At 44.5% G+C, this 45,874-nt stretch carries 33 protein-coding genes; 14 read left to right on the forward strand and 19 right to left on the reverse strand.

What is annotated here, in order from left to right:
* Positions 1-98: 98 nt before the first annotated feature.
* From AC5EF3_RS05650 to AC5EF3_RS05660, 3 genes are read left to right on the forward strand one after another with little or no spacing between them, the layout of a single operon-like run.
* A complete protein-coding gene (locus tag AC5EF3_RS05650) occupies positions 99-890 on the forward strand; it encodes a peptidylprolyl isomerase (protein WP_493547345.1) in 792 nt (263 codons plus the stop codon).
* A complete protein-coding gene (locus tag AC5EF3_RS05655) occupies positions 871-1,869 on the forward strand; it encodes a HupE/UreJ family protein (protein ID WP_493547346.1) in 999 nt (332 codons plus the stop codon). Before AC5EF3_RS05650 ends, AC5EF3_RS05655 begins: the two co-directional genes overlap by 20 nt.
* Before the next feature lie 29 nt (positions 1,870-1,898).
* Entirely contained in the window at positions 1,899-3,476 is a 1,578-nt protein-coding gene (locus AC5EF3_RS05660; RefSeq protein WP_493547347.1) for a tetratricopeptide repeat-containing sulfotransferase family protein, read from the forward strand.
* A gap of 119 nt (positions 3,477-3,595) precedes the next feature.
* Here AC5EF3_RS05660 and AC5EF3_RS05665 read toward each other — a convergent pair whose 3' ends face one another.
* The 3 genes from AC5EF3_RS05665 to AC5EF3_RS05675 form a co-directional block, all read right to left on the reverse strand.
* Positions 3,596-6,022, reverse strand: coding sequence for a TonB-dependent receptor (locus AC5EF3_RS05665; RefSeq protein ID WP_493547348.1), 2,427 nt, complete (start codon positions 6,020-6,022; stop codon positions 3,596-3,598).
* A 482-nt stretch (positions 6,023-6,504) separates the two neighbouring features.
* Complete coding sequence (locus AC5EF3_RS05670) at positions 6,505-7,518, reverse strand: sugar kinase (protein WP_493547349.1); 1,014 nt, start codon at positions 7,516-7,518, stop codon at positions 6,505-6,507.
* A 22-nt stretch (positions 7,519-7,540) separates the two neighbouring features.
* Positions 7,541-8,176 (reverse strand): 2-dehydro-3-deoxy-6-phosphogalactonate aldolase, encoded by a 636-nt coding sequence (locus tag AC5EF3_RS05675; protein WP_493547350.1) that lies wholly within the window; start codon positions 8,174-8,176, stop codon positions 7,541-7,543.
* A gap of 227 nt (positions 8,177-8,403) precedes the next feature.
* Between AC5EF3_RS05675 and AC5EF3_RS05680 the strand changes: the two genes are divergently transcribed.
* On the forward strand, positions 8,404-8,901 hold the full coding sequence (locus AC5EF3_RS05680; RefSeq protein WP_493547351.1) for a gluconokinase: 498 nt from the start codon (positions 8,404-8,406) through the stop codon (positions 8,899-8,901).
* A 40-nt stretch (positions 8,902-8,941) separates the two neighbouring features.
* On the opposite strand, the gene AC5EF3_RS05685 is transcribed toward AC5EF3_RS05680, so the two are convergent.
* From AC5EF3_RS05685 to AC5EF3_RS05705, 5 genes are all read right to left on the reverse strand, one after another.
* A complete protein-coding gene (locus AC5EF3_RS05685; RefSeq protein ID WP_493547352.1) occupies positions 8,942-9,934 on the reverse strand; it encodes a FecR family protein in 993 nt (330 codons plus the stop codon).
* Positions 9,921-10,433: an RNA polymerase sigma factor gene (locus AC5EF3_RS05690; protein ID WP_015828533.1), complete on the reverse strand. Its 513-nt coding sequence runs from the start codon at positions 10,431-10,433 to the stop codon at positions 9,921-9,923. Before AC5EF3_RS05690 ends, AC5EF3_RS05685 begins: the two co-directional genes overlap by 14 nt.
* A 32-nt stretch (positions 10,434-10,465) precedes the next feature.
* Positions 10,466-11,773, reverse strand: coding sequence for an aminotransferase class V-fold PLP-dependent enzyme (locus tag AC5EF3_RS05695; RefSeq protein ID WP_493547353.1), 1,308 nt, complete (start codon positions 11,771-11,773; stop codon positions 10,466-10,468).
* Positions 11,774-11,924: 151 nt separating this feature from the next.
* Positions 11,925-14,342 carry a TonB-dependent receptor plug domain-containing protein gene (locus AC5EF3_RS05700; protein WP_493547354.1) on the reverse strand — a complete coding sequence of 806 codons (2,418 nt, stop codon included), beginning with the start codon at positions 14,340-14,342 and terminating at the stop codon, positions 11,925-11,927.
* 208 nt (positions 14,343-14,550) lie between these two features.
* Entirely contained in the window at positions 14,551-17,319 is a 2,769-nt protein-coding gene (locus AC5EF3_RS05705; protein WP_493547355.1) for a TonB-dependent receptor domain-containing protein, read from the reverse strand.
* A gap of 352 nt (positions 17,320-17,671) precedes the next feature.
* Here AC5EF3_RS05705 and AC5EF3_RS05710 point away from each other — a divergent pair, with 352 nt between their 5' ends.
* The 7 genes from AC5EF3_RS05710 (at position 17,672) to AC5EF3_RS05740 (ending at position 27,490) form a co-directional block, all read left to right on the forward strand.
* Positions 17,672-17,833, forward strand: coding sequence for a hypothetical protein (locus AC5EF3_RS05710; protein ID WP_015828529.1), 162 nt, complete (start codon positions 17,672-17,674; stop codon positions 17,831-17,833).
* Positions 17,830-20,586 (forward strand): bifunctional aconitate hydratase 2/2-methylisocitrate dehydratase, encoded by a 2,757-nt coding sequence (locus AC5EF3_RS05715; RefSeq protein ID WP_493547356.1) that lies wholly within the window; start codon positions 17,830-17,832, stop codon positions 20,584-20,586. The genes AC5EF3_RS05710 and AC5EF3_RS05715 overlap by 4 nt, the downstream gene beginning before the upstream one ends.
* A 304-nt stretch (positions 20,587-20,890) precedes the next feature.
* Positions 20,891-22,387 (forward strand): CoA-acylating methylmalonate-semialdehyde dehydrogenase, encoded by a 1,497-nt coding sequence (locus AC5EF3_RS05720; RefSeq protein WP_493547357.1) that lies wholly within the window; start codon positions 20,891-20,893, stop codon positions 22,385-22,387.
* Positions 22,388-22,418: 31 nt separating this feature from the next.
* Positions 22,419-23,195 carry an enoyl-CoA hydratase-related protein gene (locus AC5EF3_RS05725; protein WP_493547358.1) on the forward strand — a complete coding sequence of 259 codons (777 nt, stop codon included), beginning with the start codon at positions 22,419-22,421 and terminating at the stop codon, positions 23,193-23,195.
* An 11-nt stretch (positions 23,196-23,206) separates the two neighbouring features.
* Complete coding sequence (locus tag AC5EF3_RS05730; protein WP_493547359.1) at positions 23,207-24,340, forward strand: acyl-CoA dehydrogenase family protein; 1,134 nt, start codon at positions 23,207-23,209, stop codon at positions 24,338-24,340.
* A 72-nt stretch (positions 24,341-24,412) separates the two neighbouring features.
* On the forward strand, positions 24,413-25,294 hold the full coding sequence (gene mmsB / locus AC5EF3_RS05735) for a 3-hydroxyisobutyrate dehydrogenase (RefSeq protein WP_493547360.1): 882 nt from the start codon (positions 24,413-24,415) through the stop codon (positions 25,292-25,294).
* 225 nt (positions 25,295-25,519) lie between these two features.
* On the forward strand, positions 25,520-27,490 hold the full coding sequence (locus tag AC5EF3_RS05740) for a TonB-dependent receptor (RefSeq protein WP_493547361.1): 1,971 nt from the start codon (positions 25,520-25,522) through the stop codon (positions 27,488-27,490).
* Between the two features lie 94 nt (positions 27,491-27,584).
* Here AC5EF3_RS05740 and AC5EF3_RS05745 read toward each other — a convergent pair whose 3' ends face one another.
* From AC5EF3_RS05745 to AC5EF3_RS05775, 7 genes are read right to left on the reverse strand one after another with little or no spacing between them, the layout of a single operon-like run.
* Positions 27,585-29,090 carry an aldehyde dehydrogenase (NADP(+)) gene (locus AC5EF3_RS05745; protein ID WP_493547362.1) on the reverse strand — a complete coding sequence of 502 codons (1,506 nt, stop codon included), beginning with the start codon at positions 29,088-29,090 and terminating at the stop codon, positions 27,585-27,587.
* A 9-nt stretch (positions 29,091-29,099) separates the two neighbouring features.
* Positions 29,100-30,236, reverse strand: coding sequence for a fumarylacetoacetate hydrolase family protein (locus AC5EF3_RS05750; RefSeq protein WP_493547363.1), 1,137 nt, complete (start codon positions 30,234-30,236; stop codon positions 29,100-29,102).
* Positions 30,237-31,409, reverse strand: a complete 1,173-nt coding sequence (locus AC5EF3_RS05755; RefSeq protein WP_493547364.1) for a carbohydrate ABC transporter substrate-binding protein — start codon at positions 31,407-31,409, stop codon at positions 30,237-30,239. It abuts the gene before it with no gap.
* Entirely contained in the window at positions 31,406-32,605 is a 1,200-nt protein-coding gene (locus tag AC5EF3_RS05760) for a CaiB/BaiF CoA transferase family protein (RefSeq protein WP_493547365.1), read from the reverse strand. The genes AC5EF3_RS05755 and AC5EF3_RS05760 overlap by 4 nt, the downstream gene beginning before the upstream one ends.
* A 27-nt stretch (positions 32,606-32,632) precedes the next feature.
* Complete coding sequence (locus AC5EF3_RS05765) at positions 32,633-33,400, reverse strand: enoyl-CoA hydratase/isomerase family protein (RefSeq protein ID WP_493547366.1); 768 nt, start codon at positions 33,398-33,400, stop codon at positions 32,633-32,635.
* Complete coding sequence (locus tag AC5EF3_RS05770; protein ID WP_493547367.1) at positions 33,397-34,176, reverse strand: SDR family NAD(P)-dependent oxidoreductase; 780 nt, start codon at positions 34,174-34,176, stop codon at positions 33,397-33,399. Before AC5EF3_RS05770 ends, AC5EF3_RS05765 begins: the two co-directional genes overlap by 4 nt.
* A complete protein-coding gene (locus tag AC5EF3_RS05775) occupies positions 34,173-35,351 on the reverse strand; it encodes an aldose 1-epimerase family protein (RefSeq protein ID WP_493547368.1) in 1,179 nt (392 codons plus the stop codon). The genes AC5EF3_RS05770 and AC5EF3_RS05775 overlap by 4 nt, the downstream gene beginning before the upstream one ends.
* 204 nt (positions 35,352-35,555) lie before the next feature.
* Here AC5EF3_RS05775 and AC5EF3_RS05780 point away from each other — a divergent pair, with 204 nt between their 5' ends.
* Complete coding sequence (locus AC5EF3_RS05780; protein ID WP_493547369.1) at positions 35,556-36,620, forward strand: LacI family DNA-binding transcriptional regulator; 1,065 nt, start codon at positions 35,556-35,558, stop codon at positions 36,618-36,620.
* 112 nt (positions 36,621-36,732) lie between these two features.
* On the opposite strand, the gene AC5EF3_RS05785 is transcribed toward AC5EF3_RS05780, so the two are convergent.
* From AC5EF3_RS05785 to AC5EF3_RS05795, 3 genes are all read right to left on the reverse strand, one after another.
* Entirely contained in the window at positions 36,733-39,468 is a 2,736-nt protein-coding gene (locus AC5EF3_RS05785; RefSeq protein ID WP_493547370.1) for a TonB-dependent receptor, read from the reverse strand.
* Positions 39,469-39,853: 385 nt separating this feature from the next.
* Positions 39,854-40,756: an amidohydrolase family protein gene (locus AC5EF3_RS05790; RefSeq protein WP_493547371.1), complete on the reverse strand. Its 903-nt coding sequence runs from the start codon at positions 40,754-40,756 to the stop codon at positions 39,854-39,856.
* A 28-nt stretch (positions 40,757-40,784) separates the two neighbouring features.
* Positions 40,785-41,633: a fumarylacetoacetate hydrolase family protein gene (locus AC5EF3_RS05795; protein WP_493547372.1), complete on the reverse strand. Its 849-nt coding sequence runs from the start codon at positions 41,631-41,633 to the stop codon at positions 40,785-40,787.
* Positions 41,634-41,922: 289 nt separating this feature from the next.
* Between AC5EF3_RS05795 and AC5EF3_RS05800 the strand changes: the two genes are divergently transcribed.
* Both AC5EF3_RS05800 and AC5EF3_RS05805 read left to right on the forward strand, forming a co-directional pair.
* A complete protein-coding gene (locus AC5EF3_RS05800; RefSeq protein ID WP_493547373.1) occupies positions 41,923-42,885 on the forward strand; it encodes a 2-hydroxyacid dehydrogenase in 963 nt (320 codons plus the stop codon).
* Positions 42,886-42,976: 91 nt separating this feature from the next.
* Positions 42,977-45,034 carry a right-handed parallel beta-helix repeat-containing protein gene (locus AC5EF3_RS05805; protein ID WP_493547374.1) on the forward strand — a complete coding sequence of 686 codons (2,058 nt, stop codon included), beginning with the start codon at positions 42,977-42,979 and terminating at the stop codon, positions 45,032-45,034.
* A gap of 502 nt (positions 45,035-45,536) precedes the next feature.
* Here AC5EF3_RS05805 and AC5EF3_RS05810 read toward each other — a convergent pair.
* Positions 45,537-45,874: YbfB/YjiJ family MFS transporter (locus tag AC5EF3_RS05810; RefSeq protein ID WP_493547375.1), on the reverse strand; the 338-nt coding region annotated here is incomplete at its 5' end.

Below are 45,874 nucleotides of genomic sequence, written 5' to 3' on the forward strand. Positions count from 1 at the left end.
AATGCATTGATGAAAGTCGTTTCAATGAAGCGGCGTTTTAGAGTTTAACTATCGTTTTAAAAAGTAAGTATCGTGATGCAGATAAAGTCGAGAGAAGTATGAAAACGTTCAAAGGCTTGAAAATAGATTCATCCGTATATTTTTTTCTGATCGCAGCGCTTATTTTTATCGTGCATGCCATCATTCAAGGTAATGCAAATGAACCGATCAAATTGACGTCGCAGGTACGAGACCGGCTGGTGGAAAATTTTGAGATGTTAGAAGGGCGTAAGGCCCAAACAGCTGATATCCAGAAAATCGAAAATGATTTTATAACCGAAGAATTATTGTTTAAAGAGGCGTTGGATCAAGGCATTCATCTGACAGACAGCACAACACGAAGCAGTCTGCTGCAAAAAATAAGATACAAAATATCAGGTGTTCCGGCGACGCCCACGCCGGAGGAAATGCTCGAATTTTACACGGAACATCTCGATTATTATACGACAGAAAAATTCTATTCTGTGCGGCAGGTGTTTTTTGAAGACAAGCCAGATGATATTGAAGACAAACTCGTGAAACTGAATGCTGGGGAAAGCGTGGAAGCTGACACATATTGGATCGGAGATTATTTCCCTGAATATGGGTTAAGTGCACTTCGCAGCATATTTGGAAATGACATTTCTGCGTCCTTTGACGGTTATACAGATGGCGTTTGGGAAGGGCCTTTTCAGACACAGCGCGGATGGCATTTGCTGCGCGTTGAAGAACGTTTTGACCCTAAAATTCTGCCGTTTTCAGAGGTGCAGCAACAAGTAGAACGTGATTATCAGCACACAAAAAATGTTGAGACACTCGACACATATATTCAACAGTTAAAAGAGAAATATGATGTCGAAATTGAAGATTAAACTTTTCGGCATTTGCGCGTTTTTGCTTTGCCTTATCGTGCAACCTGCATCGGCGGATATTTTCAAATCTGCTGAGTTTGAAATTGCGCATGATGAAGCAGAATTGACTTATGTTTTTTCGGCGGAAGTTGCGACGAATTTAGCTGTATCAGAAAAAATTATTTATCCAGATTTTTGTAGAGAGATTTCGGTAACAAGCAATATAATTGGGCGTAGAACGCACTTAGTCTACACATTTACATGTGAAAAGGCTTTGAGCTCAGGTGATCAATTAATAGCGCCATGGGCGTTGGATGGTGCGCGTCTTGATAGTTTTTTAGGTGGAAAGCACCAAATTATCAGCTTGATCGGAGAGCAATCGGCAATCGCAATACCGTTGGATGGTGAAGCACCACCTAAACGGCCTTTACTTGAGGTGATGAAAGATTTCCTCTGGCAAGGCGCGCTTCACATCGCGGGTGGTTGGGATCATTTGGCGTTTGTGTTGTGTTTATGTCTGATTTCCAATGGACGACATTTAATCGCGCTTGTGAGTACATTTACACTAGGACATTCTATCTCTTTGGGGCTGTCATTTTTCAATGTCGTGCAAGTGTCTATACCGCCTGTTGAGGCAGTTATTGCACTTTCAATTGCGTTTGTGGCGCGTGAAGCATTGGTGAAATCATCACAGCAAGAACAATCTATCTTTAAGTTTGGGGTGCTGATTGCAGCTTTTGGTCTTTTGCATGGCTTGGGGTTTGCGAGCGCTTTGGGCGAATTTGGTGTGCCGCCGCACGAGAAATGGCCAGCATTGATATTCTTCAATCTTGGCGTGGAATTAGGTCAACTCATTTTCGTAATCATGGTTGTATCTATTTTCTTTGTTCTTCGCCGTATAGGTGCAGCCGGACCTGCGCGTATAGCTTGTTTATATGGTGTTGGGATTATTGGTAGTTACTGGATGATTGAGCGTGTTGTTGGTTTTGCTGACATTTAATCGGTTTACAAAAACGGAAATGCTTGGAAATGGATTTAAACGCACAGCATTTGAAGGCGGCCCGGCAAGCTGTTAAAAAAGGTCAATTGGTCGAATGTGCGTCCTACATTGATAAAGTACTGGCATCAGAACCTGAAAATAGCGAAGCGTGTTTCTTAAAAGGGATTGTGTTGGTAGAGGCGCGCCAGCACAAAAAAGCACTGGTTTTCCTACGTGATGCCGTACAAAAATCGCCGAAGAATGCTGAATATAACGCGCATCTTTCACGCATTCTTTTAATGTTGCGCGAAGAAGGCGAAGCAGAAAATTACGCACGTATTGCGGCCCAAAATGTTAAAGATGATGCGCTGACACTAGATACAATTGGATGTGTGTTTGCGCGTTTAGGTGATCATGAAGCCGCTCAGAAAGTGTTTGAAAAGGCAGTTGCGTTAAATCCAAACAATGTTGATTTTAGGTTTAATCTCGTTGCCACTTATGGCTTCTTTGGAAAGACGGAAGAAGCAAGCTATCAATATGAGGAAATTCTGAAGCGTAACCCTTGTCATGGTAAATCTCACTTGGGGCTAGCAGCGTTAAAACGTCAGACACCAAATTCCAACCACATCAAGCAGATTGAAGCGGCAATAGCATCTGTTACTGATCCAATTGAAAAGCTTCGCATTCATTATGCTGCCGCCAAGGAGTATGAAGACTTAAGTGAATTTGAAAAAGCATTTAATCATCTCAATACAGCAAATACACTGCATACACAGAGATTGAAATTTGACGTTGAAACGGATGAAAAAAATGCAAATGTGATAAAGCAGTGCTTTGCAGATAAAGCCTATTTATCGACTCAGGCCCGACATGAAGACACACCTGTTTTTATCGTTGGTATGCCAAGAACGGGAACGTCATTGGTTGACCGCATATTATCAGCGCATCCAGATGCAAATTCACTGGGCGAGCTACAATCTATGCCAATTGCTGTGAAGCGGGCAAGCCAGACGACATCGCGTTTGATCTTGGACAGAGACACAATATTGCAAGCGGGAAAAGCAAATGCTCATGATATAGGTGCTTTATACCTGAAGCACTCAAAACAATTTAGTGGCGCAAAAGGAAATGCGGTCTTAGTTGATAAACTGCCGATGAATTTTCTCTATGCGGGCTTTATCGCTAAAGCATTGCCTAAAGCTAAAATTGTGTGTCTGCGTCGTCATCCTATGGATACAGTTTGGAGCAATTACAAAAATCTGTTTGCGACAACATCGAGTTATTATGGATACTCATATGATTTGATGAATACAGCGCGATATTATGTTATTTTTGATCGATTGATGGCGTTTTGGCAGGAAAAATACCCAGATCAGATTTTGCAATTGGATTATCAAGAGCTTACCGGTAATCAAGAATCTGAAACACGTAAATTGCTTGCGTTTTGTGGATTGAGTTGGGCAGAAGAGTGTTTGAATTTTCATCAGCAGACGCAGGCTATGGCAACGCCAAGCTCTTTGCAGGTGAGAGAGCCAATACATCAAAAATCGGTGGGGAAGTGGCGTGCTTATGAAGATCAGCTGCAAGAGGTGATCTCTTATTTATCAGTAAATGGGATTTCTATTTAATCGCTGTGTCGGGTTAAATTGGGCGCGAGCTTGGCTTGTTTTTATTTTCGTTTGAATCAGAAAGGCCGCTGTTTTTCAACAACGGCCTTTCGTACATTTCTAATCAGGAAGGGTGCTGATTAGAATCTGTATTTTGTTTCAAGACCAATCCTACGCGGTGTCAGCACATTGCGTGCGTAATAGCGCGATGCCACATCATCATTGATGAATGTACGGCTGAGGTCGTTTCCAACCGATGTGATTGCGTATTCGTCGAATAGGTTGCTAGCAAATAGAGAGAATGACCAAGCATCCTTATCATAAGTGATCGCAGCATTGTGGGTTGTATATGCTGGTAGAGTTTCACCAAACGCACGTGCTCCCACACGTGTAAGAACATCACCAGTATAGGCTGCTGTCCAACGCATGGATATGTCAGCGCCGCTTTCCAATGGCACCATGTAAGAAACACCAAGCGCACCAGATTCTTTTGGTGAACCGGGTAGGCGGTCACCTGCGAGAACGTCGACTTTGCCATTTGGACGGTCTTGCAAGAGGCCAGGGACATCAGCAGTTAGAGTTGCATCTGTATATCCAAAGCTTCCCGTGAATACGAGGTGGTCTATTGGCTCAGCTTTGAAGGACATCTCAAATCCTTCTGAAAGAGCTTCTGCACCATTCACCGTGATACCGATCGCACCATTCACCGTTTGACCAGCTAGCTGAATGCCTTCCCAGTCAATTTGGAATACTGCCATGTTGAAAATGAGTTTACCATCAAAAGTGGTTGTTCTTATACCAAGTTCTTTGTTGATGGTTTCATCTGGACCATAAGAAAGTTCATCAGGCAGGGCACATAGATTCTGACCAGCTGGAAGCGGTAGCACACATGGTGCAACACGGTTTACACCACCGATACGGTATCCTTTTGAATATGTCCCATAAACCATGACATCATCTGTTATGTTGTAGGAAGAGTTGAATTTCCACACCACACCATCATCAGAAGTATCACCTGCGCGACTGCGGAAGTTGATTTCAGGATAATCTTGCCACAATGGAAGCGCTTGACCACCTTCAACCTCAGCTGTGTATTCAAAATAACGTGCACCAGCGGTTATCTGGAACTTATCTGTAATTTGGTATGTTGCTTCACCAAATGCGGCTACTTCTTCTGTCGTACTGTCCACAAAAGAGGCGTATTCAATTTCATCTGGGCGATAGAGACCTGCCAACCAAGGGATGTAATCTCCGGCGCTTTCGATACCAGGAAGAATTTCAAAATAGGTCGAGTCTAATTTTAGTTCATTGTAGAAACCACCGATAACCCAGCTGATTGGGCCGCCATGGTCAGATACAAAACGCACTTCAGCGTTTAGTTGTTCACGCTCTTGGTCTGAATCTGTGTAACCAGAAAATGCTGGGAACAATTCATAGTCATAATCTAGGTCCAGCAAAAGGTCTGTGACATCAGCTGAGCTATCGACTGTTGCTTCTGTGCGGGCAATTGTTGCAACCATTTTTGCAAATGATCCAACTTCTACATTTGCTTCAAGCGCAAACAATTGAGATTCACGTGTTGAAGGTTCAAGATAGCGCCAAGGTGCATCATAATCACCAAGCCCAAATATTGGGTCACCCACAGCTTGACGTCCACCAGTTTCCGTTTTTTGGTACGCGTAAGTTAGGTTTAAATCCAACCATTCTGTAGGGTAAAAACCAAGTTGGTTTCGAGATGTTATCGTTTTTTCGTAGTTTACGTCTTGATCGACGCGTGTATTTTCTTCAATGAATTCAGCTGATCCCAAGCTGTAATCAGCGCCAAATTGTTGTGGAAGAGAAACGCCAGGCTCTTTTAGTAGTCTTGTATAGTCTATGAAACCCGCTTCGTCGTAAATTCCAAGCGTGGTTCTAAATGCTAGCTTGTCTTCAATGATCGGAATGTTGATCGCTCCATCCCCAACAAAACTCAAATCATCAGAGTGTTCGGTATAGGCTGTTCTAAAGTGAGCATAGCCTTCAATTGATTCTGCATTCGGACGTTCAGGGATGTAGCGAATAGCTCCTGCGAGCGTTCCCAGACCATAGAGAGTTCCTTGTGGACCCAGAAGCGTTTCAACACGTTCAATGTCGATGAGTTTGAAGTCGAGGTAGAGTGGTACTTCACCAAGGTAAGTGGCCAATGCGTTGTCAGCATTGCTTCCAAAGCTTCCTGTGTCATCTGCACCTAGTCCGCGAAGAATGATGGACCCCGAACTACGTGGACCTGTATCTAGGACGGCTAAACCGGGAGTGAATGCTGCAAGATCACGGATGTCATCAATGCGTTCTTTGGCGATGTCTTCGCCTGATAGAGCTGTAATGTTGATGGGAACATCTTGAATGGAAAGAGCGCGGCGCGTTCCTGTGACTATGATAACGTCTTGTGTAAGGTCAGCTTCTGCTTCAGCTGCGACATTTGCTGCTGCTAAAGTTGTTGCTTGCTCAGCATATGCGCTGAGTGAACCAACTGTACCGATTGTCGTGGCTGACATCAGCATCGTACGTAGAATTGAGCACTGTTTCATTTGGAATCCCCTCTGGTTTGCAACAGTAAATCCTTTCCCTATAAAATATTCGCGCACGCTCTATCGGCGGTTTGCTTAGGCACGTAATTGATAAATTTAGACATTTCCCCGAATTTGAGATCTGAACTATCAATCTGATTTTATGTTAAGTAGGGGCGTATATTTCTCCATGGGGTATTTGACTTACCCACGCGCAGAAATCTGTTTGAACAAAAATAAATCTTTGTAATTACATATATTTATTAATTGTGAGGGTGGGTGGCTGATCGTAGAAGAGTATGCGACAGCACATTCAGAAGAACGAGAATTGACGACATGTCATTCAAAGGTCGTGCTTCTTAAGATGTAAGTTCGCGCTAATAAGCTCAAAGCGGTTTCTTAGAAATTTTCAAGATTACGCGAGCAGTGCGGCATCATTCGACCCTGCGCATTTGCGCAAGGCCGTTTAGTTAAAAGCTAAAGATAAAACGATATGTACCTTATTAGCGTTTTACATCACCGCCAGAGCTGGACAGCATAGCCGAGACTTCAGCTTCAGTTGTGATGTTGAAATCTCCAGGAATTGTGTGTTTGACGGCTGAGGTGGCGACAGCAAAATCTATGATGTCCTGAAGCGGTGCACCTGATGCGAGCTTGTGAAGTGCGCCACCCGCAAATGCATCACCACCACCTATACGGTCGACAATGTTGAATAAATCCCATGATTTTGTCTGGGCGAAGCCATCTCTGGACGCAATAAATCCAGCTAAAGTGTTAGAGTCGGCACTAATAACTGTGCGGTTTGTGCTACAAATATGTGAGACGTGTTTACAGTGTTTGAAGAATTCCTGTGCCGCAGCTTGGAAGCTAACAGTTGGGTTTTCAGCATTGCGTGAAATACCAAATAATAGCTGAACGTCTTTATCGCCACCAAAAATCAAGTCGGCATGTGCTGCAACGTCTTTGATGATTTTTATGCCTTCAGCTTCTCGTCCGGTCCAAAGAGAGGGGCGATAATTACAATCGAATGAAATTTTAACACCAAGTTTTCGAGCGGCTTGCGCAGCTGCCAGACTTGCTTTTTGTGCGCCTTCGCTCACCGCGAGTGTGATGCCTGAAAGGTGTAACCAGTCTGCGCCTTTAAGAATTTCGTTCCAATTAAAAATATCGCCTTTGGCTTGAGAGAATGCGGAATATTTACGATCATAAGTAATGGCAGAGGGGCGGATCATCGCACCAGTTTCCAGAAAATAGATCGCCATTCGCTCACCTTGGCGGACGATGTTTTTAGTTCCGACCGCGTGCTTGTGAAGGGTATCGCAGCATGCATCACCAATTGCATTGTCTGGCAAAACAGTCACCATTGAAACATCATTTCCCATGCGGGAAAGTGTGACACCGACATTGGCTTCCGCCCCGACGAAATTTGTGTCGAGCTTATCTGATTGAAACAGGCGCTCGCGCGCGGGTGAGCTGAGCCGGAGGAGCATTTCGCCAAAACATACAATACGTGCCAATTTTTTTATCCCTAGTTTTTCGTCAATGTTGAAAAGCGGCGCGAACAGAAGAAACCATCTCTACTGTACCAGCCTTAATGTCTGCTATTGATTTGTCCGATGTGTAGATTGCGGAACCAACTCCAAATCCATTCGTACCGACTTTCACAAAGTCTGCCAAGTTTCCAGCGTTAATGCCGCCAACAGCCGCAAGAAGGGCGTCTTCAGGAAGGATGGCACGCAAGGCTTTGATACCGGCGGTGCCGATGAGTTCGCATGGAAAGATTTTTAAGATATCCGCACCTGCATAATAAGCTTCAAATGCTTCTGAAGGTGTGAAACATCCTGGAACTGAGAACATACCCAAACGTTTTGTTTCTTCAATGACATCTGTATTTGTGTTGGGGGATACAATAATGCGGCCTCCAACGGCGTGTATGTCCCTGACTTGTTTAACAGAGGTCACTGTACCGCCGCCTATCAGCTTTGATGGGCCATATTTCTCAGTCAGTATTTTAATGGCTTCAAGCGGTCGAGGAGAATTCATTGTGACTTCTAAAACGGGAATGTCTGCATCCAGTATCGTTGAGCCAATTTCAAGTGCTTCTTCAGGTGTGATGCCCCTTAAAATAGAAATGATCGGGGTATCTGCAAAAATATCTTTTAAAGTCTGTCTCATGATTTTTGCTTCTTGGGAGGCACTGTGTTGTCATCGGTGATTTCATCTCTTTAACCCCAAGTGCCATCTATGGATAGTGCTTGCTAGTCATCGTTGCGTTTCCCTTACGATATTCACCATTTCCGCGTGATTAAAGATGGATAAAAATTGGGTGTTGATGCGGCTGGTTTAGGTGATATCTGTAGATGGAGGTGAGGGCATTCTTGCTGTTATTGATGGATGATCAAATGAACAAAGCGTACATTATTATGGGTGTTTCAGGAGCAGGAAAATCCACAATAGGGGCTTTAGTAGCAGAGCAATTGGACGTCCCTTTTGTAGAAGGAGATGATTTTCATCCTCGAGAGAATGTCGATAAGATGTCATCTGGACAAGCATTGACCAATGATGACCGTCGCGCTTGGATTGAACAATTGGCGGGTGAAATCAATACAATTGATGGCCACAGCGTGGCCTCTTGTTCTGCTCTAAATGATGTTGTTCGAAATTGGTTAAATCAGCACATTAAAGCTGAGGTTTGTTTTGTCTGTCTGCAAGGAAGCCGTGCATTATTGCTAGAGCGTTTGCGTGCGCGTAAAGGACATTTCTTCAAGGATGACATGCTGGATTCACAATTGCAGGCATTTGATTTACCTGAAGGTGCAATATGCGTGGATATAGATGCATCTCCCGAAGAAATTAGCGCGAATATCATGCGCAAAATTTCAGCAGAGGCAAATATTTAAGCGCGTACACGTTTTCCCTTACTTGCTAATCAGACTTGTCTCAGTTTTTGCTTGTAATCGTAATGTTGTCATCTGTTTCGATAGCTTGCGATTTGGTGATCAGCTCTACACTTTGGATAAAAGATGGGAGGTCGGTCAGTGCGAATGCACCACTGATTTTGTGATCACGCAAATCAGGCTCAGCAATTTCTATATTTTTAGATGTGTAGCGAGAAAAAACAGAAATTGCCGATGACAAGGCAATATTGTCAAATGTCACGCGATCTTCCGTCCACATGGGTTTTTTATTTGCCAATGCGTTGATCTGATAAATGCGAGGTGCGCTCTGATTTTGGGATTGAATGCCCATTCCCGCTTTTGCGGTGAGGGGCGTTTGCGTGCCTTGTTGAAAGCGTACAACGCCATCATAAACCTCAAGAGAAGTTTGATCTAAATTTTTGAAAACACTATAAGATGTGCCGAGTGCTGTGAATGTTGTTTCAGATGCTTCAACAATGAATGGACGGTTTTTGTCGTGACTTACATCAACAAAAAGACGGCCATGATTTAGTGTGATCCGGCGTTCACTATTATTCTGGTTTATAACAACAGAACTATCTGAATCCAGTGTAAGTATGGTGTTATCAGGCAGTGTGAAGTGAGCAATTTGGCCTATATCTGATTGGTAGGTCTGGGTAATTTCTGTTTGTGTGGAAGCGTTAAATACAATTGCACTAGCTACCAGACAAGCTGCCAGTCCCGCAATACTTCCAATGAGTAATCCACGACGTGTCGGAGCCGGTTTCGTATTCTCATTTGCTGCGATCGGTTGGATCAGGTCTTGTATATCAGATGCTTTATGAAGTGAGGCTGTTGCTTCCCATGTCTCTTGAACTTTGTTGTAAGCATTCAGGTTTGCAGGACTAGTCATCAGCCATTTTTCGAAAATGTCACTCACACCAATTGATGGGTCGGCTTCTATTTTGAGCAACCAATCTGCGGCCTCGTCGAATGCGAGGCTTTCAAGGTTTTCTGGCTCGTTAATTCTGCTCACGGCGCTCACGTCTCTGCGTTAGATGCACAATTGCATCTCTAAGGTGTCGTCTGACAATTGATATTGAAATATTATTTTCTTGCGAAATCTGCTGGTAGGTTTTTTCTTGTATGCGGTAGGCTGTAAATATATGCTTTGTAACCTCGGGTAATTCGTTGATATCGTCCATAGTCTGACGCAGAAGTGTTTTGCTCATGTGTGACGCTTCAGGGCCAGGTGCATCGCTTTTAAGTTCGTCATTTAGGTCTTCATAGTCAATTAAAACAGGCGTTATTTTGTGGCGTCGGAATCTGTCCCGTATTATATTGACGATAATGGTACGCAAAAATGCGATTTCATTTTCAATTTCATCAAAGGCCTCGTATTTATTGAGCCGTGTAAATGCATCCTGAACAATTTCTTCAGCGACATCTGGAAGGCAACCTTTAGACCGTGCGAATGCCACAAGGGTCTGGAAATTGTCACGATACAATTTCTCTAATTTGAAGGCCATACTCATTTTACACGACTCAATCATTACAGTCTGATACGTTATGGCGTGTAGTTTAACGCGGTTTTTATGACAGCTTTTGCAGTGAGACTCATATCTGCTGGGCTATTATAAACATTTGGCGTTATGCGAATGCAGCTACCAGATGTAATGCCATTTCTGTGCACGCAAAAGACGTTGTGCTCTTTCAATAAATGTTCAGCGAGCGCTTTGTTGCCTGTTGTGCTTGTGATGTCCTTTAGACGAAAAGAAGTTATGCCGGCATGAAGGCGGTTATCGTCAGGCGTTAATATCTGGATACGAGAATTATCCTTGCAAGCATCTACCCAGAGCGAACGCAGATATTTTAAACGTGCTTCTTTGTTTTTAGGGCCAATCATATCGTGGAAAGCGAGGGCATCAGGAACAGTGAGTATGGCGGCAAAATTACTGGTGCCTGTGTGGACGCGCCCATAGATTTTATCTTGTTCGCCATCTGAAGCGCAAATATTGGGTGAAACTTCAGCGAGGCGGTCTTCACGAATATACATAAGCCCGACACCAATCGGGGCACCAATCCATTTGTGTAGGTTTAGCCCTACAAAATCTGCACCCAATTCAGAAAGTGTAAAATCCATTTGGCCCCATGAATGGGCTGCATCTACCACAACACGCACACCGCGTGCTTGCGCTATTTGCGTAATCTCCCGCACTGGAATAGCGAGACCTGTGCGGTGGCTTATGTGAGTAAGCAGCAATAGCTTGGTGTTGGGGTGGTTTTCCAATGCTTGGGTATAATGCGTGATAATTGCGTCAAAACTAGCAGGTTCAGGGAGTGCAAGCTCTATTAATTCGCATCTGTTTTGTTTCGCAATATTGCGCATCGCGTCTCGCACTGAATCATAGTCTAGATCAGCGATCATCACACCGTCACCGGCTTGCAGTATGTTAAAGCCATTGATGATATTAAATAAGGCTTCTGTTGCGCCGCGCGTTATGGCCAGTTCAGAAGTTGACACATCTAGGCGTGTTGCCAGGTTTTCAAGAATAGGACGCAATTCACCGTAGAATTCACGTCTTGAAAAGAATGAATTGTCGCGATTTACCCGCTCAGTATGGGCGATATAGGCGTTCAGTACCGGTCGGGACATGACGCCCCAATTACCATTTTCAACATTTATAATGTCTGGTTTCATATCATATTGCGAGGCGATATGGGCCCAGAATGCCTCATCTTTAGCAAGAATATTTGGCGATGATGCTGATTGATTGGTTTGAGTTGTCTTGGATATAGATTGGCAGGCGGAGGTAAAAGCAAGCGCTCCTAAAGGTGCTGTTTTTAGGAGTGTGCGGCGGTGAATGTTTTCCATCTTGAACGCGTCCTTCTGGTCAATCTTTGGTATATGATTTGTTTGAATTGATTTCGCCCAAACGCAAACTATGGAGACATTTTTCAATGTCCCCATAGTCTCGCCAGACAGGGGTCAGTAGGGGATTTTACCTGTCTGAGGGGAAACGCGTTTAGAAATCGAAGTTGAAACGCGCATAGTATAGACCACCATCGGTGTCATAAGGTGCGTTACGCGAATAGATCAGACCACGATTAGCTTGGAATGTGGCTTCATCTGGATAAGTATCCAACACATTGTCTGCACCGACAGTGAAGGACATTGTGTCGTTAATGTTCCATTTGGCCGAAACATCAAGGAAAGCTTGGCCCCCAAATTCTTGGAAGATATCGCCATCAGAATTACCAGAGCTATCTGTCCATGATCCGTAATAACGCAATTTAGACCCAAGAACGAAAGCACCAAGTGTGTAATCTGCTGAGAAGTTGGCAGAATGTTGTGGAAGGCGTTCTTCAAACACTGTCTTTTGTGTTGAGTTGGCTTCAAGGCTTCCGCCTGTGACTTCCGTTTTGTTATAGTTATAAGCAGCTAAAAGCGACAGCTCACCTGTTTTATAACCTAAAACCAGATCGACGCCTTTTGAAGTGGTGTCAAAATCATTCTGATAGAATTGAACGCGGCTAATCGTTTCCGCGCCCGTAACATTGAGTGCAACCAATTGAGCGCGCTCTTCATCTGTGAGAGAATAACCGGCAGACGTTCCAAAACGGTTCTCAATATCGATTTGGTAAAGGTCGATAGAGGCTGTGATGCCACTTGCATTTTGGTATGCAAGACCCGCTGTGAAGTTGATAGATTCTTCAGCATCGAGTGGTTTGATGTCTACATCAGCACGTTCATTAATGATGGCTGCAACTGCGCCAACAGGGGAGTAACGTCCGTTCGTGAACACTTCCAATGTGGTCGTGTCTAGACCAGAAGAGTTACGTTCTGAGAAAAGTTGACCTGGAGTTGGTGCACGAAACCCCGTCGATGCAGTTGCACGAAGGGCAAGCTCAGAAGTGAATTCATAACGTCCAGAAATTTTACCTGTCAGTGAATTTCCAAATTCTGAGAAGTCTTCAAAACGAGCGGCAGTTCCTAAAGTAAACTTGTCCGTAAATGGTAGCTCGACATCAAGATAAGCGGCGTAGCTTTCTTGTTCAAATTCACCCGATTGAGACTCACTGAAACCGAAGAAACCATTAGACCCAGATGCGAGTCCTTCTGCAGCAGCTGGACCGACAAGATATGAGGCTTCTTCTCCCGGAGAGATTGTGTATGTTTCCATACGGCGTTCCGCTCCAAAAGCGATGTTTGCATTGTCAGCAAGTCCAAAGTCCACAACATAGACAAAGTCAGCATTCACATTGAGTTCGTCTTGTTTCAATGAACCGATGTAGAAAGATGTTGGACTGTTTGGGCCAAGTGATGCGTTGATCGTGTTTGAGATATTGTATTCAATCTCGTTGGATCCGTACCCAACAGAGAATTCCCAAGATAACGCATCATTTGCGACAGCACCTTTAAGACCTGTTGTCACAGAAAGATCTGTGTCTTCTTGGCCAAAGTCTGGACTAAAGCCTGCAGGGTAGATGTCGAGCAGGTTGAAGTCAGGGTAGATTGTGCTTGTGTTGAAAATGCCGCTCGTCGGGTTACGCCAGTTAAAGTCAGACAGACCTTCGCCGCCGCCATATGTTGCGAACAAATATCCGCTTAAGGCAGTTGAGAAGTCATAATCAGAGTTTAGAGTGAAGCGGTAACCATTGCGTTCAGGCTGTCCCCAGTTTTGAACAGGGTTTGGAACATCAACATCTGGGTTTGCCTCTTGGAATTCAATGGCGTCAGGACGTTGGCGGGAGCGCGATGTGATTTCATTGTCGAAATACTCACCAGACAGAACGAGCGTACCATTGCCAGCAAGGTCAAAACCAGCACGACCACCAAGGCGGTATGCATTCCCATCGCCCTCATAATATTGAGAGCCTTGTGCAAAACCACCAAAACCAGCGTCGTCTTTCAGGATGATGTTGATCACACCGGCAATCGCGTCTGATCCATATTGCGCAGAAGCACCATCACGCAAAACTTCGATACGTTTGATTGCTGAAGAGGGGATTGTGGCTAGGTCAGCTGACTGCGCGCCATTGCCACCAAGCAAAGCAGAGCGGTGGCGGCGTTTGCCATTAACTAGGACAAGTGTCTGATCTGGAGAAAGGCCGCGCAATGTTGCAGGGCGGACGAACACCTGACCATCAGCCATTGGCAGGCGTTGAACCTTAAAAGATGGGACGTTTTGCGCAAGTGTGTCGAGAAGGTCTTCGGATGCGCCGTTTGATATAGCATCACCGCTAATTACATCGATAGGTGCAAGCGAGCCAAATGCTGTGCGTTGTGCTTGGCGTGTACCCGTTACGATGATGGTGTCTTCAACCCGAGGCGAGTCTTTTTTGGCAGAGGATGTTTCCTGTGCCATTGCGGTTGAAGCCATAGAAATGATGGAAGCTGAAGCCAGAAAAAGGCCAGCGCGAAAATGAGACGTCTTGAACATTGAAAACCCCGTTCGATCACTTTGCAGAATGCAAGCACATCAAGCGAGAGACCCGTTCCCCAATAGAGAAACTCGCTGTGCAATAAGGGTGACGAGGGCATTTCAGGTTTGTGTCGATCAAAAGTTCGACTTCATAAAAGCTTCACACAAATGCAAAGCTTTTACAGCCTTAAACTTACCTATATTGTTGAAATATAACGATTTATAATTATTTTGAATATTTGAGCTTAATGTATGCAACGCCGCCATCTGTGTCATATGGTGCGTTGCGTGAATATATCAGACCGCGATTTGATTGATAACTGGCTTCATCAGGATAGTTATTAAATAAGTTTTCAACACCGGCCTGAAGATAGAGAGAATTGTTTAAATCATAAGAGAGGCTGAGGTCGAAAATAAACTCTTCTCCAAATGTTTGCAGCGGGTCATCTATGTTGCTGCTTGCATCATATCTCCACGGTCCATAATAGCGTAGTCGCCCCGTGATGGACCATTTATCTTTGCTCAATTCTGCTGATACACTTGCTCGGTGAGTTGGGGTTTGGTTTTCGGTTCGCAAACGTAAAAGTGTGTTTTCAATACTGTTGAGGTCCAGAACACGGGTTTCATTATAATTGTATGCGGCGGTTAGGTTTAATTGCGCTGTCTCTAATTCAAAGAATTTTGAAGTGACAATATCAAGCCCGCGTGTGCGTGTGTTCATGTTGTTTTGCAGGAAGTTTACGGTCGATATATCTATATTTTTAAAACCATCAATCTGAGACACTGCTGCGCGTTCTTCTCCGGTCAGAACCAAAGAATTGGTTAGGCTAAGTCTGTCATCGACATTGATTTGATAGAGGTCCGCGGTGACTGAAATTTGGTGATCCAAATTATAAGCAAAGCCAAAAGAGAAATTTTCAGATGTCTCAGGACGAAGAGGTATTATCGAAACATCATCGCGTTTAGATACTATTTTTGCGATAGGGCTAGTGGGTGCTATTCGACCATTTGTCAGGACATCCAACGTTTCAACATCTAGACTTTGATTTGTACGTTCACTGTATAATTGCCCCTGTGTCGGCGCATGATATCCGGTCGAGAATGTTGTTCTAAATAGAAATTCAGGCGTCACTTGATATAAGGATGAGAGTTTACCGGTAAAATTGTTGTCATAGGCCTTTGAATTTTCAAATCGTGTTGCAAATCCAAGTGTCCAGCGAGATGTCAACGGGATTTCGGTATCTATATAAGCTGCCGAACTGACTTCGCTAACCTTTATGGCTTGTTGTTGGGTGTAGCCAGGAAAACCGTTGGACCCAGGGGGCAGGTCATCCACAATCCCTGAACCGATGGCGTAGGATGCAAGATCACCTGCTTTTACGCGATAACCATCTGAACGCGCCTCTAAGCCTGCTGCAATGCTGATGTTTTTATCATTGTTGGGTAGTGGAATTTGATAATTCACATCAAGGTTCGATAGCAATTCAGTTTGCTGTAATGTCCCCGGGGTGAATGATGTGGGGCTGTTTGGGCCAAGTGATGCATTGATGGAATGACGCAGAAAATAATCAATCGTGTTTTGACCATAACCCAAACTAAAATCCCAGTTTATTGTCCCAGTATTGCTGATCGAGTCATTTTTCAAACCTGCAAAAATGGAAATGTCGGTGTCATTGACACCAAAATTTGGTGTGAAACCTTTTGGATATATCGTGTTCAAACTGAAATTAGGAAACGCATCGCTTTCATTAAAAGCACGATTTGTATCTGGATTGCGCCAATTGAGGTCTGAACTGCCTTCTGTGAGATTCAAATTTGCAAAATTATAGAAGATAAGTTTCGGGGTGAGGTAGGACTTTAAATTCGTCGCGAGTCTCACGCCTTTTCTATGTGGCTTACCCCATCTTTGCACTGGATCGGGGAGCTCTATCTCTGGGTGAGCCGCTTCAAAATCCAATGCGTCTTGGCGCTGCCTTGAGCGGGAGGTTGGTTCGGAACCAAAAGCTTCTAAATCAAAATTGAAAAAGCTTTGATCGAAGAAAGCTTTTCCTGATCGTATGCCTGCTCGGATGGATGTGCCATCGCCTTCATAATATTGAGAGGTTTGCAAAAATAGGCTCTGCTCCACATCCTCATCGAGTATCACATTTATGACGCCTGCAATGGCATCAGATCCATATTGTGCGGATGCGCCATCTCTGAGCACCTCAACACGTTCGATTATGTTGAGAGGGATTTGGGATAGATCAACGGCGTGCCCATTTGTGGATTCTAGAAACGCGGATTTATGACGCCGTTTCCCGTTGACAAGTACAAGCGTGTGTTCAGCATTCAGGCTACGCAATCCCGTTGGGCGATTAAAAATTAAACCATCACTAAGTGGGTATCGATAGGCGGTGAAGCTTGGCAGGCTTCGCGCTAAGCCATCCGAGAGATCGTCAGATATGTTCGCTCGAATATGAGATCCCTGAATAATGTCGATAGGTGCAAGTGAAGAAAAAATCGAACGGTTAGGTGCGCGGGTTCCTGTGACAACAATTTGATTGAGACGAAGCGTTTTCGGCGGGTGAAAAGAACGTGATTTTTGGGCCTTCTGGAATGGTATAATTTCAGGGGCTGGCTGGTTTGATGGGATGATTGCAATCGAGTTTATATCGACGTGAACAAACTCTAGGTTTTGTGGCTCAAGAATTGTGGTCAACACTTCGCTTAACGTAAAAGAGCCGATAACAATATTGGCTGTTTTCCCAGATAATTCCTCCGACGAAAACAGAATATTCGTATCATAGATATGCGAGAGCTTTGTCAGGACTTCGCTTAAATCATCATTTTGGATGTAGACATAATTTTTAACATCCGATGTCATATCGGCGGCGGGTGAAGACGGCTCAATCTGTGCCATTGCAGGGGAGATTGAGGCACAGCACCATATGCCAAGTGCAAGGCTAGCCGATATGCTTTTTAGAACTTCTAAACGAAGTGAAAGCTCGTACATGATGGGCACGCAATGGTTAAGCGAATGCTATTTCTAAGCACAAAAGAAATGTGAGGTCTTGATGAGTGAGCCATACATGTTGAAACCTACGTCTCAGCTTCTATCTGAGTTTTGTGTCAGTTTCTTTGTGTGGCAGATTTAAAATAAAGACTTCTTGTTAGTAAACCATCCGTATAAAGATGTTTTAGCGTAAATTGCTGACGGCATCGCCATTAATTCGCAAAAGATAGAACGTTTGGCGCATAGAATTTAAACAGTAATTCGCTAGTCTGGTACAATTAGTTCAGCACTCAATCGAGACTCTTTTAACAGATTAAGTGAAGTGAAAGCGATATGATAGAGGAATACTATAATGGTAATGAAAATCATTCGCAAAGATAATGCGCAAAAAAACTTGCAAGAAAATGCCAGCTTAAATACTTATGCGGCCAACCAGCTTATTCTCGGCCCGCCAGATATATTGCGTCCCGGCGTTCAAGCTACACCTAAAACTAAATTGTTGGGACAATCATGAGTTTATACAACGACTACCTGAATGAGATTGCAAACCGTAAAAACGAAGGTTTGAACCCAAAGCCTATCGACGATGGCGCACTTGTTAAAGAGATTATCTCGCAAATAAAAGATACTCAAAACGAGCACCGTGAAAGCTCTTTGAAGTTCTTTATTTACAATACGTTGCCCGGCACAACCAGCGCGGCTGGTGAGAAGGCACTGTTTTTGAAAGAAATTATTCTAGGCGACGCCAGTGTTGAAGAAATTTCCACTGATTTTGCTTTTGAACTTCTTTCCCACATGAAGGGTGGACCATCTGTTGAGGTCCTTCTTGATATTGCTTTGGGCGATGATGCCGCTATCGCTGGAAAAGCGGCTGACGTTTTGAAAACTCAGGTCTTCTTATACGACGCGGATACAGCGCGTTTGGCTGATGCTTATAAAGCAGGCAATGCTATCGCAGCCGACATTCTTAAAAGCTATGCCAAAGCTGAATTCTTTACAAAGCTTCCTGATATTGAAGAAGAAATCAAAGTTGTCACTTATATAGCTGGTGAAGGTGACATCTCTACTGACCTTCTTTCTCCGGGTAATCAGGCTCACTCGCGTTCAGATCGTGAACTTCACGGTAAGTGTATGATTACACCTGAAGCACAGACAGAAATCCAAGAGTTACAGAAAAAACACCCTGAAGCACGCGTTATGCTTATCGCTGAAAAAGGGACTATGGGGGTTGGTTCCTCCCGTATGTCTGGTGTGAATAATGTGGCTTTGTGGGCTGGTAAACAAGCAAGCCCATATGTTCCTTTCGTCAACATTGCGCCAGTGGTCGCAGGAACGAATGGTATCTCACCAATCTTTCTGACAACTGTCGGTGTAACTGGTGGTATCGGTCTTGACCTTAAAAACTGGGTGAAAAAGACAGATGCAAACGGCAATGTAGTCAAAGATGAAAATGGCGATGTAGTTCTAGAAGAAGCCTATTCTGTCGCAACAGGCACAGTGCTGACGATCAACACTAAAGAGAAAAAGCTCTATAATGGCGACAAAGAGCTTGCAGATATATCTTCTGCATTCACACCGCAAAAAGTTGAGTTCATGAAAGCGGGTGGATCTTATGCTGTTGTCTTTGGTAAAAAGCTTCAAACTTTCGCGGCTGCAACACTTGGGCAAGAATTGAAATCTGCTTATGCACCTGCAAAAGAAATTTCTCACAAAGGTCAAGGGCTGACAGCTGTTGAGAAAATTTTCAACAAAAATGCCGTCGGTACAACACCAGGCGCAACGTTGCACGCTGGATCTGATGTGCGTGTTGAGGTGAACATTGTTGGGTCTCAAGACACAACTGGCCTGATGACATGTCAGGAATTGGAATCAATGGCTGCGACTGTCATTTCTCCAATTGTTGATGGTGGTTATCAATCTGGATGTCACACAGCTTCTGTTTGGGATATAAAAGCGAGAGAAAATATTCCAAAGCTTATGAGCTTTATGAACAAGTTTGGAATGATCACGGCGCGTGATCCAGCAGACAAATATGCTCCACTAACAGACGTGATCCACAAAGTGTTGAATGATCTGACTGTTGATGATTGGGATATCATCATCGGTGGAGACAGTCACACACGTATGTCCAAAGGTGTGGCATTTGGTGCTGACTCTGGAACGGTTGCTCTTGCTCTCGCGACAGGTGAGGCGACAATGCCAATTCCTGAGTCCGTTAAAGTGACATTCAAAGGCACATTGAAAGATCACATGGATTTCCGTGATGTTGTGCACGCGACACAAGCGCAAATGCTTGCTCAATTTGGTGACAATGTGTTCCAAGGCCGAGTGATTGAAGTGCACATCGGAACATTGCTTTCCGACCAAGCTTTCACATTCACCGACTGGTCTGCTGAGATGAAAGCCAAAGCGTCTATCTGTATCTCAGAAAGTGACACGCTCGTTGAATCTCTTGAGATTGCAAAAAGCCGTATCCAAATCATGATTGACAAGGGTATGGACAATGAAGGCAAAGTTCTTCAAGGGCTGATTGATAAAGCTGATAAGCGTATTGCGGGCATTAAATCTGGTGCACAACCTCCGCTTAATCCAGATGACAACGCCAAATATTTTGCTGAGGTCGTGATTGATCTTGATGAAATCGTTGAGCCAATGATCGCCGACCCAGACGTCAATAATGAAGACGTATCTAAGCGCTATACACACGACACAATCCGTCCTATATCTTATTACGGCGGTACGAAGACAGTAGACCTTGGTTTCATTGGGTCATGTATGGTCCACAAAGGTGATATGAAAATACTTTCCGAAATGCTTCAAAACCTTGAGAAGCAAAATGGTAAAGTTGAATTCCAAGCACCATTGGTTGTCGCCCCGCCAACATATAATATTGTTGATGAGCTAAAAGCTGAAGGTGACTGGGATGTATTGAAGAAATACGCTGGTTTTGAATTTGACGACACAGCACCTAAAGCGGCAGCCCGTACAGAATACGAAAACATGCTTTATCTAGAGCGTCCAGGCTGTAACCTTTGTATGGGTAACCAAGAAAAAGCTGCCAAGGGTGACACTGTGATGGCGACATCTACACGTCTATTCCAAGGTCGCGTTGTGGAAGACACAGACAACAAAAAAGGTGAGTCATTGTTGGCTTCTACGCCGGTTGTTGTTCTTTCAACAATTCTTGGTCGCGTGCCAAATATGGAAGAATACAAAGCAGCTGTTGAAGGTATTAACCTGACAAGCTACGCACCACCATTGAATTAGTTTGGATGTTCAAATTTAAAGCATTGCTAGGCGCTATGATTTGGCTTCTACAATGACTTAGTTGATATCTAAACCGCGTTATCAAACTGCCTTTTCCATATTGGGAGAGGCAGTTTTTTTATGAAAATTTCTCTGTTTGGTTGGGGCGTATTTTCGTCTCATAGCTTTGTATTGGACGTATCCAACGTAAATTTCTCATACATCTGCATATTTGCCGATGTAATCTGCATTTTTCAATATTTAACTGCTTTGTTTCTAGGTGTAGTGAAGGTGAAAAGAGATAATAATTATTTGGAGGTCGATCGTGCGGGACATTCATCATTTCATCGGCGGAAAACCATTTGAAAGCCAATCAGGGCGGTTTTCTGATGTTTTTGACCCCAATACAGGTGATGTTCAAGCACGTGTCTCTTTGGCCTCCCAACAAGATGTGATGGTAGCTGTTGCAAGTGCTAAAGCTGCTTTTGAAGATTGGCCTTTAACAAATCCGCAGCGCCGAGCGCGCGTGATGTTTGAATTCAAAAGACTGCTTGAAAACAATATCACCGAATTAGCAGAACTTCTTTCTTGCGAGCATGGCAAAGTGATTGCGGATTCTAAAGGTGATATTCAGCGCGGCATTGATGTGGTGGAGTTTGCTTGTGGGATTCCGCATTTGCAAAAGGGTGAGTACACTCAAGATGCTGGCCCCGGCATTGATGTCTATTCAATGCGGCAGGCATTGGGTGTGACAGTTGGGATTACGCCGTTTAATTTTCCCGCAATGATACCATGCTGGATGGGGGCTGTGTCTATTGCGTGTGGCAATACGTTCATTCTTAAACCTTCAGAGAAAGATCCCTCTGTGCCTTTGCGTTTAGCTGAGCTTATGCTGGAGGCAGGCGCGCCAGAGGGTGTTTTCAATTGCGTGAATGGTGACAAACAGGCCGTTGATGCCTTGCTAACCCATGCTGAGGTCAAAGCGATATCTTTTGTAGGTTCATCTGATATTGCACAATATGTCTACGCAACTGGCACAGCGCACGGTAAGCGTGTTCAGGCTATGGGCGGCGCGAAAAACCACGGCATTATCATGCCTGATGCTGATATGGATCAGGTTGTTAAAGATATTGTGGGTGCAGCTTATGGTTCGGCTGGAGAGCGCTGCATGGCGTTGCCTGTTGCGGTGCCCGTCGGACAAAAAACGGCGGATGCATTCATAGAGCGCATGTTGGATGCGGCCAAAGAGCTGAGAGTTGGCGTTTCCACAGATTCCGAAGCTCATTTTGCACCGGTCGTCAGCGCTGCCCACAAGAATAAGATTGAGAGCTACATCCAGATGGGGGTGGATGAGGGCGCAGAGCTCAAGCTAGATGGCCGCGGTTTGAAGCTGCAAGGCCATGAGAATGGTTTCTTTATTGGACCATCTTTATTTGATCATGTGAAACCAGACATGCAGAGCTATAAAGAGGAAATTTTTGGCCCGGTATTGCAGATTGTTCGCGCTGAAACCTTAGAAGAAGCAACGGCACTTGCAACCAATCATCAATATGGAAATGGTGTTGCGATCTTTACGCGATCTGGCCGAATTGCACGTGATTTTGCGGCCAAAGTTCAGGTCGGCATGGTTGGCATAAATGTGCCAATTCCAGTGCCAGTTTCTTATCATTCATTTGGTGGATGGAAGCGTTCTGCATTCGGTGATGTCAATCAACATGGACCGGAGGGGGTGCGTTTTTGGACGAAAGTTAAAACGATTACGCAACGATGGCCGGAGGGTGACATAGCAGACCAAGCATTTATTATTCCGACCATGCAATAGGTGCATTTCAAGACTGAAAAGGGCTAAGGGTATGAGTTCATATGAATCGATTATTGTAGAAAAAAACAACCGCATTGCAGTTGTCACATTGAACCGCCCAGAAGCGCTGAATGCACTTAATGCTCAGATAATGAATGATATTGTTTCAGCGTTTGATGACATTGATAGAGACCCTGAAATTGTTGTTTCTATTCTAACGGGTGCCGGACGTGCTTTTGCAGCAGGCGCAGATATCAAAGAGATGAAAGATCAGTCTTTTTCCGATATGTTCCTTGCTGATTATTTTGCGGGTTGGGATAAGTTTGCGGCTTGTCGTAAGCCGGTTATTGCGGCGGTAAATGGGTTCGCGCTTGGTGGGGGCTGCGAGCTTGCTCTTATGTGCGATATGCTCATTGCTTCAGATAAAGCCAAATTTGGACAGCCTGAAATTAAGCTTGGTGTCACACCCGGAATGGGCGGGTCCATTCGCTTGACAAAAGCAATCGGTAAGGCGCGCGCGATGGATCTGGTTCTCACTGGCCGCATGATTGATGGTGCTGAAGCTGACAGAATAGGTATGTGTTCGCGCTTAGTTGAACATGACAAGCTTATGGATGAAGCCATGAGCGCAGCAACGGAAATCGCAAACTATTCTTTGCCATCAATACTTGCATCTAAAGAAATGGTTTCGCGTTCATTGGAATTATCCACAACAGAGGGTGTAAAATATGAACGCCGCTTGTTTATGGGGCTGTTTGGCACGTTAGACCAAAAAGAAGGCATGGCTGCTTTTGCTGAAAAACGAAAAGCGTCCTTCTTGGACCAATAGGAGAGACTTGCATGAGCCAATTGACTGAGGAGCAGGGGATGATCGGCGATATGGCCGCGCGTTTCACTGATGATGTTTTGCGGCCCAATGCAGCGAAATGGGATAGAGAACATTTCCTTGATAGAGATGTTTTCGTTCAACTTGGTGAACTTGGCTTTGGCGGCATATACACTCAAGAAGAGTTTGGTGGTTCAGCACTTAGTCGTTTGGATGCGGTGTTGATTTTTGAACAACTCTCAAAAGGGTGTATTTCACACGCAGCTTTTTTATCCATCCACAATATGGCAACGGCCATGATTGATAAATTTGGCGATGAAGCGCTTCGTGCAAAATATCTGCCTCAGCTCACAAAATGTGATTTGCTTGCATCTTATTGTTTGACTGAGCCAAATTCAGGATCAGATGCCGCCAGCCTGCAAACAAAGGCAGTTCAAAAGGGCGAAGACTATGTGCTGAATGGTTCAAAAGTTTTCATCTCAGGCGGTAATTTTTCAGATATTTATGTCGTCATGGCGCGCACTTCAGATGAGGGTGCGCGCGGAATTTCTACTTTTGTCGTTCCTAAAGATGCGCCGGGATTATCGTTTGGCAAAAACGAAGAAAAAATGGGATGGAGAGCGCAGCCCACTTGCATGGTGAATTTTGATGATTGTCGCATTCCAGCTTCCAATTTGGTCGGTGTAATCGGGGAGGGTTTTAAATATGCCATGGCGGGTCTGGATGGTGGACGATTAAATATTGCGTCTGCCTCCCTTGGCGGTGCGCAAGAAGCATTAGATCGCGCTATCGCTTATACCAAAGATCGCAAGCAATTTGGAAAATCAATATCGGATTTTCAGGCGACCCAATTTAAACTGGCCGATATGGATATAGACCTACGTGCTTGTCGCGCCATGCTTTATGAGGCTGCCCGCAAATTAGATGCAAATGCCCCCGACGCGACACCCGCGTGTGCAGCAGCAAAACGGTTCGTGACCGATAAAGGCTTTGATATCGCAAATGAAGCTCTGCAACTTCATGGCGGCTATGGGTATCTGAGTGAATATGAAATTGAGCGCATTGTCCGCGATTTGCGTGTTCATAAAATTCTGGAAGGCACCAATGAGGTGATGCGCATGATCGTATCGCGGAGCCTGCTTGCTTAACCAGAGTGATGATCAAACGATTTTGCCGTCGTTTGATGTTGTTTAGTTGGCATTTTCAAAGGAATTCAGACCATGAGCAAAATTGCATTTATTGGATTGGGCAATATGGGAAGCGGCATGTGCATGAATTTGGCGAAAGCCGGATTAGATGTACATGCTTTTGATTTGAATCCCGATGCGGTCGCTAAAGTGGTTTCTGCTGGAGTGACCTCGCACGAGAATGTGACTGCAGCCGCAAGAGATGCTGACATTGTCATCACAATGCTGCCGGCCGGTGCACATGTGCGTAGTGTATATCTGGGTGAAGCGGGTATTGCGGAATGTGTATCTGAAAATGCTTTGTTTATTGATTGCTCAACTATTTCCGTTGACGACGCACGATCTATTTCGGCTGATTTAAGCGTTAGAAACCTGAATATGGTTGATGCACCTGTTTCGGGTGGAACAGCGGCTGCCAATGCAGGAAGTTTGACCTTTATGGTTGGCGGGGAAGACAAGAATTTTGCCCGTGCCAAGGTTTATCTTGAAGCTATGGGCAAGAATATTTTCCATGCGGGTGGTATTGGAAATGGACAAGTTGCAAAGCTGGCCAATAATATGTTGCTTGGCGTTAGTATGATTGCCACATCAGAAGCTTTCAAATTGGCTGAGAAATTGGGCTTGGATGCGCAAACCTTCTTCGACATTTCTTCAAAAGCGTCTGGCCAGAATTGGTCAATGACATCCTATTGTCCTGCTCCAGGGCCAGTTCCTGCTGCACCTTCCAATAATGAATACAAGCCAGGCTTTGCAGTCGATATGATGCTCAAAGATTTACGTTTGGCTCAGAATGCGGCCAATAGCGTTGGGGCTAAAGTCACCTTTGGTAAAATGGCAGAAGAAACATACGCTAGATTATCTGAGAACGGATTGGGTGGCTTGGATTTTTCCAGTGTGATTGAGCAACTGAATTAGTCATTTATACAGTGTTGCTAACCTAACATGCTAAGACATTTTGAAATTAAGTGATTGCAATTCGCACTGATTTGAAGCTTGTCGGACTGGATTACCCAAATGCAGACCTCTGTCTTGCTTGATTTTGGGTGATACCGATTTGTTTTTGCTTCGACATCTAATAGGTAATTGACTGTTTTGAATAAGAAATTTTATGGATGCCTGTTGGGGGTGGTTATATCCCCTATGTTAAAAGTTGAAGCGCAAGAGTTGGAACGCGTTGATCCGGTAGTGGTGAGTGCTACTCATTTTCCAAGTTCAGCAATAGATGAACCTTTATCTATATCTTCGCTGAATATTGAAGCATTGAGCCTTCCAGAACATCCTGCGGAAATTTTTAATCAGGCAGCAGGTGTAAATATCCAGATTGGGTCAGGTCAGGAACATTTGACCTCAATACGTTCACCAGTTCTTACGGGCGGAGCAGGGGCCGGATCATTTTTATATTTGCAGGACAATGTGCCAATTCGTAGTGCTGGCTTTGCTAATGTGAATGGGTTGTTTGATACACAAATTCAATTTGCCGATAGAGTTGAAATTGTACGCGGTCCGGGCGATGTGGCCTATGGTTCAAATGCGGTACATGGGGCCATAAATGTCATTACGGTTGATCCACTTGCAGACAATCAAAATGAGCTAAATTTAAAAGCGGGAAGCTATAACAGGTATCAAGGTAATATTGTTCATGCCTATGAAGGTGAAGAGCAAAACCTAGTGCTCGGTTTGTTTGCGTCTTCAGATGGAGGATATCGAGAAGACTCCGGTGCTGATCAATCAAAACTATTGTTGTCACATGGCGTGGAGATTGGTGATTGGGCAGTTAGAACACGTTTAGCTTATCATCACTTAGAACAAGAAACGGCAGGATTTGTTGTCAGTGAAAATGCTTATAAGCAAGATGATTTAAGGCGTACCAACCCAAATCCGAATGCGTATCGAGATGTCGATACTTTGCAACTCTCCAGTCAATGGAACCGCGACATTGAAGCAGGTGAGGTGTCAATTACACCATATATTCTGTGGAATGATATGGATTTTAGAATGCACTTTCTTCCTTCTCAAGCGATAGAAGAGAACGGGCATTCTGCTATAGGGATTATGAGCGCGGTTCGCAGGGATTTGACAGCAGACACACAATTCTTTTGGAGTCTCGACGCAGAATATGCACGCGGTTCTTTGACTGAATCGCAAGAGAATGAAACTATATTTTCATATGTGCAGGGCCTACATTATAACTATATCGTTGATAGTTATATGATTTCACCCGCTGCGCGTTTGGAGCATGCAGTCACCGATAAATTGACACTGCAAGGCGGTTTTCGCCTGACGCATACAAAATATGTATATGAAAATCAGACATCTGGCGTACCAATAGGACGATTTATTCGACCCGATGACCGCGAAGATGTATTCAACGCGGTTACTGGAAAACTAGCAGCACGCTATAAAATATCAGACAGCCTTTTATCTTATTTTACTGTCTCACGCGGCGCGAGACCACCTCAAACCACTGATTTATATCGCTTGCAGCAAAACCAGATCGTAGGGCAAGGCAGTGTTGAGACCTTGGATATGGCCGAGCTGGGGCTGAAATATGCGTCTCCAACGTTTAGAGCATCACTGGCAGGTTTTGTGGGGTATAAGAAAAACTTCCTGTTTCGAGATGCAGATGGCTTTACTGTTGAAGATGGTGAAACAACTCATTCTGGATTTGAGTTTGATTTTGCTTGGAAATTTACTCCCCAATGGACAATCTCAACCAGTGGGAATTGGGCGGAACATAAATATGCCTTTGACCGGGATGTCGGCAATGACACAGAGGATATCTTTGACGGTAATGATGTCGATACTGCACCAAATTCTTCCTTGTTTGTGAGTTTGGAGTGGGAACCTATTAAGGTGATCTCGACCAATCTTCAATTCATCCATGAAGGAGATTATTATACGGATGCATCCAACCAGCACAAATATGACGGTCATGACTTGGTTGATTGGAAAGTAAAATGGCGGTTGTCAAATGCGTCGCAGCTTCAGTTTGAAGTCAAAAATATATTCGATGAGCGTTATGCGTCTCGAGCCGACTTTGCGTTTGGCAATGAAAGATATTTCCCAGGGGAACAACGCAGCGCCTATTTGAGTTGGAATGTACAATATTGACTTAGTCGTTGATAGAAAAAAATAGGTATTTGCTATTCGACCAAAAAAGGTTGCTGCATTTTGTCTGTAGCAACCTTTTGTTTTTATTGAAGGTTTATTTTATATCTTCTGGTAATAGAGATTCTGGAATGTTTTGATAGCAAACGGGGCGTAGGAAGCGTCGAATAGCCATTGTGCCTACACTCGTTGCTCCAAAATTTGTGGACGCAGGATATGGTCCACCGTGAACCATGGTGTCACAAACTTCCACGCCTGTAGGAAAGCCATTGGCCAAAATTCTACCGGCTTTGCGTTCCAATATTGGTAGTAGTTCGCTTGCAGCTTGTGAGTCTTCGGCATCCAGCTGGATCGTACAAGTGAGTTGCCCTTTGAGCTGTTTCGCAATTTTCAATTTATCATCTAGTCCAGATGCACGAATAATGATGGCAAATGGCCCGAAGACTTCTTCACTCAGTAAGTCATTTTCAAGCCAGTTTTTTGTATCAGTTACAAAGAGGTGGGGAGAACATTGGCGGTCTGTGCTGGTGTTTGGGAGCACTTCAGTTGCGATTTGGGATGCTAGTACATTCTGACCGCCATTTCGAAAAGCGGCTGCTATCCCATTGGTTAGCATGGTTTGGGGAGCTATCGCATTCAAAGCGTCTCTTGCTGTTTCTATGAATGTGTCGCCTTGCTTGTCATCATTTATGATGATGATACCGGGATTTGTACAAAATTGCCCAGCTCCCATTGTCAGAGAGGCTGCCCAATTTTTAGCGATTTCTATTCCTCTAGAGGCCAAAGCTCCGTCTAATACGAAAACAGGATTGATAGACCCTAGTTCCCCAAAGAATGGAATTGGTTCTGGGCGTGCAGCGCACAGGTCAAACAAAGCGCGGCCACCCCGTAGAGAACCGGTAAAACCGACAGCTTTGATGCATGGGTGTTCAACCAATGCTTTGCCGACGACAGGACCGTCTCCATGTATTTGACCAAATACACCGGGGTGTAAGTCACATGCTATACGTGCTGCATTTATGGCTTGTGCAATTATGTCAGAAACACCTGGGTGTGCTTGATGCGCTTTTACGACGACAGGACAACCTGCCGCCAAAGCTGCCGCAGTATCACCGCCCGCAGTGGAAAAAGCCAAGGGAAAGTTGGAGGCACCAAAAACAGCTACAGGGCCGATAGGGCGCTGCATCAACCTCATATCAGGCCGTGGAGCAGGTGCGCGATCTGGAAGAGCTTCATCATAGCGGCAATCTAAATATTCGGCTTTTAAAATATGCTCGGCAAACAAACGTAATTGCCCTGTTGTTCGTCCACGTTCTCCTTCCAAGCGGGCTTTGGGAAGGCCAGTTTCTTTAACCCCTTGCAAGCTTAGAGCTTCTCCGCGTTTTTCGATTTCTTCAGCTATTTTAACGAGAAACTCGGCGCGTTTGGAGCGATCAGAATAACCAAAAGACCAAAAAGCTTCTTCAGCAGCTTCACAAGCCAAATGCATTTGTTCAGCTGTTCCTAAGGGGAATCTGTCAGCTGTTCCTTCAACAGGACTATTTTCAAAGAAATCCTGTCCATCTACCCATTCGCCAGCGATAAGGTGTTTTTGTTGTAGCATTGTATTTTCCTAAATCAGATTTCTTTTTGCGAGGTTTCGCATGAGTTGTCTGGTGCCGAAGGTCCATTCTGGACATTGTGTACTGAGGCGGACGGTATTTTTCAGGCAGCCTAGTTCTGGCGCAGAAATTTCAACAATGTCACCCAGTTTGTGAGTGAAGCCTTCGCCTGGTGTGTCTCTATCTTGTGTGGGAGCGAAAAGGGTACCAAGGAAGAGAACCAAGCCATCTGGATATTGGTGATGGCGACCAATGGTTTGGGAAACAAGGTCAGTTGGATCGCGGCTTATTTCTTTCATGGAGGAATACCCTGTCATGACGAAACCATCTTCTCCAGTGACTTTGAGCTCTAATTCTGCATTTCGCACTGTGTCGAGTGTAAAAGACTGATCGAACAATCTTATCATAGGGCCGATTGCACATGAGGCGTTGTTGTCTTTGGCTTTGGAAAGTAGCAGGGCTGAACGCCCCTCAATATCGCGTAAATTGACATCATTCCCTAAAGTCGCTCCTACAATGTCTCCAGTCGAAGATACGATCAAAACGACTTCAGGTTCGGGATTATTCCAGTTGGATGCTGGATGTAGGCCAACATCTGCATTGGGACCAACGGATGATAGGGTTTGGGCTTTGGAAAATACTTCGGCATCGGGTCCTATACCAACTTCCAGATATTGGCTCCACAACCCTTCTTCAATGAGAATGTGTTTGACGCGATCAGCTTCTTGAGAGCCAGCTTGAATATCTTTAAGGCTATTGCCGATGAGCTTGCCTATGCGTTCACGAATGGCATTGGCTTCTTGCGCATTTCCTGCAGCGCGTTCTTCTATCACGCGTTCGACCATAGAATTAGCAAATGTGACCCCACACGCTTTGACTGCCTGTAAATCTAGTGGTGCAAGAAAATGTGGCCGTGAAAAATCGCTAACCTTATTTTGAGCGATGTCTTCTAAGGTGCCAATATTCTCTCCCTCGGCATGTTCAACGTAATGAGCAGGGTCATCCATCTCGCATATGTCGCGTATGAGCGGGTAGGTTTTGTTGGTAATATCGACCACATTATTGTCGCGAATGGTAACAATAGATGGTCCCTCAAACTCTGGTCTCCAGACGCGACCCAGAAAAATTCCTTCTTTTGGTAATTGCATCTAATTTCCTTTCGCGGGGTGAGGGGCGGTGTTTTGTGTAGGGTTTAAATCTTTATGGAAAACATAAAGCTCTTCTAGGTTCTTCAAGATAGACGAGCTTGGGAGTTGAGCTTGGAGATTTGCTCTCAATAGTTGTGAGGCTTCGCTTTGAAATTGAATGTAGCCGTTAAATCGCGGACGAACATAAGCCGTATCAATCGTGTCCAATGTGTTTTTGTAAAAATCACCAGAGGCCTGATTTATTGAGTCATCTTTCCACGCAGAGCGTAAGCTCGGCTGACCATTATTTTCTGGTATTAATGTGTGCTGGGACACACCATTGAGCATGTCTATAAGGTGTTTGATCAGCTGAGGGGATGGGGTGCAATTGGCTGAAAGGGCTATACCTGTTCCACCAATAGTTGAGCCACGAAAACCGCTGGGCCCTTTGGGAGCATTCAGAAATGATAACCGTTCGCGTGCATCGAGTTGGGCGTAATTGACGTAGCCATACACTAACGGGCAGTAAATAACATCATCATGGTTCGTCATGTATTCCAATAACCCAATCGGGTTCAATTGGCGTGTCGCTTCAGGCTGATATTTATCTAGTTTTGCTAGAAGGTCTAGAACCGATATAGCTCCGTTGCGGTCTTGAACCATTTGAGCGGGGTGAAGGCCAAACCCGATGTCAAAAGCAGCACAAATAGATAAGAATGACAGAAAAGCATGTGGCCCAGCCCAAGACAGAGCAACTCTTCCATCTGTTTGGGCTAAGGTTAATACATCTTCCCAAGTGTCAGGTGCATTCATGAGCAAATGAGGCTTTTGGACAGCAACCTGAGTAGCTGCATCTAAAGGCAAAGCCCAAAGTTGATCATTCATGACATAGCTTGGTAGGCTTGGGCCGACAGTTTTCTCATCAAGAGATTGTTGTTGCTCTGGCGTTAAAAAATTGTCCCAAGGCTGCAAACAATTGTGGGCGCATGCTTCACCAAGATGTGGATGGTCGATGATCAAAATATCATAGGCTTCGCATAATTTCGCGATGGGCGCGCTTTCAAATCCTTCCAATGATTGAACATCCCATTGCAATTCAAACTCATCTCTTTCTCGAGAGATGAGTTTGGCAAACGCGATTAGTGCATCTTTGCCGCGTGGATGATCCCAAGTTAGACCTTTAAACGATTTCACGCGAGATCCTCTCCAACATGAACAGCTTGCTTTTCGATCAGCTCGGAGATTTTTTCATCATCAAGGCCTAGTTCTTTCAATACCTCAATCGTGTGTTGACCATTTATGGGGGCACCATAACGGATTTCACTCGGCGTTTTTGAGAACTTTATAGGAAAGCCTGGTGTTGTGACTTCGCCTTCTGTTGGGTGGTTATAAGATATAAAAGTGCCGTTGTGTTTGATCTGAGGATCATTTATCAGCTGCTCGTAATTGTAGACTGGGCCAGCCCACATTCCGGCTTCATCAAATATTTTTAGCCATTCATCTGATGTTTTGGATAATAATGCCTTACGTGTGATTGCAAATATTTCGTCTCGATGTGAGAAGCCGTGCGTTTCACTATTCATTTTTGCAAGTACTTCACTGCCTAGAATTACACCCAATTTGTCCAAGGGGGCGAAGGCCAATGTGATGTAGCTGTCAGACGTCTGAAATACACCATAAGGTGCGCGCATATAAACATGTGCATGTGCTTCTTTTGTGCGTTCAGGTTTCACTTTTCCTTTTGTGAAAACAGATAATTCCTGCATTTGGATAGTAGTGATGGCATCAAGCATATTGATGCTTACCTTTTGCCCCTCTCCAGTACGTTCGCGGTGAAAGAGGGCCGCTAGCGCTCCTTCAAATGCTGAGTATGCTGTAATTGCATCCACAAGATATTGACCCGCTGGTCGTGGTGGACCATCGCCTTCGCCTGTTGCCATCATTGCACCAGACATGCCCTGAAGGAGAAGATCTTGCCCTGGGCGTTTAACTGATGGGCCTGTTTCGCCGTATCCCGACATGGAAACGTAGACTAGTTTGGGATTAATTGCAGATAATGTTTCATAGTCTACGCCAAGACGTGTCGCGACACCTGCTCGGTAGTTTTGGATGAATACATCAGCTGTTTTGACCGCTTCCAGCAGCACTGCTTTTCCATCGGGAGATTTCAGGTCGACCGACAGAGAGCGTTTATTTCTGTTTAGCGACAAAAATGAAACGTTGATTTTGTTGCCGGTCGCGCCGCCAGCAGCGGTGTGCCTTTGCCATTCACCACTTGTCGGCTCAATTTTGATGACATCGGCACCAAGATCTGCAAGGCGTTGAGCGGCGAGGGGACCTGCCATTGCGATTGAACAATCGAGGACTCGAATTCCTTTAAGGATGCTCATTTGGGTTACTTTCACTTGCGTTGATATTTAGCGGCGCTTGAAGTTTGAGGTGCGTTTTTCTGCAAAAGCAGCACGGCCTTCTTTGGCGTCTTCTGTTGCAAAGGCGACAGCTTGAAGATCAAGCTCATATTGCATCGCTTGATCATCTGGCATGTTGCCTGCTGCGGCTAGATTTAGCTTTGCGTGTTCTGCTGCTATAGGCGCGCGCAATGCGATTGTTGCTGCAATTTCTTTTGCTCTCGCAAGCAATGTTTCCTGTGTACAGATTTCTGAGATTAGACCCCATTGCAACGCTGTTTCCGCATCTATTGGATCACCTGTCATGAGCATGAGGGCAGCATTGGAGTATCCTGCGCTGCGAGATAGGTGAACTGACATTCCGCCACCTCCAATCCAGCCGAGTTTAATTTCGGGAGCGCCTAGCTTTGCATTTTCACTTGCAATACGAATATCCGCGCCCATGGCCATTTCTAGGCCGCCACCTAGAGCGTAACCATTGATTGCACAGATAACCGGACAACGGATACGGCGGATGTATGCGCAATAATCCTCCCGATTTCTGATGCCCCAGACTGTGTCAAATTCATCTAATTGCTTTACATCAGTTCCTGCGCAGAATGCTTTTTCTCCCGCGCCTGTGAAAATAACAGCTCGAACATCATTTGAATTACAAACGGCGACGGCGTCCTCCATTTCTCTCGCCATTTCCCTTGAAATAGCATTTAATTTTTGGGGGCGGTTGAGCGTTATCGTCCCGATTTGGCCATCTAAATTAAAATCAATTGATCCACTCATTGCATCACCCATCCACCGTCAACTGAAATAGATTGGCCAGATATAAATCCAGCTCCGTCAGAAGCTAAAAAAAGAATTGTTGCGACAATATCTTCGGGTTTGCCGCGACGTTTTATGCTCTGATGGTCCAGCACGAAGCGTTGATATCCTTCAGGGTCTGGGTGAATTTTCTCAGCGTCTGTTGGAAATGCGCCGGGAGAGATAGCGTTGGCCGTGATGCCCCATTTCCCAAATTCGCGTGCCCAAGCGCGCGTTAGTCCCATCAACGCTCCCTTTGATTGAACGTAAGGAGTCAGGTTTTCCCAGCCTCCTGAAAGTGTGATTGAAGTAATGTTGATAATGCGACCCCATTCTTGAGCGCGCATGCCTTCTAGGGCGGCCTTGGTGCATATCAATGCAGCCTCGACATTCACGCAATGAATGTGGCGCTGTTCCTCTAATGTGAACTCTTCAAAAGGCTTAGATGGGTAAATTGCTGCATTGTTGATGACGATATCAATTGGAGCGATAGATATTATGTCATCCAGAAAACTTTGAAGAGCAGGCGTATCAGATAAGTCAATTGCAGCGAGGGTTAATTTTTCAGAGAGGTGAACAGGTATTTGTGAACGCAATTGCTCATTTTTCAATTGATCACGATCAATTGCGATGACTTCTGCACCGTTTTCCAAGAGTGCAATCGTTGTATCTATTCCAAGACCGCCAGAAGCACCTGTATATAACACTTTGCGTCCAGTCAGTTGTTTTGAAGACTTATTCGTATAGATGTTCGTCAATTTCTGCCTCCGATTTGTACAAAATTATTGGATAGGGGAGGGAAATCTTCTGTGGGCTGCTGGGCGATAGCTTTTATTTTTGATTCTGAATTCGCTATAGCTTGTTTGCTGTTAAGTATCTCAAATTCAGTATTGTAAGATTTTGACTCGCCATGATTTAGCCAGATCATTTCATTTCGATCACGTGCCGCTTGGTTGCCTAAAACATGATGCGTTGAGGGCTCTATACCGAATGCATATTGTCCAGCTTGGTAGTTTTGCCATTCATAAAGACAAGGAAATTGATCCTTGCGCGTCGTGACTTGTAATCCAATGTTTAGGCGATCATTGACGATTGCGACGGGTACTTTACCGCTTTGATCTGATGCCAATTCATGTTGCCAGACTTGTTCATGAAAATTCATCTGCGGTGCGGGGGCTGTTCGATATCCTGTTTTTTGTGCAGTGTATTCTTCTTCATGTGCCGCCCACACCACATCTTTGATTGGGGCGAGATAGCGTGAACCTTCTTCCAGTACGGGATGGCCAACATTGATATGATAGCAATACATGTGTGGTGTTTTGTAGAAACCGCGGTTGATGACTTCATCATTTAATCGAATGATATCTGTACCGACTTCTATTTCTATATGGCGGTGTAGCTCTAAGTGTTCGCCGAAAACTGCGCCTTGGTTGATGATACCTTTGGCCCATAGGTAGCAGCGGTCTCCTTCCCAACGTTCACCATAGCCAGTTAGCCGTGCCGGAATGGTTCCGACGCGGCCATGTAAAGAATGGTTTGATTGTTGACGAGGATTATAATTGTAATTTTCAGCTGATACCGAATTCATAAAAAGCGTGTGGTCCAACCCGCACGTTACCATGAGTCCAGAAAAAGAACGCAGCCAACCAAGGCCACCTTCACCTTCATATTCGTGAAGTGCAGGGTTGCGAAATCCAGATGGTGAATTCCAACCTATTGCGCGCCCATTGTGTTCGCAATCACCTAGGTCCATTGCTCGGTCAATTAGGACAGTGAACCGTAGTCCTGTGCCTGAACGAAATTCCAGTATTCTAATGCCGCGTTCAAGTCCGTCAGATAATTCCATCTGGCGAACGCCGGCGACATGGCGGATGTCACCACTAAGAGATTCTATGTCTCTACGGCTGAAATCTTTCCCGTATAATTTAACCATGATTATCCAGCTCAGTATTTTAAATTAAACGCCTTGAGAGCGGTTCGAAAACGCATATCTATTTGTGACGATGATCCACGATATTTGAGATGATTTTGATGTGAAATTGATCTGTCTACAAACGTCATTTTACATCATTTTACATCAAAAAAGATGGTTTATTATCCTGATACGGGGGTATTGTTCCGTTGGAGTAGGATGGACATGAATCTTTATGATGGATATGGTTTGCACATCAAAAAGCATCATATGGATTCCGTCATGAGAACGACTATCTCTCAAATAGCAGTAGAATCAGGTGTATCTGTCGCGACGGTGGATCGCGTGCTTAATCATCGGCGTGGTGTAAGTCAGAGAACACATGATACTGTTATGAAAATTGCTCAGAGACTTGGATATTTTGGACCGATTTCGGGTGTTGGAGGCGCTCGGGTCAAGATGGATTTTATACTACCTAAGGGAGCAAATAGCTTCATGCGCAGCCTCAGCCGGCAATTGGTTGATGTGCAAGGAAGTCGAGTTGATTGTGAAATTACAGTGCATCAAATAGATGTTTATGACTTGCCCGGGCTCTCACAATTACTACTCGACATGAGGGGGCGGACGGATGCTGTTGGACTTGTCGCGCTTGATCGTCCGGAGATACGCGAGTCTGTAAATACGCTTGCCAATACGGGTGTGAAGATAGCGACGTTGTTAACGGACATACATGGAATTCGCAAAGTTGGCTATGTCGGTATTGATAACCGAGCTGCTGGACGGCTTGCTGGACATTTGCTTGGAAAATTTCTTTGGAAACAACAAAAACATAATGTCGTGTTGTTTGCGGGTTCCATGGCATATCGAGGGCATGAAGAACGAGAAATGGGCTTTCGTTCAATACTGACCGAAGAATATCCAAATATTACGCTTAGCTGCACAGCTGAAGTCGGGGATGACCGAGACCTTGCATATGAAAAAACGATTTCTTTGTTTAAAGAAAGTCAAATTGCCGGGATTTATAGTAGTGGAGCTGGAAATCAGGGAATTGGCCGAGCTTTGCAGGAGCTGGGAAGGCAAAACGATGTGATTTTCATTGGACACGACCTTACAGAGGCTAGCCGTTTGATGCTCATCAATCGTACGTTGGATGCGGTGATTGATCAAAATGCAAAAGTGCAGGCAAGGGAAGTCGTCAAAATGCTGAAATCTGCTGTTTCTGAAATCGCTGAAGCAGAGTTTTTACCGAGTATTCAAGTTATATTTAGAGAAAATATTCCAAACGAATAACTGTATTCTATAATATCAATCGATAAAGAGCCAACTGACGACTTTGAGCATTTTGAAGAGGTGGGAGGGGCGCTCTCGGTCGTCAGTTAGTTCAAGTTAAACTTTTTGGTGCTTAAAAGTTAGCTCGCACACCAACCATAAAACGACGTCCTGTTGTACGGTATTCTTTTGTACGATCAGGTGTTGTTGAATAGATGAATTCGTTCTCATCTGTTAGGTTCAGAGCATCCACAGACACAGTGAAATTATCTGTCACAGCGAATGAGAAACTGCCGTCCAATTGTTGATATTCGTCAAAATACTCTGGGTCTCCATTCCGACCAAATGCGACCTGAAGGAATGGGTCACGATATGTATAGGCTAAACGGGCTTGAACCGGTCCTTTTTCATAGAAACCGACAAGTGAGTATGAGTTTTCTGACAATCCTTCCAAGCCATAGCTAACGCCAGTCAATTCATTCTCATAATTGGCGTCGCTGCTAACATATGTATAGCTAGCTTCTGCCCCTAAACCATCAAATGGAGAAGGTAGATTGTCAAACGCCTGACGGTATCCGATTTCAAGCCCTTTAACGACAGCACCTTCACCATTTGCAGGCTCTGTGACTTGGAAAGTTACTTGATCGACCATTTCTGGTGTTGTTGTTGATGTAACAAAGGAATCTACGTTTTTATAGAAGCCTGTAAGAGACAACAGACCAAGTTCATTGAAATACCATTCTAATCCCAGCTCCATTTGTGATGCACGGAAAGGAAGAAGGTCAGGGTTGCCGCGAGAAATAGCTTCATTTCCAGGGTTACTCAAAATGGTCTGTGCGGGTGATAGATCATCTAGAGTGGGGCGCGTCATCACACGAGATGTCGCAAATCTGGCAACAAGTTGGTCAGTAAGGTCTAATCTAGCATTCAGAGAAGGAAGAATATCGAAATAGTCGCCTTCAAAGCTGATTGGCACAACATCACTGAGTACGATAATGTTTTGACCTAGTCCATTTGGCTGAGCGCTCAAAATTGTCTGAGCTGCACCACTGGAAGAAAATTCTGTCGCTTCCATTCGTAGGCCGGTATTTAGTGCAAAAGGCATTCCTGCTAGTTCAGTATCGTAGTCGAACATGATGTAGCCAAGTAGAACATCTTCTTCTACAGCTGAACTTGCTTCTGGTTGATACACAGGGTCTGCATAACCGTCAGTTTCCATCCAATCCACGTAGGGGCCGTCATATGCGCGCATGGCTTCAGTGAGCTCACGTTCATCATATTGGATCCACTCTCGGACAACGTTTCCGCCTTCACCTTCAAACCAATTCATGTTGGTCGGCGTAAATAGGCTTGAAGGGAATGTGTAGACTTCACCACCACAAAACGCACATTGAACATCAGGTGTCTGTCCATATGTATCGCGAGTTTTTTCGCGGTTTTGCATGGCTATACCGGCAGATGCGACAACGCCTTCGCCAGAATCCCATTTTCCATCTAAACGGAACTCTAATGTTTGGTCTTCACGGTTTTCAGATCCAATAGCGACGTAGTGAGCAGCGACATTGTCTACATCAGTTGGAGCATTGGGGTAGTTGGGGCTGGAATAATTGAAATCGTAGATTTTGTTTCCGTTGCGACGATCATATTCTAGCGTCATATCTGTACGACGAATGGTCGTGAAATAGCCTTCGCTATCAAGTTTTGCTTTAGAGTAGGATGCATCGAAGCTAAGTTCGAAGCTATCTGATTGCCATTCTGCATTATAGCCGACCATAACGGTTTCAGCAGGGCGCTCACCTAGTTCTAGGATTTGATCGACAAATCCACCTTCAATACGCTGATAAACAGCTGCGTTGTTTTCAACGACTTGCTCGACCAAAGTACCGCCACTAAAGTCAAAAGCCACACCAATTTGGTCCGTTGTTTGATCTAGCTTGGTGTACAATGTATCGAATGTCATTGTCAGGTTTTCGACCGGACGGTATTGTAAGACACCGCTCAATCCCAAACGAGAATCTTCTCTTAGAACGAAGAAGGGTGACAAGTTTGACGGGGTATCAACGTTTTCAAATTCAGCGACGTTTGGCCCTAGGCGTCCATCAAAATAACCGCCAGCAGTGCTGCTTCTTGGTGTGTGTCCTGCACCGATGGTAAACGCATCCGACCGAATGTCGCGTTCAACAAAGGAAGCAGCAAGTGCAACACCAAGTGTTTTGGCTTCATTGTGATAACTAAACAGGCCTGAAAGTGAGGGTGAATTGCTTTCAGCTAATTCATTGTATGTGCTGCGCACATTGACGACAGCTTTAAATGGGTCTTGATCAAGGGGGCGCATAGTTGAAATATCAACGGATGCACCAATGCTTGCGCCGTTTATGGCTGCTGTAGGGCTTTTATATACAGAAGCGCCGGAAATGAGCTCAGATGGCAAAACATCAAAACTGAAAGCACGGCCGACATTATCAGTAGCAATGGTTCTGCCATTGATTGTGACGGCGTTGAAATCAGGCCCTAAACCACGAACAGAAATGAATTGTCCATCTCCACGGTTTCTTTCAATCGTTACGCCGGGAACACGTTGGAGAGATTCTGCAACGTTTTGATCTGGTAATTTTCCCAAATCTTCCATTGCAACAGCTTCAACCGAGTTTACTGAGTTTCTTTTTATTTCAGTTGCGCGCTCAAGTGATCCTCTGATCCCGGTGACAATGATAGTGTCCAGAACAGCTCTATCGTCAGTGGTTTGATCAATTGTTGCTTCTTCGGTTGCGACAACCTCTTGAGCTAATGCGCCGTTAGCGCCCCCGATTAATAGAGCTAAAACAAGGTTGCTTGCCCCAAATGTTAATTTGCTTTTTATGAGTTTCATTTTTTCCTCCCGTTGAGACTCTACGGTCTTCTGATATTTCAGATGTGTTTTTTGACATATCTTAAAACAAATAACAAGTGCAATATCTAATTATTGATATATTTAGAAAGCTGTTGGCAAAAGTTGTCAATATTTTCAACGAGGACTTTAATATGGTCGACTACCAAGAATAGAATATTGGATGAATCAATGGTTTCTGGAACAGATTGCATGGCAGCGAGAGCATTACTGTATTGAGTGCAGCGTTTGCTTCGAACGCGGGCAAAACATTGCAAATGTATGTAGGCATTACGTTTGAATATCGGGCGAAATATAGTTGTTTGGGTGAAAGAGTATTTCTAGTGGACTGATATGTAATCCAGTATGAAGTTTTATTGTCGCTATTCTAAAGCTCTATGCCAAGGTCATAGATTTTGTTTGCGTTTTCTGCGAATAATTTAGATCGATCAGTTTCTGAGAAGTTTTTTGTAAGAAGATCGTATGCTTTGTAGTGGCGGTCAAAACTGTCAAATAGTTTGTCTGTTGGAAAATTACTTGAGAACATTGTGCGAGATGTTCCAAAAATGTCTATTGCCTCCAGTACATAGTCTCGTATTTGATCTATTGTCCAAGGGTTCCATAAAAAACCCAATCCGGCGATTTTTAGAGAAACATGCGGAAGATCAGCCAGTGCTCTCATACCTTCGCGCCATACGTCTTTCCAGTTCGCGTCGGAGGGAATACCAAGCCCCGTATGATTAATAATTACCGGTATATCGGGGTGGTGTTTGAATAGTTGAGACAAATGCATAAATTGTGAAGGGTATGCATGTAAGTCAAAGCGTAAATTGTATTTGGATAGATGTGAAAAGCCAGCCTTCCAAGCTTCGGATGTTGTAATATCATTTGGGACGGTGCTAATTTTAGGATTAGAATGCCAGTGTATGACTTGTCTGATACCCTTCACATTTTTGCGTTCTGCATGCGCTGCGAGAAGGGGTTCTATATTAGGAGCATTTAGGGAAGCGGCGGCGACAATGCCTCTGACGATCTCTCCGTTATTTGCTAATTCTTGCAGCCAATCGGTTTCCGCCAAAGCATCACTGGCACCGGCCTCAATATGGACTGTTCCGCGTACATCCCATCCAGCGGCGTCACGTTGATAGTCGTCAATTAGATATGTCTTAGCAATCAATGAGAGGCTGCCAATTGCAGCCTCTTCATCAAAAGGAGGAAGGAGCCAAGGATATGTAAGTTTGTCCAAATCCCATAAATGCATATGTGGATCTATAATGGGAAATTGGGACATATCAGTTCTTCCTATGTGTCGTTTGTTTTTACTTCCAAGCTACGAACTCTTGCCGCTGCTCACCTAATCTTTCGATTCCAAGTGTCACAACATCTCCGGCTTTTAGGTACCAAGGCTCGGGTTTTTGCCCTAGCCCAACACCAGGAGGTGTTCCTGTTGTAATGATGTCGCCGGGTAGCAAAGTCATTAACCCGCTTAGGTATGATACGATTTCAGCTACATTAAAAATCATTGTGTTTGTGCTGCCGTTTTGGAGGCGTTTGCCATTTACATCCAGCCACATAGTCAGGTTTTGCGGGTCTCCAACTTCATCTGCTGTGACAAGCCAGGGGCCAATTGGACCAAAAGTGGGGAAGCCTTTTCCTTTATCCCAGGTATCGCCGCGTTCCGTTTGCCAGTGACGTTCTGATACGTCGTTAATGACGCAATAACCGGCAACATGATCTAACGCATTTTCCTTAGAAACGTAGGAAGCTTGTTCTCCAATAACGACTCCCAATTCAACTTCCCAGTCGGTCTTTGTTGAATTGCGCGGAATTGTAACTGGGTCATTCGGGCCTTGAATGCAGCTCACCCATTTATTGAAGACTACCGGTTCAGCGGGAATAGGAAGATTAGATTCCGCAGCATGATCAGCATAGTTCAGCCCGATAGCTACAAACTGGCGAGTGCCACTGACTGGGACCCCATATCGAGGACTACCTTCAATCAATGGAAGAGACTCTAAGTCTAATGCGGCTATCTTTTCCAATGACTTTTTATTAAGCGCACTTGGCTCAATATCTGATAAATGGGATGATAAATCACGCAATTTTCCAGCATTGTCCACGATGGCTGGAATTTCTTGACCTGATGGACCTACGCGGCACAATTTCATATCGAATCCTTTTATTTGGGTCGCTAAACTGACTGCAAAACCAGATTAGCTTATTGCATGAGCAAAAACATTGTCGCCTTGAAAGATTATTAAGACTAATTGATATCTCAAAACGTCTAACTAATATTTGTAATTACGTCAATTGTCTGTAAGATGCTTACTCTATTTGAGGGCTCTAATTAATGAAATAGCGATCGAAAATGTTGAAAGATATGAAAATATCCATTGTGACCGCGCGCAAAACAATGATGAATCGTTAAAGATGACGTAATGTCAGAGGAGAAAAAATATGCAGAATAAGCCACGTCTTTTAGTGACGCGCCGCTTACCAGAGACTGTTGAAGCGCTATTTCAAATTCAATATGACGTTGACCTTAATGAAATGGATCGTCCGTTGACTGCTGATGAGTTGCGGCAGGCTATGACTGAATATGATGCTATTTGTCCGACAATTACGGATAAATTAGGGGCGGACGTTATAGAAGTTCCTGGTTGTCGGGTTTCAATTTTAGCGAATTTTGGGGCGGGCGTGGATCATATTGATCTGGAAGCTGCTAAGCGTGCCGGTATTGCTGTAACGAATACTCCTGACGTGCTTTCTGAGGCAACAGCTGACCTTGCTTTGCTTTTGATGCTGATGGCCTCGCGGCGTGCTGGAGAAGGGGAGCGGGAGCTACGCGCTGGAAAATGGACAGGTTGGCGTCCATCACACATGGTAGGGCAAAGTTTAGCAGGAAAAAAACTTGGTATCGTCGGGTTTGGCCGTATTGGGCGAGCGACTGCTCAACGTGCACGTGATGGTGTGGGTATGAAAATAGCGTACTATAGCCGACGTGAAGCCGAGGATGCCGGTGACGCGCAATACTTTCCTACATTAAAGGCGCTTGCGGCAGATGTGGATGTTCTATCTCTCCATATCCCTGGTGGTGCAGATACACGGCATATAATCAATGCTGAAATTTTGAGCGTTATGAAATCGACATCGATCATTGTGAATACGGCTAGAGGCAGTTCCATTGATGAGAAGGCTCTGGCTAAAGCCTTAAGTTCAGGGAAAATAGCGGCGGCTGGTTTGGATGTGTATGAGCAAGAACCTGCTGTGCATTCAGAGCTTTTAGCATGCGAAAATGCTGTTTTGTTACCACATTTGGGGAGTGCAACCATTGAAACGCGGACGGCGATGGGGATGTGTTCTGCGGCAAATTTGGAAGCTTTCTTTGCTGGGAAAGTACCTAAAGACAAGGTGATATAGGATTATCGATAAATGTTATTGATATATCTATTGTTAAAATAGATATATCAATTTAGTGTAGGAGGAAAATATAATTTAGGGAGGAAGAGATATGAAACGAATTTTCATTTACACACTTATGTCGTGTTTTATCTCTGGAGGAGCTGCATTTGCGCAACAGCCGTGGGATCTGCAAGAAGCAAAACCACCTGTTGTCATTCGTGTCTCACCAGATGGAAATGATGCCAATTCTGGTGCATCGGACGCGCCTTTTGCGTCTCTTGTGCGTGCCCAACAAGAGGTGCGTCGTCATAATCGCACTCATAATGTCGTGGTTGAGCTTGCAGATGGCGTATATCAGCTAGATGAGTCGCTTCAGTTTCGGCCGCAGGACGGTGGACAGGACGGGTATACTGTAACCTGGCGCGGCCAAGAGGGGACAAATCCTGTTATCTCCGGCGCAATGAGCGTATCTGAATGGTCCTTATATGATGAAGCCCTCAACATTTATGTGGCCGATACTCCCAAAGGGCTGAATTCGCGTCAGTTGTGGATCAACAATCAAATGGGACAGAGAGGAAGTGTTCAAATAGAGCGCGAAAATGTTTCTTTTGATGAAAGTGGGCTTACATTATCCGGTGAAGCTACGGATATTTTAAAGCGCGTTGAAGACGCTAAATATCTGGAAATAAACGGTATTCAACTTTTCACAAACCGTGTCTCACCAGTGGCTGATGTTGAGGGCAACCGATTGGTCATGCAGCAACCGGCGTGGAAGAATAATATTTGGGGGTATGACACGATTCCATATCCGCCTTATTTTGATGAAAACAACATCAATGCCAGTATTTTCCTGACCAATGCGCTCGCTTTTGTTGATGATCCGGGGGAGTGGTTCATAGACCCTGAAGCTGGCAAGCTTTACGTTATACCGCCGAATGGTGGATCTATGGACAATGTTCAAGTTGATCTCCCTGAGCTTTCTTATTTGGTTTCTATCAGTGGAAGCGAAACAACATTGATCCGAGATCTTTCTTTTGAGGGGCTTCGCTTTTCATACACAAGCTGGTTGCAGCCAAGTAGCCCAGATGGGTATGCGAACCAGCAAAGTGGAGCATTTATTACTGGTGAAACAGAAGGGTATCCTAAAGAGCCGCTAAAAGAATGTAGTTGGGGGTGTCCTGCTTTTGAGACGAGACGAAATGAATGGTCTCAAATACCAAGTGCTGTTCAGGTTTCTGCGGCAGAGAGAGTGAGTTTTGATCGCAATATATTTGCACATTTGGGACAAGTTGCTCTTGGTGTAGGCAATGATGCCAATGCGCATGCAAGCGGTGTTGGATTGAGCACGCGCGGCGTGTCTGTGACTAGAAATGTCTTTTATGATTTATCTGGCGGAGCCATTTTTGCGGGCGGCATTCAGCGCGATGCACATCACCCAAGTGACCCGTATATGGCTAATCGAGATGTTTTGATTCAGAACAATCGCATTCAAAAAGTTAGCCAAGATTATCAAGATAATTCCGCAATTCTTTCAACTTATTTTGATAGTGCAATTATCATTCACAACGATATTTCTGATGCAATGTATGATGCAATTGATATTGGTTGGGGCTGGGGTATTAATGATGTCGGCGGTAATCCAATTTACCGCATGAAAGCGCGAAGTCATTATGATCATTTGGAAAATTTGATATATGACACGCCGACACTGCACAGAAATGTCACCGTTGCTTACAATCGCATCCATGGTGTGAAGAAGTTTTTTCACGATGGTGGTGCAATTTATAACCTATCTGGCAGTGAAGGAACGCGGATTTTTGAGAACTATATTTCAAACATTGGCGACCGAATTGCTATTTATCTAGATGAAGGTAGCAAAGGGATTACGGTTCGAAACAATGTCGTAGAGGATGCATCTGTCTGGCTGAATGTGAATGCTGTGCGTTCAGCTGCGCCACTGCGTGTGACTTATGATAATGTTGCAATCAATAATTGGTTTAATAAAGGCGAAGACAATGGTGGTTGGGTTGTTGGTGCTGGTGATAATCAAATGATTGATAACCACTCTGTGCGCGGTGATAGATGGCCTAAAGATGCCATTAGGGTTATGGAGGCTGCTGGAATAGAAGCTTCTGCTGGTCCTGTCGAATATGGAGAGGTGCGCTAACTTTTAATAGGCTCATAAAAGTTGTGTCCCTATATTAAGGTGAAGCCTTATATTATCCACGGACAAAACAAATAAAACCGACCAAGAGGCGCGCATATTTCATTGGGATATGCGCGTTTTTTTTGTGCCTTAGTTTCTTGTGTACATGAAATTTACTGGTGAGATCTTATCGTGTTTCTGTGCTTTTTGTGTCGAGATAGTGCGCAATCATTGTTGATATAGTTACGGCCGACTGCGTAATTTCTGTTAATATGCTGCGTTGAACCTGATTGAGTATGCTGAGTGTAATTGAAGCTCTGATTGCATCATTATTGAGGGGAGCATTATATGTTTGTTGCCTATTGGAAGGTCGCAAGAGATATTCGATAATGGCTGGCTAAAAGCCAAGACGAGGATCGCTGTAAAATTGCATACATACAAACAGCAAAAAGAGCACAAAGCATAATGGGCTTAGTGCTCTTTAGAGTTTTATTTCGTTTATCCGACCTGTTAAGTGTGAGGTCTATTTGACGCTTCGGATTGGTAAAACAAAGAATGATCCAGCGAATACGAATGCGATGGCAGAGATAAACAATACTTTGTAATTATCGCCTGTCATATTCAGCAGCCACGCTGCCCAGATTGGACTTAGGATTTGAGGGATGTTGACCGCTGTGGTGAGAATTCCAAGATCTTTACCTGTTGCTTCTCCATCGGCCTTTGGAAGGACTTGCGTCATCAAAGCCATATCGACCGACATAAACGCGCCATAACCCAAGCCGATAACAGCAGCATAGATAAGCATGCCTTGAACAGTTGGCAGAATGAGAGGTGCGGTCAGTGCTAACCCCATAATGATAC

It is taken from the genome of Hirschia sp., assembly GCF_058892565.1.

What these genes read in the sequence shown, in the direction of transcription:
- AC5EF3_RS05650 (WP_493547345.1), top strand. Translation starts at nt 99, where the DNA reads ATGAAAACGTTCAAAGGCTTGAAAATAGATTCATCCGTATATTTTTTT.
- AC5EF3_RS05655 (WP_493547346.1), top strand. Translation starts at nt 871, where the DNA reads ATGTCGAAATTGAAGATTAAACTTTTCGGCATTTGCGCGTTTTTGCTT.
- AC5EF3_RS05660 (WP_493547347.1), top strand. Translation starts at nt 1,899, where the DNA reads ATGGATTTAAACGCACAGCATTTGAAGGCGGCCCGGCAAGCTGTTAAA.
- AC5EF3_RS05665 (WP_493547348.1), bottom strand. Translation starts at nt 6,022, where the DNA reads ATGAAACAGTGCTCAATTCTACGTACGATGCTGATGTCAGCCACGACA.
- AC5EF3_RS05675 (WP_493547350.1), bottom strand. Translation starts at nt 8,176, where the DNA reads ATGAGACAGACTTTAAAAGATATTTTTGCAGATACCCCGATCATTTCT.
- AC5EF3_RS05680 (WP_493547351.1), top strand. Translation starts at nt 8,404, where the DNA reads ATGAACAAAGCGTACATTATTATGGGTGTTTCAGGAGCAGGAAAATCC.
- AC5EF3_RS05690 (WP_015828533.1), bottom strand. Translation starts at nt 10,433, where the DNA reads ATGAGTATGGCCTTCAAATTAGAGAAATTGTATCGTGACAATTTCCAG.
- AC5EF3_RS05695 (WP_493547353.1), bottom strand. Translation starts at nt 11,773, where the DNA reads ATGGAAAACATTCACCGCCGCACACTCCTAAAAACAGCACCTTTAGGA.
- AC5EF3_RS05700 (WP_493547354.1), bottom strand. Translation starts at nt 14,342, where the DNA reads ATGTTCAAGACGTCTCATTTTCGCGCTGGCCTTTTTCTGGCTTCAGCT.
- AC5EF3_RS05705 (WP_493547355.1), bottom strand. Translation starts at nt 17,319, where the DNA reads ATGTACGAGCTTTCACTTCGTTTAGAAGTTCTAAAAAGCATATCGGCT.
- AC5EF3_RS05710 (WP_015828529.1), top strand. Translation starts at nt 17,672, where the DNA reads ATGGTAATGAAAATCATTCGCAAAGATAATGCGCAAAAAAACTTGCAA.
- AC5EF3_RS05715 (WP_493547356.1), top strand. Translation starts at nt 17,830, where the DNA reads ATGAGTTTATACAACGACTACCTGAATGAGATTGCAAACCGTAAAAAC.
- AC5EF3_RS05725 (WP_493547358.1), top strand. Translation starts at nt 22,419, where the DNA reads ATGAGTTCATATGAATCGATTATTGTAGAAAAAAACAACCGCATTGCA.
- AC5EF3_RS05730 (WP_493547359.1), top strand. Translation starts at nt 23,207, where the DNA reads ATGAGCCAATTGACTGAGGAGCAGGGGATGATCGGCGATATGGCCGCG.
- mmsB (WP_493547360.1), top strand. Translation starts at nt 24,413, where the DNA reads ATGAGCAAAATTGCATTTATTGGATTGGGCAATATGGGAAGCGGCATG.
- AC5EF3_RS05740 (WP_493547361.1), top strand. Translation starts at nt 25,520, where the DNA reads ATGTTAAAAGTTGAAGCGCAAGAGTTGGAACGCGTTGATCCGGTAGTG.
- AC5EF3_RS05745 (WP_493547362.1), bottom strand. Translation starts at nt 29,090, where the DNA reads ATGCTACAACAAAAACACCTTATCGCTGGCGAATGGGTAGATGGACAG.
- AC5EF3_RS05750 (WP_493547363.1), bottom strand. Translation starts at nt 30,236, where the DNA reads ATGCAATTACCAAAAGAAGGAATTTTTCTGGGTCGCGTCTGGAGACCA.
- AC5EF3_RS05760 (WP_493547365.1), bottom strand. Translation starts at nt 32,605, where the DNA reads ATGAGCATCCTTAAAGGAATTCGAGTCCTCGATTGTTCAATCGCAATG.
- AC5EF3_RS05765 (WP_493547366.1), bottom strand. Translation starts at nt 33,400, where the DNA reads ATGAGTGGATCAATTGATTTTAATTTAGATGGCCAAATCGGGACGATA.
- AC5EF3_RS05775 (WP_493547368.1), bottom strand. Translation starts at nt 35,351, where the DNA reads ATGGTTAAATTATACGGGAAAGATTTCAGCCGTAGAGACATAGAATCT.
- AC5EF3_RS05780 (WP_493547369.1), top strand. Translation starts at nt 35,556, where the DNA reads ATGAATCTTTATGATGGATATGGTTTGCACATCAAAAAGCATCATATG.
- AC5EF3_RS05785 (WP_493547370.1), bottom strand. Translation starts at nt 39,468, where the DNA reads ATGAAACTCATAAAAAGCAAATTAACATTTGGGGCAAGCAACCTTGTT.
- AC5EF3_RS05790 (WP_493547371.1), bottom strand. Translation starts at nt 40,756, where the DNA reads ATGTCCCAATTTCCCATTATAGATCCACATATGCATTTATGGGATTTG.
- AC5EF3_RS05795 (WP_493547372.1), bottom strand. Translation starts at nt 41,633, where the DNA reads ATGAAATTGTGCCGCGTAGGTCCATCAGGTCAAGAAATTCCAGCCATC.
- AC5EF3_RS05800 (WP_493547373.1), top strand. Translation starts at nt 41,923, where the DNA reads ATGCAGAATAAGCCACGTCTTTTAGTGACGCGCCGCTTACCAGAGACT.
- AC5EF3_RS05805 (WP_493547374.1), top strand. Translation starts at nt 42,977, where the DNA reads ATGAAACGAATTTTCATTTACACACTTATGTCGTGTTTTATCTCTGGA.